Origin of the sequence: Paenibacillus sp. FSL H7-0323 (genome assembly GCF_038002725.1) — a bacterium.
Lineage (GTDB): Bacteria > Bacillota > Bacilli > Paenibacillales > Paenibacillaceae > Paenibacillus_AQ > Paenibacillus_AQ odorifer.
Genome location: NZ_JBBODB010000001.1, coordinates 5,305,345 through 5,363,015 on the forward strand (window position 1 = coordinate 5,305,345; position 57,671 = coordinate 5,363,015).

51 protein-coding genes and 1 riboswitch (1 of these 52 running past the window's edge) are annotated in these 57,671 nt (G+C 44.5%); of the genes, 31 read left to right on the plus strand and 20 right to left on the minus strand.

Annotated elements, in window-relative coordinates:
- The 9 genes from MHH89_RS23910 to MHH89_RS23950 form a co-directional block, all read left to right on the plus strand.
- On the plus strand, positions 1-1,048 hold the final stretch of the coding sequence (locus tag MHH89_RS23910) for a helix-turn-helix domain-containing protein (protein ID WP_076124660.1). Its footprint begins 1,202 nt before the window's first position; only the last 1,048 of its 2,250 coding nucleotides appear in the window; its start codon lies beyond the left edge, outside the window; its stop codon occupies positions 1,046-1,048.
- A gap of 377 nt (positions 1,049-1,425) precedes the next feature.
- Entirely contained in the window at positions 1,426-3,036 is a 1,611-nt protein-coding gene (locus tag MHH89_RS23915) for an extracellular solute-binding protein (protein ID WP_076124659.1), read from the plus strand.
- A gap of 74 nt (positions 3,037-3,110) precedes the next feature.
- A complete protein-coding gene (locus MHH89_RS23920; protein ID WP_038568353.1) occupies positions 3,111-4,013 on the plus strand; it encodes an ABC transporter permease in 903 nt (300 codons plus the stop codon).
- Positions 4,014-4,038: 25 nt separating this feature from the next.
- A complete protein-coding gene (locus MHH89_RS23925; RefSeq protein ID WP_038568356.1) occupies positions 4,039-4,911 on the plus strand; it encodes a carbohydrate ABC transporter permease in 873 nt (290 codons plus the stop codon).
- 34 nt (positions 4,912-4,945) lie between these two features.
- Positions 4,946-5,896: a sugar phosphate isomerase/epimerase family protein gene (locus MHH89_RS23930; RefSeq protein ID WP_076282351.1), complete on the plus strand. Its 951-nt coding sequence runs from the start codon at positions 4,946-4,948 to the stop codon at positions 5,894-5,896.
- Positions 5,896-6,582 (plus strand): hypothetical protein, encoded by a 687-nt coding sequence (locus MHH89_RS23935; RefSeq protein WP_076282350.1) that lies wholly within the window; start codon positions 5,896-5,898, stop codon positions 6,580-6,582. Before MHH89_RS23930 ends, MHH89_RS23935 begins: the two co-directional genes overlap by 1 nt.
- A gap of 28 nt (positions 6,583-6,610) precedes the next feature.
- Positions 6,611-8,359, plus strand: a complete 1,749-nt coding sequence (locus MHH89_RS23940; RefSeq protein ID WP_076282349.1) for a hypothetical protein — start codon at positions 6,611-6,613, stop codon at positions 8,357-8,359.
- A gap of 326 nt (positions 8,360-8,685) precedes the next feature.
- Positions 8,686-9,294 (plus strand): RNA polymerase sigma factor, encoded by a 609-nt coding sequence (locus MHH89_RS23945; protein WP_076282348.1) that lies wholly within the window; start codon positions 8,686-8,688, stop codon positions 9,292-9,294.
- A complete protein-coding gene (locus MHH89_RS23950; RefSeq protein ID WP_076282347.1) occupies positions 9,255-10,217 on the plus strand; it encodes a hypothetical protein in 963 nt (320 codons plus the stop codon). Before MHH89_RS23945 ends, MHH89_RS23950 begins: the two co-directional genes overlap by 40 nt.
- A 445-nt stretch (positions 10,218-10,662) precedes the next feature.
- Here MHH89_RS23950 and odhB read toward each other — a convergent pair whose 3' ends face one another.
- On the minus strand, positions 10,663-11,949 hold the full coding sequence (odhB, locus tag MHH89_RS23955) for a 2-oxoglutarate dehydrogenase complex dihydrolipoyllysine-residue succinyltransferase (RefSeq protein WP_076124648.1): 1,287 nt from the start codon (positions 11,947-11,949) through the stop codon (positions 10,663-10,665).
- Positions 11,950-12,001: 52 nt separating this feature from the next.
- Positions 12,002-14,869: a 2-oxoglutarate dehydrogenase E1 component gene (locus MHH89_RS23960; RefSeq protein WP_076185640.1), complete on the minus strand. Its 2,868-nt coding sequence runs from the start codon at positions 14,867-14,869 to the stop codon at positions 12,002-12,004.
- 470 nt (positions 14,870-15,339) lie between these two features.
- Positions 15,340-15,424: riboswitch (cyclic di-GMP riboswitch) on the plus strand.
- Positions 15,425-15,451: 27 nt separating this feature from the next.
- On the opposite strand from MHH89_RS23960, the gene MHH89_RS23965 reads away from it, so the two are divergent.
- Entirely contained in the window at positions 15,452-15,607 is a 156-nt protein-coding gene (locus MHH89_RS23965; protein WP_232061118.1) for an anti-repressor SinI family protein, read from the plus strand.
- A gap of 107 nt (positions 15,608-15,714) precedes the next feature.
- Here MHH89_RS23965 and MHH89_RS23970 read toward each other — a convergent pair whose 3' ends face one another.
- The 8 genes from MHH89_RS23970 to MHH89_RS24005 all read right to left on the minus strand — a co-directional run bounded on the left by MHH89_RS23970 (position 15,715) and on the right by MHH89_RS24005 (position 22,488).
- Positions 15,715-16,044: a helix-turn-helix domain-containing protein gene (locus tag MHH89_RS23970; protein ID WP_036682795.1), complete on the minus strand. Its 330-nt coding sequence runs from the start codon at positions 16,042-16,044 to the stop codon at positions 15,715-15,717.
- A 169-nt stretch (positions 16,045-16,213) separates the two neighbouring features.
- Positions 16,214-16,822, minus strand: a complete 609-nt coding sequence (locus MHH89_RS23975) for a TasA family protein (protein ID WP_036682781.1) — start codon at positions 16,820-16,822, stop codon at positions 16,214-16,216.
- Between the two features lie 90 nt (positions 16,823-16,912).
- The gene (gene sipW / locus MHH89_RS23980; RefSeq protein WP_076124645.1) at positions 16,913-17,503 is read right to left on the minus strand and encodes a signal peptidase I SipW; all 591 of its coding nucleotides are present in this window, start codon (positions 17,501-17,503) and stop codon (positions 16,913-16,915) included.
- Between the two features lies 1 nt (position 17,504).
- Positions 17,505-18,680, minus strand: coding sequence for a hypothetical protein (locus tag MHH89_RS23985; protein WP_076219723.1), 1,176 nt, complete (start codon positions 18,678-18,680; stop codon positions 17,505-17,507).
- Between the two features lie 379 nt (positions 18,681-19,059).
- A complete protein-coding gene (locus MHH89_RS23990; RefSeq protein WP_341088327.1) occupies positions 19,060-20,037 on the minus strand; it encodes an aldo/keto reductase in 978 nt (325 codons plus the stop codon).
- A 52-nt stretch (positions 20,038-20,089) separates the two neighbouring features.
- Entirely contained in the window at positions 20,090-20,305 is a 216-nt protein-coding gene (locus MHH89_RS23995; protein WP_051491260.1) for a hypothetical protein, read from the minus strand.
- A 90-nt stretch (positions 20,306-20,395) separates the two neighbouring features.
- The gene (locus MHH89_RS24000) at positions 20,396-20,962 is read right to left on the minus strand and encodes a PadR family transcriptional regulator (RefSeq protein ID WP_036682773.1); all 567 of its coding nucleotides are present in this window, start codon (positions 20,960-20,962) and stop codon (positions 20,396-20,398) included.
- Positions 20,963-20,967: 5 nt separating this feature from the next.
- On the minus strand, positions 20,968-22,488 hold the full coding sequence (locus MHH89_RS24005) for an MDR family MFS transporter (RefSeq protein WP_341088328.1): 1,521 nt from the start codon (positions 22,486-22,488) through the stop codon (positions 20,968-20,970).
- 266 nt (positions 22,489-22,754) lie between these two features.
- On the opposite strand from MHH89_RS24005, the gene MHH89_RS24010 reads away from it, so the two are divergent.
- The 9 genes from MHH89_RS24010 (at position 22,755) to MHH89_RS24050 (ending at position 31,035) form a co-directional block, all read left to right on the plus strand.
- Complete coding sequence (locus MHH89_RS24010; protein ID WP_076124636.1) at positions 22,755-23,102, plus strand: metal-sensitive transcriptional regulator; 348 nt, start codon at positions 22,755-22,757, stop codon at positions 23,100-23,102.
- 53 nt (positions 23,103-23,155) lie between these two features.
- Entirely contained in the window at positions 23,156-23,356 is a 201-nt protein-coding gene (locus MHH89_RS24015; protein WP_076124634.1) for a copper ion binding protein, read from the plus strand.
- 113 nt (positions 23,357-23,469) lie between these two features.
- Entirely contained in the window at positions 23,470-25,932 is a 2,463-nt protein-coding gene (locus MHH89_RS24020) for a heavy metal translocating P-type ATPase (RefSeq protein WP_341088330.1), read from the plus strand.
- A gap of 31 nt (positions 25,933-25,963) precedes the next feature.
- Positions 25,964-26,716, plus strand: coding sequence for an oxygen-insensitive NADPH nitroreductase (nfsA, locus tag MHH89_RS24025; protein ID WP_341088331.1), 753 nt, complete (start codon positions 25,964-25,966; stop codon positions 26,714-26,716).
- Positions 26,717-26,911: 195 nt separating this feature from the next.
- The gene (locus MHH89_RS24030) at positions 26,912-27,820 is read left to right on the plus strand and encodes an ABC transporter ATP-binding protein (RefSeq protein WP_341088333.1); all 909 of its coding nucleotides are present in this window, start codon (positions 26,912-26,914) and stop codon (positions 27,818-27,820) included.
- Positions 27,821-27,822: 2 nt separating this feature from the next.
- A complete protein-coding gene (locus MHH89_RS24035) occupies positions 27,823-28,557 on the plus strand; it encodes an ABC transporter permease (protein ID WP_036682760.1) in 735 nt (244 codons plus the stop codon).
- Positions 28,558-28,561: 4 nt separating this feature from the next.
- Positions 28,562-29,716: a sensor histidine kinase gene (locus MHH89_RS24040; RefSeq protein ID WP_341088335.1), complete on the plus strand. Its 1,155-nt coding sequence runs from the start codon at positions 28,562-28,564 to the stop codon at positions 29,714-29,716.
- Positions 29,713-30,315, plus strand: a complete 603-nt coding sequence (locus MHH89_RS24045) for a response regulator transcription factor (protein WP_036682756.1) — start codon at positions 29,713-29,715, stop codon at positions 30,313-30,315. Before MHH89_RS24040 ends, MHH89_RS24045 begins: the two co-directional genes overlap by 4 nt.
- Before the next feature lie 18 nt (positions 30,316-30,333).
- Positions 30,334-31,035, plus strand: a complete 702-nt coding sequence (locus MHH89_RS24050) for a histidine phosphatase family protein (RefSeq protein WP_341088337.1) — start codon at positions 30,334-30,336, stop codon at positions 31,033-31,035.
- Between the two features lie 521 nt (positions 31,036-31,556).
- On the opposite strand, the gene infC is transcribed toward MHH89_RS24050, so the two are convergent.
- Both infC and MHH89_RS24060 read right to left on the minus strand, forming a co-directional pair.
- Positions 31,557-32,075: a translation initiation factor IF-3 gene (gene infC / locus MHH89_RS24055; RefSeq protein WP_076185653.1), complete on the minus strand. Its 519-nt coding sequence runs from the start codon at positions 32,073-32,075 to the stop codon at positions 31,557-31,559.
- A gap of 61 nt (positions 32,076-32,136) precedes the next feature.
- A complete protein-coding gene (locus MHH89_RS24060; RefSeq protein ID WP_076218990.1) occupies positions 32,137-33,042 on the minus strand; it encodes a LysR family transcriptional regulator in 906 nt (301 codons plus the stop codon).
- Between the two features lie 110 nt (positions 33,043-33,152).
- Here MHH89_RS24060 and MHH89_RS24065 point away from each other — a divergent pair, with 110 nt between their 5' ends.
- The 5 genes from MHH89_RS24065 (at position 33,153) to MHH89_RS24085 (ending at position 39,283) form a co-directional block, all read left to right on the plus strand.
- Complete coding sequence (locus tag MHH89_RS24065) at positions 33,153-33,557, plus strand: tautomerase family protein (RefSeq protein WP_076124624.1); 405 nt, start codon at positions 33,153-33,155, stop codon at positions 33,555-33,557.
- A gap of 1 nt (position 33,558) precedes the next feature.
- On the plus strand, positions 33,559-33,888 hold the full coding sequence (locus MHH89_RS24070; RefSeq protein WP_076124622.1) for a carboxymuconolactone decarboxylase family protein: 330 nt from the start codon (positions 33,559-33,561) through the stop codon (positions 33,886-33,888).
- 84 nt (positions 33,889-33,972) lie between these two features.
- A complete protein-coding gene (locus MHH89_RS24075; RefSeq protein ID WP_076124753.1) occupies positions 33,973-35,547 on the plus strand; it encodes a sigma-70 family RNA polymerase sigma factor in 1,575 nt (524 codons plus the stop codon).
- A 265-nt stretch (positions 35,548-35,812) separates the two neighbouring features.
- The gene (locus MHH89_RS24080) at positions 35,813-38,203 is read left to right on the plus strand and encodes an ABC transporter permease (protein WP_341088340.1); all 2,391 of its coding nucleotides are present in this window, start codon (positions 35,813-35,815) and stop codon (positions 38,201-38,203) included.
- A gap of 102 nt (positions 38,204-38,305) precedes the next feature.
- Positions 38,306-39,283, plus strand: coding sequence for a phosphotransferase (locus MHH89_RS24085; RefSeq protein WP_076282338.1), 978 nt, complete (start codon positions 38,306-38,308; stop codon positions 39,281-39,283).
- A gap of 47 nt (positions 39,284-39,330) precedes the next feature.
- On the opposite strand, the gene MHH89_RS24090 is transcribed toward MHH89_RS24085, so the two are convergent.
- Complete coding sequence (locus tag MHH89_RS24090; RefSeq protein WP_076124617.1) at positions 39,331-40,224, minus strand: AraC family transcriptional regulator; 894 nt, start codon at positions 40,222-40,224, stop codon at positions 39,331-39,333.
- A gap of 145 nt (positions 40,225-40,369) precedes the next feature.
- Here MHH89_RS24090 and MHH89_RS24095 point away from each other — a divergent pair, with 145 nt between their 5' ends.
- The 3 genes from MHH89_RS24095 (at position 40,370) to MHH89_RS24105 (ending at position 45,162) form a co-directional block, all read left to right on the plus strand.
- Positions 40,370-42,622, plus strand: a complete 2,253-nt coding sequence (locus MHH89_RS24095) for a glycoside hydrolase family 127 protein (RefSeq protein ID WP_076307946.1) — start codon at positions 40,370-40,372, stop codon at positions 42,620-42,622.
- Positions 42,623-42,928: 306 nt separating this feature from the next.
- Entirely contained in the window at positions 42,929-44,644 is a 1,716-nt protein-coding gene (locus tag MHH89_RS24100; RefSeq protein WP_341088341.1) for an ABC transporter ATP-binding protein, read from the plus strand.
- A gap of 35 nt (positions 44,645-44,679) precedes the next feature.
- Entirely contained in the window at positions 44,680-45,162 is a 483-nt protein-coding gene (locus MHH89_RS24105) for an NUDIX hydrolase (RefSeq protein WP_076101239.1), read from the plus strand.
- A gap of 66 nt (positions 45,163-45,228) precedes the next feature.
- On the opposite strand, the gene MHH89_RS24110 is transcribed toward MHH89_RS24105, so the two are convergent.
- The gene (locus MHH89_RS24110) at positions 45,229-46,125 is read right to left on the minus strand and encodes a LysR family transcriptional regulator (RefSeq protein WP_076185668.1); all 897 of its coding nucleotides are present in this window, start codon (positions 46,123-46,125) and stop codon (positions 45,229-45,231) included.
- A 339-nt stretch (positions 46,126-46,464) separates the two neighbouring features.
- On the opposite strand from MHH89_RS24110, the gene MHH89_RS24115 reads away from it, so the two are divergent.
- On the plus strand, positions 46,465-47,136 hold the full coding sequence (locus MHH89_RS24115; RefSeq protein WP_340394864.1) for an O-methyltransferase: 672 nt from the start codon (positions 46,465-46,467) through the stop codon (positions 47,134-47,136).
- 214 nt (positions 47,137-47,350) lie between these two features.
- Here MHH89_RS24115 and MHH89_RS24120 read toward each other — a convergent pair whose 3' ends face one another.
- The 5 genes from MHH89_RS24120 to MHH89_RS24140 all read right to left on the minus strand — a co-directional run bounded on the left by MHH89_RS24120 (position 47,351) and on the right by MHH89_RS24140 (position 52,813).
- Complete coding sequence (locus tag MHH89_RS24120; RefSeq protein WP_341088342.1) at positions 47,351-49,297, minus strand: ABC transporter permease; 1,947 nt, start codon at positions 49,295-49,297, stop codon at positions 47,351-47,353.
- Positions 49,287-50,048 (minus strand): ABC transporter ATP-binding protein, encoded by a 762-nt coding sequence (locus MHH89_RS24125; protein ID WP_038568421.1) that lies wholly within the window; start codon positions 50,046-50,048, stop codon positions 49,287-49,289. Before MHH89_RS24125 ends, MHH89_RS24120 begins: the two co-directional genes overlap by 11 nt.
- 106 nt (positions 50,049-50,154) lie before the next feature.
- Complete coding sequence (locus tag MHH89_RS24130) at positions 50,155-51,159, minus strand: sensor histidine kinase (RefSeq protein ID WP_341088343.1); 1,005 nt, start codon at positions 51,157-51,159, stop codon at positions 50,155-50,157.
- Positions 51,156-51,845 carry a response regulator transcription factor gene (locus MHH89_RS24135; RefSeq protein WP_076124606.1) on the minus strand — a complete coding sequence of 230 codons (690 nt, stop codon included), beginning with the start codon at positions 51,843-51,845 and terminating at the stop codon, positions 51,156-51,158. The genes MHH89_RS24130 and MHH89_RS24135 overlap by 4 nt, the downstream gene beginning before the upstream one ends.
- A 77-nt stretch (positions 51,846-51,922) precedes the next feature.
- Positions 51,923-52,813 carry a TetR/AcrR family transcriptional regulator gene (locus tag MHH89_RS24140; protein WP_248549116.1) on the minus strand — a complete coding sequence of 297 codons (891 nt, stop codon included), beginning with the start codon at positions 52,811-52,813 and terminating at the stop codon, positions 51,923-51,925.
- A gap of 204 nt (positions 52,814-53,017) precedes the next feature.
- On the opposite strand from MHH89_RS24140, the gene MHH89_RS24145 reads away from it, so the two are divergent.
- Complete coding sequence (locus tag MHH89_RS24145) at positions 53,018-54,541, plus strand: DHA2 family efflux MFS transporter permease subunit (protein ID WP_076124605.1); 1,524 nt, start codon at positions 53,018-53,020, stop codon at positions 54,539-54,541.
- A gap of 46 nt (positions 54,542-54,587) precedes the next feature.
- Here MHH89_RS24145 and MHH89_RS24150 read toward each other — a convergent pair whose 3' ends face one another.
- Positions 54,588-55,634 carry a YncE family protein gene (locus tag MHH89_RS24150; protein WP_340011839.1) on the minus strand — a complete coding sequence of 349 codons (1,047 nt, stop codon included), beginning with the start codon at positions 55,632-55,634 and terminating at the stop codon, positions 54,588-54,590.
- 185 nt (positions 55,635-55,819) lie between these two features.
- On the opposite strand from MHH89_RS24150, the gene MHH89_RS24155 reads away from it, so the two are divergent.
- Together MHH89_RS24155 and MHH89_RS24160 are read left to right on the plus strand one after the other, a co-directional pair.
- Entirely contained in the window at positions 55,820-56,701 is an 882-nt protein-coding gene (locus MHH89_RS24155; protein WP_341088345.1) for a nucleotidyltransferase domain-containing protein, read from the plus strand.
- 213 nt (positions 56,702-56,914) lie between these two features.
- Positions 56,915-57,664, plus strand: coding sequence for a WecB/TagA/CpsF family glycosyltransferase (locus tag MHH89_RS24160; RefSeq protein ID WP_312149627.1), 750 nt, complete (start codon positions 56,915-56,917; stop codon positions 57,662-57,664).
- Positions 57,665-57,671 lie beyond the last annotated feature (7 nt).

The window sequence follows — 57,671 nt, forward strand, 5'->3', positions numbered from 1 at the left end:
AAGGGGCGATCAGAACACGCTTAAATTTGCCCTGATGAATGTCTTTCAAGAATTGGCGCGGAGTGCGGAATTGCAAGCTTGGGCGGAGTGGATAGGGACTGACCGGGCGGCAATTCTCTTCCTGACCACAGGAAGTGATGAAGAGATGGCAGAGAAAATCCGTGTATTCGCTGAGGACTGCCGCACCTGGGTGGAGCAGAATTTGCGCCTCTCCTTAAGCTTCGCTATCGGGCCAGTGGCGGCTGGGCCAGGGGAGATCCGGGATTCCTATGCGGCAGCGGAGAATGTGATGCAGCACAAGCTTTTAATGCATGAAGACATCGCTTTAACGGAATTTGGAGAAACGCGCCAGCCGCTTCTTGAGACATTCAAGTATCTACAAATGATTGCCGAGTTTGTTAAGCAGTTCCGGATGTCGAGCGGCCAATGGCGTGAACTGCTGGAAGGTGTTTTTGATGGTTTTAAACAGGATTATTTACAAGATGATGATATTCGCTCTCTAATTCAGGCCATGTTACAGATGCTGAGCCGGGAAGTGGCTGTCATGTCTGAGCAGCTGCAGGATGAGCTGTCAGCAGAAAATGCGGAGAAGCAGCTGAAGCGGCTGGAAGAGGCAGAATCCATAGATGAAATGAAGGGGATTTTGTTTGAGTATTTGACTGATTTATTCCGCACTTATGTTTCTGTCAGTGAAACTAAAAGCTACCGGGCGATGGTAACCGAGATGAAGAATTATATTGAAGAGAATTTTACAAATCCCGATCTTTCCCTAAAGCATTTGAGCGACCGGTTTCAGGTATCCGGCAAATATGCCAGCTATCTATTTAAAACAGAATTTAAAATGAAATTTGTTGATTTTCTTACAGAGCTACGCATGAAGGAAGCCGAAAAGCTTTTAGTGGAAACGGAATGTTCGCTGCAGGATATCGCACTTCAGGTGGGGTATGCGAATGCAATTACATTCGGCAGGGTATTCAAACGAGTATTAGGAATCACGCCGGGTGACTACCGTTCTTTAAAGCGCGGGCGCGGGACCTCCAGACTATAGGCTGCCGACTTTATTAATCCAATAGCACGTGAACAATAGTTTTTATAACCGCATCTGTGCACGCCAACCTCTATGATGAGGGCGCGAACACCGATGCGGTCTTTATTTTCACACTTTTGAAAGCGGTTTATTCTACGAAAATGGTTGTATGGATAAACCGGAAGTCCGATTTTGCTGGGATATGAGCATCCGAAAGAGGTTTATTGTCAGACTGCCGGAATTCATGAAATACTGTGGGCATCCAGAACAACAAGCGACCCAGTAGCACGGCAGTAAAAAGCATCACGTGATATGGATTCCGCTGGGGATGGATAGAGTTAAGGCTAGGGGATCATAAATACACCATTAAAGCCTGCAAGGGCGAAGGGGATGGAAAAATGACAGTGAACGTACATCAAGGAGTTCTGAAGAAAGCAATCGGGATCGGATTAACCGCAATAATGGGCGTTTCTCTGCTAGCAGGCTGTTCCAATGATTCTAAAAACAACACAGCATCCGAGGGTGCCCCAGCCGGCGAAAGTGCCAAGCGCGTTACATTAAAGGTGGAAGTGTTTGACCGCGGCAACAGCCCAGCCCCTCATACCATTACCAATAACTACTTAACTAAACTAGTGCAGGAAAAGTTCGGAGATCCGAATAACATTGATGTAGAATTTGTACCTATCCAGCGTTCTGAGGAAGTTACCAAGCTGAATGTTTTGATGGCGAGCAATACGGATGTGCCCGATATCGTATTTACGTATGATTCCAGTGTGTTTTATCGGTATGCCCAGCAAGGTGGCTTGACTGATGTCGGAGAAATTCTCGATGAATATGGCCCGAATCTGAAAAAGTTTATTGGCGAGGATACGCTGGCGTTCGGCCAGCTTGAAGGTCAGCAGTATGCGATCCCTGGTAAACGGGCGATCACAGGCCGTTATAGCTCCTACATCCGTCAGGATTGGTTAGATAAATTAGGACTGCCTGTGCCAACGACGACCGATGAGCTGTACACTACTTTGAAAGCGTTTAAAGAAAAGGATCCGGGCAATCTCGGCAGCAAAAACATCCCGATGGGCATGGCACTGGCACCAGCCCAATTCGAGACGTTGATTTTCTCTTTCATGAAGCCGATCAGCGGCGATCTGACCTACAGCCAACGTTATGAGCTGCCGCTGCATGAGGGCTTTAAGGATGCCCTGCAATTTCTTAATAAGCTCTACAATGAAGGGATGATCAGTAAGGACTTCAGTCTGGACGAGGATAAAACACAGTTGGCCAAGGATATCCAGAACGGCAATGTAGGCTACTGGTCGGAGGATGTGGATGTCTTGTTCTATGCCGATGGTACCCTGGATAATCTCTACAAAAATGTAGAGGGAAGCAAGGTGCTGCCGGTAGACGTCTTAACCAACGCCAACGTTGATAACAAGCACATTAAATCCCGGTATGCCTCCAACGGCATGTACATCATGATTCCGAAGAGTAGTAAACGCGCCGTGGAAGCCGTTAAGTATCTCGATTGGATGGCTTCGGATAATAATCTGATTGATATCCAAAATGGCGTTGAAGGTGAAAACTACGACCTGGTAGACGGTATTCCAGTGGCCAAAACAGATGTTTCCCAGGAGTTCGCCGATCGTCTATTTAATGCTGGCGACATGGCCATTATCTCCAACGGCAAAAACATCGGTGATCAGGCCACTAATGAAAAAGCATGGGCGCTGGGCTTTCCGGAACGTAACCGGGAGATGCTGACTCAATCTATCGCTATCGCCAACGCTGACACGGTGGGGCCGCTCGTCTTCGGCAAGCCGATAGAAGCGGAATCGCAATATGGCACAACGCTCAAAGATAAGCTCAACGTAATTATTGTAAAGACGGCAATGGCCAAACCAGAGCAGTTTGAAGCGGTTTACGAGCAGGAAATGAAAGATTACATGACTTTGGGCGGAACCAAGCTGAAAGAGGAACTGGAGAAGTCGTTTAAGGAACTTTCGGCTCAATAAACAAATATATAGTGAAAACCGGGGGGAGATGGTGCTGCGCTCCACCCGGTTTTTCTCCTTAGGAGGAAAACGACTTGAGCAAAGCGACATACTTTAGACGGTATTGGCAATTGTACGCGCTGCTTTCGCTGCCTATTATTTATTTCCTGATCTTCCGCTATGGTCCGATGTATGGTGTGCAGATTGCTTTTAAGGATTTCAATTTGTTTCAGGGGATTGGAGGCAGCGAGTGGATTGGCTTTGATGCGTTCCGCGAGGTTTTTGGAATGAGAGAGTTCTACACCACCTTGCGCAATACCTTTATGCTGAATTTTCTGGATTTACTTGTCTCTTTTCCGGCTCCGATTATCCTGGCGATTATGCTGTTCGAAATTCGTTCGGTGTGGTTCAAGAAAATATCGCAGACGATTTTGTATATCCCCCACTTTATTTCCTGGGTGATCATCGGGGGGATCGTATATCAATTGTTCGGCAACCAGTCCGGTATGGTGAACGGTGTGCTGGAGAGCTTAGGCCTTACTCCCATCCCGTTTCTGACTGAAAAAAATCCGTGGCTGATCACTTATTTATTCACAGGCGTCTGGCAAAGTGCCGGTTGGGGGACTATCCTTTATCTGGCGGCGTTAACCGGTGTCAACCGAGAGCTGTTTGAAGCTGCTGAAGTGGATGGAGCGACAAGGCTGAAGAAAATCCGCTACATTACGCTTCCTAGCATAAAACCAACCATCGTGACGCTGCTTATCCTCAATCTGGGAAAGATGGTCAGCATCGGCTTTGACCGCCCTTACATTATCGGTAACACTGCTGTGCGTGAGTATTCTGATGTGCTCAGTACCTTTGTGTACCGGGTGGGTCTAGAATCCGGACAATATACGTTGGCTACTGTAGTCGGATTGTTCCAGGCCGTGGTGGGACTGGTGTTTATTTTTGGCTCCAACTATATTTCGAAAAAAGTGACCGGAGACGGTATTTTATGATAAAGAAAGAAGGAGGCGGAGTGCTATGAGTGAACGTACCTCAAACCGGATATTCGATATCGTCAATATAACGTTTGTTGCCTTGTTCGTTTTGTTCTGCTTGGCTCCGTTTTTGCATGTGATTGCCGTGTCGCTTAGTTCCAACCGGGCAATTACTTCTGGAGAAGTAACGATCTTCCCCATTGAATTGAACTGGAATGCATACATTAATGTTTTTTCCAATAATGCGATGATCCGCTCTCTTGTCTTTACGGTTATTCTGACGTTTGCCACAACGGTGCTGTGTATGCTTTTCACTGTCGCAGCAGCTTATCCGCTGACCAAAAGAAAATTGAAGGGCCGTAAATTTTTTATGTATCTGATCGTTATCACTATGTTTTTCAGCGGCGGTATTATTCCTGAATATTTGTTGATCCGTGATTTGCATTTGATTAATTCGGTCTGGTCGCTTATCCTGCCAGGTCTGGTCAGCCCCTTTAACCTGATTATCCTGATCTCCTTTTTCAATAACATCCCTGCCAGCCTGGAGGAATCGGCCGAAATCGATGGCAGTTCCCATCTTCGTACCCTGATGAGTATTATATTGCCGCTATCCATGCCGGTTATGGCCACATTGGCGCTTTTCTACGCAGTGGGAAGGTGGAACGGCTTTCAGGATTCTTTGATGTATATCAATAATCCGGATTTGTATCCGCTCCAGCTCAAGCTGTTCCAGATGGTGCAGAACAACATGGTATCCGAACTGACACAAATGGAAGGTGCCAACCGGACCCCACTGACACCAGAGAGCCTAAAAGCGGCCACCGTTATCTTTGCAACAGTACCGATCCTTGCCGTATATCCATGGCTGCAGAAATATTTTGTCAGCGGTGTAATGCTTGGTGCCGTAAAAGGTTGAACCGTAAGCTGTAACAAGGGAGGAGAACATAATTATGGAGGACAAAGGCATATTTTCGTTCTCAACTTGCTGGAACATTAAGCGTCATTCCATCGGCAGTGAAATGCTGCGGGAAATCCGCGATCTGGGCTTTCAGCGAGTGGAGCTGAACTATAATGTGACTAAGGAAATGCTGGAAACGATCGAGCCGATGCTTGAGCGGGGGGAGATGGGGATCTCCAGTGTCCACAACACCTTCCCGCATGTGCAGGACTCCGATTATGGCACAGATTCCGTGCTGCTAGGTTTTGAGGATGAGGAGAAGCGGCAGCGGGCGATTGAGCTGCTGATTGGCTCGGCTAAGTACGCTCAGCGTTACGGAGGAGAAGCTGTTGTTGTGCATCCCGGTGAGGTACCCTTTCCAAATGATATCAGCAAAGAGCTGGAGCAGATTTATAACGGAGAGGGTAGAGATTCTAACGCTTATCGCAGCAAATGGGCGGAACTGATGGAGCGGCGGGAAGCCTATAGCGCCGGCTATGTGCAGAAAATTATTGAAAGCCTAGATGAAGTATGTAACCGGGCAGTTTCTGAGGGGCTAAACGTACGCTTTGGTATCGAAACACGTTCCAAACCGCAGCAGATTCCGACGCTTGCGGAAGCCAAAACGATTATTAAGGCGCTAAAAGGAGCACCTGTGGGCATATGGTATGACACCGGGCATGCCATTATGATGGACCGTTTGGGTTTGTACGACAGTGTGGCGGAAATGGAAGGTCTGATGGATGATATTGTAGGTGTTCACATTCATGAGACCATCGGTCTGTCTGATCACTGGTGCCCTTATGTAAACAGCGGGAATATGGAATTCTATGATGCTTATCTGCCGATGATTGAACGGGCGGGGGTCAAGGTGTATGAGCTGAAGGCAGCTTGCCAGCCGGAAGAAATTGCTGAAAGTCATCGGCTGCTTATGGCCAAGTTAGCGCTTAGAGGGCAGGTCTGATGTTGAACGATGAAGACCGTAGGTTAGCTATGAAGTATGCTCCGCGCTTATTATTCGATCAGAACGAGCCATTTTTTCCGGTACGTCTCGGTATAACGGTGATGCGGCAGGAGGAGGAGTCTCCTTCCTTCCGGCGCCGTCTAGCTGTGAACCATCCGGATGTGCTGGCCGTTGTGGAATACGCGATTTATTACGATTATGATATTCAGCATTTATATGATCTGGAGCATGTGTGGGTTTACATCGGTAGAGACGGGGAAGTGGTGGATGCCGAAGCGAGCTTTCACGGGAAATTCCTTAAAGTGCTGCTGCGCGGGGGCAGCAATCTAAGCGGGACACGGGTAGATCTATATGTCCAACCCGGCAAGCATGCTCTTGCCCCGTTTCCTGAAGTCTTTGAGCTGTTACCGGGATTCGCATCCAGTACACAGGATGGAGCAGGTGCGGAGGGTCTGATTTATGGCGACTTTTTTCACGGCATTCTGGCGTCCGATGGAGAAACTGACCGTCTTGTCCACCGTTATCTGCAAACCTGCCGGTTCACGCCTTCCCTGTCCTATTCGTGCTGGGAATATGCGGACCGGGAGGAATTGTTCGTTTCTTGGAATCAACTGTTCACGGAAATTCCTGAACGTATCCGACAAGAGCTGGCGCGGCTTCAGCTCCTGTTACCACCCAGACATTGAGCAGATTGTTAACATGGAGGGAAGTATAATGTACAAGCAACTGGTAGCCAGTAATGATAGAGCGGCAGTGGAGGGATTATCCCGGCAGGTGCTTGATCCGACGAGCCGCTATTATGGAGGGACAATAGATCCGGGTACTGGCGTTGCCTGGGTTAATCATACGACCGGCACACCAACCGATATGTGTTATTGGGGAGCGGCTCTGGTTAACCCGGATTCCGCATTCTACCGTGATGAGCTGCTGCTGGCCCGCCTGCTGCTGGCGACGGAGTTCGTGCTGCGTGCACAACATGAGGATGGCTCGATCTCTCCGGGCTGGACGAACTATCATTCTCCCCCGGATACAGCCTTTGTCATCGTCGGCTATGCTCAGCTATACCAACTGTTGGCGTCGCAGGATTGGGCGCCACTGCAACAGGTGCTTGATAATATGCTCTTGTTTCTTAAGCGAACTATTCCCGTCATGCTTACAGGGGGCTGTCACACGCCGAATCATCGTTGGGTATTGTGTGCAGCACTGGGATTTCTGCATGAACTGTTCGGACTGGAGGAGGCTGTCCAACGGGCGGAACAGTGGTTGGCGGAAGGGATGGATATTACACCTGATGGAGAATGGACGGAGCGCAGCAACGGTATTTATAGTGCGGTCAGCGACATCATGCTGATTCATGCCGCTCGTCTGCTGGATCGGCCGCAGTTGCTGGAGCCAGTTCGTCTGAATTTACACATGATGGTCTATTTGGTGCATCCTAAGGGCGAAGTTGTGACCGATTATTCTGGACGCCAGGATCTGGGGAGCTTTCACGACCTGTCTCCATATTATTTACCGTTCGCTATTCTGGCCCGTTCCGATAAGGAGCCATTGTTTGCGGGGATGGCCGAATGGGCAGGCAGAGCACTGGAAAATCCGGGGGTCTGCTCTGTCAACGTACTTGTACGTATGCTGCTGGAGCCGGAGCTTCAGCAACCTTTTGAAGATTCGGCAGCTCTGCCTGTAAAATATGAGAAAATACTGAACGGCGATTTTCCGCGACACGGCTATCTGCAGGATATGGAGAAGTCCGGCCATCAAGGGCGAATTTACCACAGCCGGCTGCATACTGATTTCGGAGCACCGGTTGCGCGCTACAGGGACGGGAACACTAGCGTGACCTTAATCACGGAGACGCCGTCTTTTTTTGCACTCCGTCACGGTGCCGTCAGGCTGCTTGCAGTGCAACTGGCTTCTTACTTTAATCCGGGATATGTCCCGATGCAGAAAATGATCAAACTACCTGACGGATACCACCTGTCAGGAGAACAAAAGAAGGGTTATTACGGTCCTGTAGAAGGTGAACTGCTTCCGCAAACATCTGGGGAGCCAGTAAGCCCTTGGTATCTGCTACCGCATCAGAGCCGCGCACTTACGCATGAACAGACATTCGGCGTGGAGACGGAGGTTCAACGCACGGACAGAGGGTGGACCCTCCGGTTGCATGCTGAGGAACCTACAGAGGTTATGACACAGCTGTCTTTTATTTTTGGACGTGAAGGATGTTTCACATCGGGTGAATTGCAGGCTGTCGGAGAGGACCATTATCTCTGGAACGGCGGTAACCTCCGCTATAGTTGTGAAGAGGACTGGATTGAACTGACAGGGGGCGAGCTTGGCCATCTGGCGGCTACGGTGCGTGAGGCGAAGCTACAGGATAACTGCAAGGCGGTGTTGGTCAATTTTATGACCCCGTTCGATAAGACGATTACGATCACTCTATCTCCTTCCATGATAAGAGAGTAACCTTTGCAACAATTTACAATTTAGCAGACGTTGACGTTACACCTCAGTCTTAGAATAATAAGCCTTATTAAAAAACCTTCCATTAGAAGCAAACCTGGAGTTATCAGGTCTAATGGGAGGTTTTGTTATGCATCTGCTAAGCATAGACTCACCAGATTTTAACCGTGCATAATGGTATAAGTAAGAAATCCGGGGGCACCAGCCGTCAGAAATTCAAACATTCTCCGAAGCCGTGACTGTCAGCTTTTATAAAATTTCCTTTAGTTTGGTTTACATAGGCACTTTTTTCGGTGGTCAAGTGTTATAGAGATATAAAGGTTAAGGAGGTGCTTACATCGCCACAGGATTCGCTAGACTCGACAGAGTTGGAAGAGCTAATCGTTAGGATTCAAAAGGGAGATTCCGAGCAGTATGCTTTAATTGTCAGGTCATTCCAAAAGCCGATCTATCGATATTGCTATCGTTTGTTAGAAAACAAGCAGGATGCGGAGGACGCGGTTCAGGATATTTTGGTAAAGGGTTATCAATCTATCCGGCAATACAAATCGCAAATGCATTTCTCGGCATGGCTCTATCGTATCGCATATCATCATTGCTTAAATCTGCTGCGCAGGCGTCGTCTGCATAAGCAAGTCATGCGTATTTTTCGTCCGGAAGTACTGTCTGCAAGTCCTGAACAGGAGCTGGATGCTCGGTTGTACAGTCCTTCATTGTCTGCAGCTTTAGCGCGATTGTCGCTTGAGGAGAGAAACATACTTATTCTGCGGGTGTTTGAGGAACAAACTTATGCTGAGATAAGTGAGATTCTAGGGGTCAGTCCCAATGCGCTAACTAAAAGAATGAATCGGATCAAGCTAAAGGTTCAGGAAGCTATGAAGTCAGAGGAGGAGATCATATGGAAAGAAACAAAATCAGCAATGAATACCAAGATATAATTTATGCCTCGGCGGGCAATGAACTTTTGGATGAGGTAGATGTAGAAGATAAGGTCATGGGGCGTATTACTGGCATAACAGGTCGAAAGCGATCGTTCTCGCTGAGGGTGATGAATAAAACAACGGCAGTGGCCAGTATGTTAACGCTGTTTCTGCTGATTTCTGTGACTGCGTATGCTGCGTCTGAATATATCCAAATCCGCAATAGTGAAGGAGTAGTGAAGGTCCAACATGTTGCGCCGACTGAATCTGCAGAAAGGGCTTCTTATGATAAATATGCGCAGCAAGCAGAAGAGTTCGCTAAACCGGGTGAATTGATCGCTTATCTTGTGAAAAATAAAGCAGGTGCAGCAGGCTTGGCGACAGAATTGCAGTTTAAGTATAAAGAGCAGCGGATAGATGCGTATTCTGATTTTTTAAAAGAAATCAAAAGAACAGGGGCGCCAATGCTTCCCAAAACGGCAGCGGGGTACGCTTTTAAATATGGTGTAATCCATCCTAATTCTCCGACTACGGATACAGCTAAGCCAGGTTCTCTGTATAAGGAAACATTAAATGATCTTACCGCTCAGGCAAATAAGGACAAGGGGACCCGCAATTTGTTTATGAAGGCTATACCGTGGTCCGAGCCAGGGGCGCTAAGTGTAACTTATTCGAAGAACAATGCTTTTATAGGGATCTCAGCAACGCTCATGCATGGCGGCAAGGTTTTCGTGGAACAAACGCCTGAGAATCAAGTTAATAAGCTCACAGTTGCAGGGACAGAAGTTATCTATAACGAGGTAGTAAGGGAAGAAGTCAGCTATGATTATCTGAACTGGTATAACGAGAAGCAGGATGCGTATTATACACTCACCAGCTATGGAGATAAGATTTTGACCCAGGAGCAATTTTTACAGCTGGCTGAGGAGCTATTGAAGTAGAGTTTTGAAGTTTGAGGTTTGAGGTTTGAAGTTTGAGGTTTGAGGTTTGAAGTTAGTAGTTAGTAGTTAGTAGTTAGTAGTTAGTAGTTAGTAGTGCGTAGTGCGTAGTGTGTAGTATGTAGTTTGAAGGTGCATGCGCTAAGTTAGTTGTATTATGTGCAATTAAAGTTCACCAATAGCTGTATATAGGCCCTTTAGTTGTACTTGATGCAGCTATTACTGGTTAGATTAGTGGAAATAGACGTTTTTACGGATTTTAGTTGTAGAGAATGCAATTAGAGAAGAGGCTATGAGCGGATCAGAAATAAATAAGTGTATAAAATACAGTTAAATCGTATGCAGGGAAGGCAGCAATTGGATTCAGATATAAAAGAAGGTATCCCCAAAGCGAGAGCTGTAGGGATACCTTCTTAATATTCTTATATCTTCGAAAATTCGAAGAGCGTTAGCCTTCTAGCAGTAGTGCTTCCGGATCTTCCAGCAATTCCTTCACTTTGACCAGGAAGCTTACCGCTTCAGAGCCGTCAACGATCCGGTGATCATAGGAAAGGGCGATGTACATCATTGGACGGTTTACGGTTCTTTCTTCGTCCAGCGCGATCGGACGTAATTGGATCTTATGCATCCCTAGAATACCCACCTGTGGTGTATTCAGAATCGGTGTGGATAACAAGGAGCCGAATACGCCACCGTTGGTGATGGTGAATGTTCCGCCTTGCAGCTCGGAGAGGCTGAGCGTATTGGCACGTGCTTTGGAAGCGAGCTCGCCAATCTGGCGCTCGATTTCCGGGAAGCTGAGCCGATCCGCATCACGGACTACGGGAACTACAAGTCCTTCTTTCGCTGCAACAGCAATACCGATGTCGTAGAATTTCTTAACGACCAGATCTTCACCGTCGATTTCGGCGTTCAGCAGTGGATAGGTTTTAAGCGCACCGATCACGGCTTTGGTGAAGAAGGACATGAAGCCTAGTCCAACTTCATGTTTCTCTTTAAATGCATCCTTGCGACGCTTGCGGATGTCGAGGATCGCTGTCATGTCCACCTCGTTGAAGGTGGTAAGCATGGCCGCGGTCTGCTGCGCTTCGACCAAGCGGCTGGCAATCGTGAGCCGTCTGCGTGACATGCGCTTGCGCTCCACGTTTTTGCCCTCGTCCGGCGTGGCTTTGCCCGCTGCCGGCTTCGCTGGCTCCGGCTTGCCTTGCGGCGCCGGAGCTACCGGTGCAGCGGCCTGCGGCGCTGCTGCACCATGACCGGACACATCGGCCTGACCAATCCGGCCGATAGGATCACGGGCGCTAACCTCGCCGAGGTCGATGCCGCGCTCCCGTGCCAGCTTGCGTGCGCCCGGCGATGCCAATGCAGCATGGCTGTCGCCACCTGCTGCAGGCACTTCGGGCGCAGCTACAGGCGCGGCGGCTGCTACTGCGTTGCCGCCTGCCGGAGCCGCTTTAGGCGCTTCGGCTTCGCTTGCAGCGGCCCGCGGCGTACTGCCGCTTGCGGCTCCAATGATGCCGATGGCTTCGCCAACGGCTACGTTCTCGCCCGCTTGACGCAGGATGGTGGAGATGACACCCTCCACCTCTGCACTAATTTCCAGATTGACTTTATCCGTTTCCAGCTCAGCGAGCACATCGCCTTGACCTACCGTGTCGCCTTCTTTAACCAGCCATTTGTAGATGGTTCCTTCGGATATGGATTCTCCCAGATCGGGTACTAAGATTTCTGACACAGGCCGTTTCCTCCCCAAACATAATGGTTTACGCTATTGTGATACCGTCCTCTTAAGAGGACGGTACAGCCGCTTGTACGTTCGAATTTGATTTTAGGGCTTCTGTTACAATTCTACGTTGTTCGAAGCTATGCACATCTGCATAACCACTGGCCGGGCTGGAACGTTCCGGACGGCCGATATATCTTACGCCGGCATTTTTCGGTGCGATGGCGCGTAACCGAGGCTCACTATAGCTCCAGCCGCCCATATTTTTCGGCTCTTCTTGCACCCAGACAATTTCCTGAAGGGAGCTGAAGGAGTTTAAATGTTCGCTTAGCTCCTGTTCCGGGAACGGATAAAGCTGCTCTAGGCGAAGAACATGCAGCCATGACCAATCCTTATCCGGTGCTGCTTCCAGTTCTGTTTGGATGTCGATAGCGACTTTACCGCTGCAGACTACGAGCCGTTTAACTTCACTTGGTTTCTGGCCAAGCAAAGATTCAGCTAATACAGGCTTGAATTGTCCTGAAGCCAGCTCGGTTCCGGCAGAAGTGCTGCGCGTATTCCGAATGAGACTTTTCGGCGTCATAATGACTAGCGGTCTAGCATCTTCCTGCCCGCATAACGCTGCTTGGCGCCGCAGCAGATGGAAATATTGCGAAGCGGTAGTCAGGTTAGCGACCGTCCAGTTCTCCTCAGCGGATAGCTGCAAGAACCGTTCCAGCCTACCGCTGGAGTGCTCAGGTCCCTGTCCTTCGTAGCCATGCGGCAGCATGATGACGAGATTGCTGCGCTGTGTCCATTTGGCGCGTCCAGCGGCAATGAACTGGTCAAAAATAACCTGACCCGCATTGGCGAAATCACCATACTGTGCTTCCCAGATTACGAAGGTTTCCGGTGCAAACACATTATAACCATATTCAAAGCCTAATACTGATGCCTCTGACAATGGACTGTTGTATACGCCAAAGGAGGCACGGGAATCGCTTAGCTGATGTAGCGGAGAGAATAAATCTCCTGTTTTACTGTCGTGCAGCACCAGATGGCGATGTGCGAAGGTTCCGCGCTGGGCATCTTGACCGCTCAGTCGGATGGGCGTTCCATTTTTCAGAATGGTAGCGAAGGCTAATGTTTCAGCCAGTGCCCAGTCGACCTTTTCACCCTCATTCAGTGCATCTTTACGACGTTGTAAAATGCGCTCCAGCTTCGGGTAAACCTGGAATCCAGCAGGAACCGTCAACAGTTCACGATTGATCTCCTGCAGGCTGGAGATGGATACCGCTGTAGTGTTTGCCGCTGCGCGGTCCGTTTGTAGAGGAATGAAGGCTTTGGGTTCTTTTTTCTTATGATTGCCTTCCTTCATAGTATCGTACGCACGCTGCAATACGCTTTCTGCTTCAGCATTCATCTTTTGTACGTCTTCGGCGGTAAGAACCTTTTCGTTTTTCAGTCTCTCTGCATAAACCTTGTAGACGGTTGGATGATTGCGAACCTTGCCGTAGACAATAGGTTGTGTGGTTTCAGGATCATCCATTTCGTTGTGACCATGACGGCGGTAGCCGATGAGATCAATTACGAAATCTTTTTTGAATTGATGGCGGTATGCGCTAGCTAAACGTACAGCTGCTACGCAGGCCTCTGGGTCATCAGCGTTGACATGGACTATTGGGATTTCATACCCTTTGGCGATGTCACTCGCATAATGCGTAGAACGGGAATCTTCACTTTCAGTCGTAAAACCAATTCGGTTATTAACAATGATATGGATCGTCCCACCATTTTGATAACCTTGAAGTTTGCCGATATTAAGCGTTTCTGCAACAATTCCTTCACCTGGAAAAGCAGCATCGCCATGCATCAGCACCGCCATAGCTTTACTGGTATCAATCTTCGGCAGTCCTGCAGTGCTCCGATCTTCTTGTGCGGCACGAGTGAAACCTTCCACGACAGGATTGACGAATTCCAAGTGACTTGGGTTATTCGCTAGTGTTATTCTTGTGCGTACGGTTTCTCCTTCACGGACAGCACGGTCTGCACCGAGATGGTATTTCACATCACCTGTCCAACCATAGTTAATGCCTGTGGAGCCTTCGGAAGGGAAAAGCTCCTTGTTCGGAGAATGATGAAACTCTGAAAATATGATATCATAAGGTTTGCCCAAAATATGTGCAAGAACGTTGAGGCGGCCGCGATGCGCCATGCCCATCAAAATATGCTCCGCACCGTCATGTGCAGCAGCACGTACGATTTCATCTAACATCGGCACAAGAGCATCATTGCCTTCAAGACTGAAACGCTTCTGACCTACAAAAGTCTTGTGGAGGAAGGTTTCAAATTGCTCTACCTGAATCAGGCGGTTCAGGAGCTCTTTGCGTTCTGTATTATTTAGGGGTGCTGGTGAGCTGGTGGATTCTGCCTGTCTATTTAGCCATTGCAGTTCTTTTTCTTCATGCACATGCCCGAATTCATAGGCGATAGTCTTGGTGTATGCCTGACGCATACGTTGCACGGCATCCCATCCGGTATGCACATCATTCGGCGCATTTTCCCATATAAGCGTGGCAGGCAGTGCGATCAGGTCTTCGCGGGTCAGCCCATAGGTTTCAAGTTCAAGATATTTTGCCATGGGATTCTGATCGCGTACCAGCGGATCAATTTCAGCGGCCATATGGCCATATATACGAATATTGGCGATTAGCTTGGAAGCTCTTACTGCTTTTCTAAGCCATTCGGTGTCTCCCGAGATGCGCGGCTGAGGAGCCGGTTCGCTATCCGGAGTTAGGGGAGGAGGTCCCGAATTTGTAAAAAGCTCGCGATAATTATTTTCTACGGTGGAGGGATCTTTCACAAACTGTTCATATCTTTCTTGAATGTAGCCTAAATTGGGTCCGTAATACTTACTCCAAATGGATTCGTTATAGGGCTCTTTGGCTGCCATGAATACATCCTCCTTAACGGATGAACTCCATACGTGACATTTTGTGTCAACGCTTACTGGAGCTGTGATGATTGCGGTTTCATTTCTCATCTTATTGTGCTACTTTCGGCCACTGTAATCAATTCATTCTTTCGTCCAATACGTTCGCAAAATGGTATGGGTTAGCTTGTTCTAATGAAAAGAAGGGTGTTTCTTCTCATTACCCATTCTAAAGGCCTATTAAAATGATTCTATTATCCTTATTTTTAACTATTAGGTCAGTAAATATTTATTTTGCTAGTACAATTTATTTTATGTAACGGACGAGTATCGTGATAATCGGACAAGATCTTTGAAAAAAAATCTTTTATTTTTCGTTTTTAAAATAGAAAGTAACCAGGAATCGACACACTTTTCCGCTTTCTTTTTGTATAATGTTATTGCAGATAGTAATTTTATAGTTTTTTAAGTAGATCCTTTCGTGAAAAGGGTCCAGTAAAAGGTAAACTTGCCGAAAGGCAGGGGCACAAAGTCGCGGGTCTAAGGTAGAGATACTATGACAGCCGGATTGCCTGGGGACGTAAAATCTTAGGGGGAGATTTTTTGGAAAAGTCCAACCAGGGTAGCAACAGAGAACAGCAGTTTATTGATCTGGATCAAGAGTGGGTACATTTATTATTAGCAGCTAAGAAGGCTGGCATTAAGGCAGATGAAATCCGCCAGTTCTTTCATGAGAAAACTGTGCAGATCGTGCAGTAATACATTAGAGGGGTTACATATCGAAAAAGGGCACAGCGGTTCTTCGCTGTGTCCTTTTTCGATATGATTTAGTAGAAGAGAGGATCGTACCAGATTAGTAGGAAGTATTAATCCTTTTGATCGAGCTTCCATTTCTGATAGTCCAGAAATTCTTTGAATTCGCGTTTGCTAATGCCTGAGTCCATAGCTTCCTGCACCAATCGGAACCATTCCGAATCTAAATGTGATTCCTCTGCATCATTGGGTTCTCCATAGAGTAGGGCATGAATGGATACCTGAAGCGCGTCAGCGATTTTTTCGATAAACTGGATGGATGGATTGGATTGGATGTTTCTCTCCACGTTGCTAAGATACGACTTAGCCACATCTGCTCTGTCCGCAAGCTCAGATAGGGAGAAACCCTTGTCTAGGCGGAGCTGCTGGATACGTTGGCCCATATTCTGTGGCACTATGCTGACGCCCCTCCGTAATTTTTGTTATTAGTATAGCAAATATCAATAAATCGGACAAAGTTTATTGTAAAGAGAAGAGCAGCAATCTGCTTATCCGTGGCCGGATTCAGGATCTGCTGCTCTTCGAGTATTTTATTAAATTACTTTATTGATCTTAGTAGTCTTTTTTCGCACCTTGTTTAGCTACGAAATCCCAAGTCAGTGTTAAGCTATCGCCTTGGAAAATATTTTGATCTTGGTTATTTTCCACAAATTCGAATTGGACGGAGAAGCTGTCGTTGGTACCGGCTTTAATACCGGATGCTTCGGTAAAGAGTTGATCCCAACCTGTATTTTTTACGAGATCCGGATGCTGACTTTTTAAAGCAGCAAGTGTAGTCTCATAAACTACATTTTCAGGAGAGACGATAGGTACTCCTTTATCATTATTTCTAAGGAATTTAACTTTAATGAACTCGGCTAAATCCAGGTAGTTATCTCCTTTAGCATCCGTGATTTGAGTCGATGTATTCAGAATAATAGATCCGATATCGAGCGAACCATCGTTTTTCAATTTGAAGGATTTAGTTACAGTATCACCTGGTTTCAGGTTAGGAATATTAACGATGACAGAAGGGTCGGAGTTCAGATCGAGCGTGCCCGCTGCGAATGTAGCTGTGCTTTGCGCAGTGTCGCTAAAGTATGCGAAGGTTCCTCCGCCGATTAATGATAAACCCAGTGCTGCAGATGCTACGCCAAGACCCAATGTTTTCTTGATACCCATAATAAAATTCCTCCTCAAATTTGTGTTTGAATTTTTTATAAAATTTATATATTGTATCTTCCGGTTCGTAAGCGGAAGTGGACAATCAACTTAGGGCTGTGTTTCTGTTGGGGGCGGTGAGGCTGGCAGTAGGGCAGCATTTTTCTTTTCTAATGCAGCTACAGCCTTCCAAGAGGTATACAGAGCATAGAGCAGAAGCATCAAGCCAGGCACGATCATGAGGACTACACTTCCAGCTTTGGAAACCGCGAAATTCATAGCGTAACCGACATAGGGTACAGTGACCCCGGTATACTGAGCTACAACATTCACAGAACTGGTAGGGTTCATGTCGGGCGCGTCGTTGTTATCGCCTTTAGTGCGATAAACAGCTTCACCAGTAGCGTTATTGACGGTCGCTTCTACAATCCGGTGAGTAATGAGCAGATTATCTTCATTCCTAAAGGTGATGACATCGCCTGGTTTGAAACGATTCATATCCCCTCCGGGTTTTAATGCGACAATTGAGCCTGTCTGAATTCCTGGTTCCATCGATCCTGAGAGTACGGTTTTGATCTCATATCCGAAGAAAGCAGGTTCACCGCCGGAGGCCTTGGATAACACTACGGCTGCCACCAGCAGAATAAAGATCACAAGCATTAAGCTCGATAGGGTATTATTGATAATTTTTTTAATTCGCATCTTATTCTCCACCTTTCTCAGGTTGAGGGTCCGAAGGAGCTTGGGTTGCTACCGGCGGGGTAGTCGTACTGTCTTCCGCCTTTGGCGTCTCTTGTGGAGCCTCTTGCTGAGGGACATCTTTTGGAATTGTGAGCTCTTCGTCAATTTCCGGCTTAACCGGATCAGTGGCTGGGGCTTCAGGTTGTTCTTTATTTGGGGCTTCCGGAGCAGTTTCGCCTGATGTTGGAGGGGTTGCCTCAGCTTTGGCTTTATCCTCGGCTTCTTGTTGCTTTTTCTCCTCAGCCAAACGTTCTTCTTCTTTTTTCGCTTCTTCTTCTTTCTTTGCTTGCTCTTCTTCTAGCCGAGCTTTTTCAAGCTCTTCTAGTTTTTGCTCGCGAGTCTGACTGATCAATTGGAGTTTATCTTGAAGGGTAGTGATACCTGAGGTTGCCGATTCTTTATGGTTAGTCAATTCGGTATTTAGAGCTTCATAAGATGAGGTGAGGTCGCTAGAGATCACGCCGTCTGGTTGAGTGAAGGTAATCAGGAATGGCAGTGGCTGTGGGAACTCTCCTTCGCGTAATTCAAGTTGTCCATAAACATCACTGGTAACTACCGAAGCGAATGGAAGACCAACATCGTGTATGGAGGTTAGGTAACTAATAACTCCATTTAAGGAAGCATTCAAGGATTCCGAGATCACACCGCTTTGATTCAGGCTGCTTTGTAAATCTCTGAAAAATTGCTCGTCCTTGATTTCTAGACAGTTGGAATCTAGAGAAGTCATATATCCTCCTATCTGGAAGAGTAAGGCTGCTGCTGCACTTAGCTCATTGTGGATTTGATTCCAAATTTGGCTGTTAGCCGCCAGTTGCTCGTTAACGCTATCTATTTGGGATTGAAGCGCCGCTATTTGCGAAGAAATCTCTTCTGCAGCGACATCAAGCTCTTCCAGCGACATCCCTTCTATTCCCGAAACGTCCGAGTAGTTAGCTGATGAGGAAAAGGGCTGTAGTGATTCTTTTAAAGTGAGCGCTCGATTAACATGCTCTTTGAACTCTGTAAGCAGTGCCTTGATCGAATTCGGAAATACTTCGCAAAAGCTAATCGTGCTAGTGGTTTGCGTAGCGGCTCCAAAGCCTCCATAGGTACCACCAACTTGCTGCGAGGTATATAGAAATAAGACGGAGACAGCCATTCCTGATTGCAGTATACGTAATCCGATTTTCCTGTTTCTTCTAGGTCTTCTCCTTGCTGATCTGGGTCTCAGAGGAATACCTCCCCTCAATGTCTGTTTCTTTGGTTCGTTATTATCGTTCTTTATTAAGAACAACTTCTGTAATGAATCATACATGGAATAAATCAAAAAGAAAACTGCCAATAACGCGCATTTGTACTCTATAAAGAACGAAAATGATAATTTATCTCTAAATAACTCCATATATCGCTCGATTACTAAATATATTCTCAATAAAGAACGATAAGTTAGAGTGATTCGCAAAAAAATACCCGGCTCGCAGTAGTAACGCGAGCCGGGCATAAGCGGAGTAATGAAGTTGAGAATATAAATGTATATGTTACGGAAGTTTTGAACCGCGTGAACTAACATACAGGTCATACCATTCTTTACGGCTCAGCTCCAGCTTGTCCGCATCGGCACAGGCAGTAATACGCTTCGGATTCACAGTTCCAATAACAGGCTGAATGGCAGCTGGATGTGTCATTAGCCAAGCCAGTACAATGGCTTCGGGTGTTGTTCCTTTTTCATCTGCGAGCTGTTGGACCATAGCTGCTGTTTGGACGATATTCTCCGGTTGATCCTCTAATGAACGCCCGCTAAATAGACCTTGGGCGAGTGGCCCCCAAGCTTGAAGCTGAATGTTCTCCATTCGACAATGTTCAAGGGTTCCCTCAGGGAAGATAATATCCTTCCAGGGTTCACGATTTACACTGATTCCAGCATCCACCCAGCTGATCTTAGCCAAGCTCATATGCAGCTGGTTTACGATAAAAGGTTCATCGCAATAAGTCTGCAGCAGCTTGATCTGAGCGGCGCTCATATTGGAAACCCCGAAATGACGAACCTTACCAGCGGCCTTCAGTTGATGTAATGCGGAGGCTACTTCCTCGGGATCCATTAAGGGATCAGGTCTATGCAGTAGAAGAATATCAATGTATTCGGTCCCAAGTCGTGACAATATTCCATCTACACTGTTCAGAATATGTTGGCCAGAGAAATCAAACGTATTAGTGCTGTCTCCAGGCTCCATTAGCTTAATTCCACATTTAGATTGAATTATGATTTCTTCACGTAGTCTTGGACGATCCTTAAAAATCTCACCGAATACTTTCTCCGCCTTCCCACGAGTATAGATATCTGCATGATCAAACATGTTGATGCCGATGGAAAGGGCGGCATCAACCGCTTCATGTCCCTGTTTAACATTCTCCGCAGTAATCGGCTCATGGTCCCAGTCACCGCCTAGCCCCATGCAGCCTAAAGCAATGCGGCTTGCGGGAATCCCGCGCTTGTTTAAAGGTAACGCTTTCAACAATGTGATTCCTCCTTGGAAATTATGATTGCGTACTTGTAGATATTGTACACTCTCAGAAGCCCGTATGGTATTTTTTGTCGCTGGAAGAGCGGTGTTTGGTCTCTTCTTTATTCTTTTCTTCTTGCTTTTCCAGCGTCAAATCTTCCATCGGAATCGGGTCTACATTCTGCTCACTTTCATGAAGATCGAATAGACTTTCTTTTTCTGTTGGATATTGTTCCGGGTGATCCCGTTTGTCACTATTCAGCTGATGTTTTTCTTGAGTCATTTTTACCGCCTCGCCTTTCTTTGAGATTTAATGGCTATTGTGCTCGTTAATAAACGTATTTTGACTCCCTTAAACAGAAAAAAGAGGCCATTAGGCCTCTAAATTCAACGGTGTCCCTATGTCTTTTAGCTTGCGCGCTACAACATCATCGTATAGGCGCTGCAGCCATTTCAGCTCAGTCAGGGTGTGCTCATATGTACCGTACATTAGATGCAGGGCAGAACGAGGCACGATGGAGATATGCTCCTCGTATACCTGATAAGCCAGATTAACCTGATGTTCTGTTTCCCGGAGGCGTTCCTCGAGCAGCTTCTCAACCTTGCTCTGATCGATATGACGGGACATAGCCAGGGCCATATACATCGGATGATAGAAGGGTTCGTTTTTCTTAATCTGTTGCAGGATAAGCTGTTCGAATAAAGCTTTACCTTGCTCCGTTATGGCATAGATTGTTTTGTCCGGCCGATCACTGCTGCGGATGACCTCTAAAGCTTCTATATAACCATCTTGTGCAAGCTTATCCACAGCATAATAGAGTGATCCCATCTGCAGCTTGGTGATCCGGTCCATGGAACGTTCCTTCATCACTAATGTGATTTCATAGGGATGCATGTTCCGCTCCAGCAGTAAACCTAAAATGGCTAATTTCATGGACATAATGGTTACCTTTTGCCCTCTGACGCCTGAACAGCTTTAGCAGGAATGGTAAGACGGTCTTTTGGCATGAGCAGTACAAAGACTAGACCGAGCACTGCAGGAATCAAAGCCCACATAAAGGTTTGTGCAATAGAGGTGGATAACGCACTTGATATTTTTTCTAATATTTCAGCAGGGATCTTTGCTCTTGCTTCAGGTGTTAACGCAGCGCGTGGATCTCCGAAAGCTGCTGACTGTTCACTACCGCCAAAAGCATCGCTTAGACTGTTAGTAAAGCTATTCCGCTGAATAATCCCGAAGATCGTAATTCCCAGCGTCATTCCAAGGGAGCGCATGAAGGTACTGGTCGATGTTGCCGATCCCCGTTGGCGCATATCGAAATTATGGATAGCTGCCATACTCAGCACGGAGAAGGAAAAGCCTACGCCGAACCCAGTCAGAGCCATAAATACATTAAGCATGAGGCGGGAGGTATCTGGTGATAAAGTGCTTAGGCTGTAGACCCCTGCGACAAAGCAGACTGCGGATAGGATCATAATGTTGCGGAAGCTGGTTTTTGTTGTAAGCAGCCCCCCGGTCTGACTGCCAACGACCGTACCGATCATCATCGGCATAAGGATCAGCCCTGAGTTCGTAGCTGAGCCGCCAAATACACCCTGCACAAAGATAGGAATGTAAATAGTAGCTACGATAAAAGCAGAGCCATAAAATAGGCTGGTCACGCTGCTTGTTGCAAACAACCGTTTGCGGAACATAGCGAACGAGATCACAGGTTCAGCAGCTACTCTCTCAATAAGGAGAAACGCCAGCAAGAGAACAGCAAAACCTACGAATAAGCCAAGGATGGCACTGGAATCCCAAGCATATTGATTACCACCAAGTTCCAGAGCGAACATTAGGCAGATAATCGCGCCAACCAGAGTGAAGGCTCCGCCCCAGTCAATGCGCTGTTTAGCGTGGGAGATCGACTCCTTATAAGAAGTTGCAATCAGGAACAGTGCAATAATTCCTAGCGGCAGGTTAATGTAGAATACCCACTGCCAACCAACATAGTCGGTAATATAGGCACCGAGTAAAGGTCCAAGTACACTGGAGATTCCGAAGACGGCTCCAAAGAGACCGGTCAATTTCCCTCTTTTTTCAGGCGGGTAAATGTCGAAAACGATGGTGAAGGCGATTGGCATTAGTGCACCGCCGCCGATCCCTTGAATGGCACGGTAAATACTGAGCTGTGTGATACTGGTGGCAGTACCGCACAGAGCCGAGCCAATCAGGAATACAATCAATCCGAAAATGAAGAAACGTTTACGTCCATACATATCAGAGAGCTTGCCGAAGATAGGGGTTCCGGCCATTACCATTACCATGTAAGCTGAGGTGACCCATACGATTTTATCCAGACCACCAAGATCTGAGACTATCGTTCCCATAGCTGAAGCTACAATGGTATTGTCCATTGCGGACATAAGAATACCAAGCAGCAGGCCAACCACTACGAGTTTAAGATTACTTTCTTTAGTATGCATGCTTCGCAGCTCCTTTTTCTTAATAGTGATAGTGATAGTTCTGTTCGAAAAATGTTCATAATTAGAAGCAAAATTTATTATATTCAAATTTGAATAGGGAGGCAATAGTTTTTTTTAAAAAATAGAGATGTATAGCCAACCGTAGAAGAATACGGCGGTAATATAGGGACAAACTACCCGTGGAGATCATCTGTGGATGAATTAGGAATGCCTCTTGACATACCCTACGGGGGTATATTATATTATAACCAAGGAGGCTGATTCTTATGTCTACTGCCAAGAAAGAGCAAGCTGCAGAATCCTGCGACATAAATTGTCATTCTTCATCATCAGGAGAACGAAAAAGTCATCATTCGGCAGAATTCAAGAATAACTTGAATACGCGCCTCAACCGGATTGAAGGCCAGATCCGCGGGGTAAAGGGTATGATTGAGCGGGATACCTATTGTGATGATGTACTCAACCAGCTCGCAGCGGTACAGGCGGCGTTAAATGGTGTCGGTAAGATGCTGTTAGAAGGACATATGAAAAGTTGCATTGTTGAGCGAATCGAAGCTGGCGAACATGAGGTTATCGACGAGCTCCTAATTACGGTTAACAAATTAATGAAATAATAAGCTAATGCTTCTAGAGCATAGCTTCACAACATTTATTGGAGGTTATATTAATGTCAAACGCTACATTAAACGTTGAAGGAATGTCTTGTGGTCACTGTGTTAACTCCGTAGAGAAAGCCGTAGGCAATCTTGGAGCCACAGCTAAAGTTGATCTTGCTGCTAAGAAAGTTTCTGTCGAGTATGATGAGAACAAAGTAAGCCTTGGTGCGATTAAAGAAGCAATTGTAGATCAAGGGTATGACGTAGTTTAATTTGAAGCACAGTAATAAGGCTTGGAGTGATATGGGGAAGCTACCCAAAGCTCCAATGCCTTTTCTTTTAGAAATTATCATACCCTATAGGGGTATGTGGAGGCGTGGAAATCATGGATAAAACCAAAACAACAGCTTCACCAACCGAACAGCAGGCAACTGTACAGATTACAGGCATGACCTGTTCCGCTTGTGCAACCCGAATTGAGAAGGGTTTGTCCCGGATGGACGGCGTATCTCGTGCGAATGTGAATCTAGCCTTGGAACAGGCTACTGTTGGATTTGATCCGACAGTATCAGGGTTGCCACAAATTGAAGATAAAATCCGTTCTCTTGGTTATGACACTATTAAAGAATCTGCGGATTTTGATATATCGGGGATGACCTGTGCTGCTTGTTCCTCACGGATTGAAAAAGTGTTGAGCCGTACACCGGGTATAGCAGCAGTTAATGTGAATTTAGCGCTGGAAACAGCACATGTAGAATATACACCCGGTAATATCAGTCCAAGGGAGATCATGGAGAAGGTAAGCAGTATCGGCTATAAAGCTTCTCTTAAAGAAGACCGCAAGGATCATGTGGATCGTCGTGGAAAAGAAATTCAGCATAAAAAGTGGAAATGGATCATTTCTGCAATTCTTTCGTTCCCATTGTTATGGGCGATGGCGGGTCATTTCTCCTTCACCGGCTGGATTCCAACACCGGATATATTTATGAATCCTTGGTTCCAGCTTGTGCTGGCTACCCCTGTGCAATTTATCATCGGTTGGCAGTTCTACGTCGGTGCTTATAAAGCCCTTCGTAACCGGAGTGCCAATATGGATGTGTTGGTCGTATTAGGGACGTCGGCAGCTTATTTCTACAGTCTTTATCTGACTATTGATTCCTTAAGCATGAAGGAAATGAATCATACTGTAGAAATGTATTATGAGACGAGTGCTGTACTCATTACACTTATCCTTGTCGGTAAATGGTTTGAGGCGCTGGCGAAAGGCCGTTCCTCTGACGCAATCAAAAGCTTAATGGGTCTTCAGGCAAAAACCGCCCTCGTAATTCGGGATGGGCAAGAAATGAATATCCCGACAGATGAAGTTATTCCTGGTGATATTGTATTGGTGAAGCCCGGAACAAAGGTACCTGTGGATGGCGAAGTTGTCGAGGGGTCTTCTTCTGTGGATGAGTCGATGTTGACCGGAGAAAGTATTCCTGTGGAGAAAAAACCAGGGGATACCGTGATCGGTGCCACTATGAATAAGAACGGTATCTTGAGAATCAAAGCCAATAAAGTGGGTCGCGACACTGCGCTGGCTCAAATTATCCGAGTAGTGGAGGAAGCTCAAGGCTCCAAAGCTCCGATTCAGCGGATTGCCGATGTAATCTCAGGGATTTTTGTGCCGATTGTTGTGGGTATTGCCGTAATAACTTTTCTGATCTGGTATTTCTGGGCAGCCCCTGGCCAGTTCGCTGATGCCCTCGAAAAAGCCATTGCAGTGCTCGTAATCGCTTGTCCATGTGCGCTAGGTCTGGCAACGCCAACCTCCATTATGGCAGGATCGGGCCGGGCAGCAGAGCTTGGAATTCTCTTCAAGGGTGGGGAGCATTTAGAGGGAGCGCAAGGGATTCAGACCGTTGTGCTAGATAAAACAGGTACAGTGACGAATGGTAAACCCGTGCTTACCGATGTTGTGACTACTACTGGAATTGCAGCTTATGGAAAAGAAAACGCGGAAAACCGTTTGTTAGCTTTAACTGCAGCTGCTGAAAAGCTATCTGAGCATCCACTTGCGGAAGCTATTGTTGCTGGCGCTGCTGATAGAGGTTTGGCTTTGCCTACTGCTGAGCAGTTTGATAATGTGCCCGGACGTGGAATTATGGCCGTTGTTTCCGATCAGCAGGTTATGGTAGGCACGCGGCGGATGATGGAAGATCATCAGCTTGATATCACAGAATGGACTCCAATTATGAAGAAGCTGGAGGAGTCGGGAAAGACAGCTATGCTAGTAGCGGTAGAGAGTGAAATCGCTGGGATTGTGGCCGTTGCTGATACGATTAAACCGACCTCAAAAGCGGCTGTAGCCGCGCTCCATGATATGGGTATTGAAGTCGTAATGATCACTGGTGACAATAAAATTACAGCTGAGGCTATTGCGAAGCAGGCAGGGATCGAAAAAGTGTTAGCAGAGGTTCTGCCAGAGGGCAAAGCCGAAGAGGTTCGCAAGCTCCAACAGAATGGGACTAAGGTTGCCATGGTTGGGGATGGGATCAACGATGCTCCGGCACTAGCTACTGCCGATACGGGTATGGCGATTGGGACAGGAACGGATATAGCTATGGAAGCAGCTGATATTACGCTGATGCGCGGGGATCTGAAGAGTATTCCTGATGCGATCATGATGAGCCGCAAAACGATGAGAAATATTAAACAAAATTTGTTCTGGGCGCTTGCTTACAATACAATAGGAATACCGATTGCTGCACTTGGGTTTCTAGCCCCATGGCTGGCAGGAGCTGCGATGGCATTTAGCTCCGTGTCTGTTGTCTTGAATGCACTTCGGCTACAGCGGGTAAAGCTGTAATATCACTATCACTATTTAGGGAGTGGCCACAGTGCAAGTAAATAACGATACAATTTCTCTGTTAATGAAACATGCATCTGTCCGCAAGTTTCAGGATAAGCCAGTAAGTGAAGATCAGCTTAGCGCTATTATTGGAGCAGCTCAGATGGCTTCAACCTCAAGCAATGTTCAGGCTTATAGTGTTATTGCAGTTACTGACCCGGCACTAAAGACGGAGCTTGCGGGACTAGCGGGCAATCAGGCTTATATAGAACAATGCCCAGTGTTTTTGGTCTGGTGCGCTGATCTGTATCGGCTGCGCGAGGTGACGAAACCTCATTTGCAGAGAGAGACTTCTTATGAAGATTCTGCTGAGAACCTGATTGTAGCTACCGTTGATGTTGCGCTTGCTGCACAGAATGCTGCAGTGGCTGCGGAATCACTAGGACTTGGAATTGTATATATCGGTGGAATCCGTAACCGGATCGCGGAGGTATCGGAATTGCTGGGACTGCCTGAATTGGTCTATCCGATATTCGGGATGTGTGTAGGTTATCCTGACGGAGCTTCGGGCCTGCGTCCGCGGCTTCCACTAGAGGCTGTTCTGCATCGTAATCGCTACAATGCGGAAACCACTGTGGAGCAGGTCAAAACTTACGATAAAGTCTCCTCAGACTATATGCGTGAGCGGACCCACGGCGCCAAAGACACCCCTTGGTCGGCCATTATGGCGGAGCGATTGGCACAGCCAGCACGGCTGCATATGAAGGAGTTCCTGCTGGAAAAAGGATTCCTCCGGAGATAACTAAACTTGCTTCACCTAAAGAGGCTGCCTTATTAGTAGTTCATTCTACTGATAGGGCAGCCTCTTTTTTTTATTCGAAGCCAGGAAGGTGACAGTTGTCATCTTAAAGAAATGACAGTCCATACTAATGTCATGTCTTCTTTTTCCATATGATTGAAATAGATCAAACGCATTCGGAAGCGGAGGGATTACGTTATGGATAATATTATAGAAATGCACGGGGTCAGCAAAATATATAAGGATAAAAAGGCCGTAGATAATATCAGCTTTAACATTGCTAAAGGTTCGATTACAGCTATTCTGGGACCGAACGGAGCGGGTAAAACAACGGCATTAGGCATGCTGCTGGGGCTAATAGAGCCTACCGAGGGTACAGTGGAGTTGTTCGGTCATCATCCGAAGGATAAAGCAGTACGTGAAAAGATTGGAGCGATGCTGCAGGAGGTAAGTGTAATGGATCGGCTAAAGGTGCGGGAGATCATTGATCTGATCCGCAGCTATTATCCAAAGCCTATGGATATGGAGTTTCTAATTAAGGCTACTGGACTTGCGCCAGCCGATTTGAATAGATACGCCGAGAAGCTCTCGGGCGGTCAAAAGCGTAGTTTGGGCTTTGCGCTAGCCCTCGCGGGTAATCCGGAGCTGATCTTTTTAGATGAACCTACAGTCGGACTTGATATTACTTCCCGGCGGCGGTTCTGGGAAACGGTTCGTGGACTTGCGGAGCAAGGAAAAACGATTGTGTTCACGACCCATTATTTGCAGGAAGCAGAAGATATCGCGGATCGTATTCTATTATTCAGTAAAGGACACTTAGTTGCGGACGGAAGTCCAGATGAGATTAAATCGCGGATTGTGAAGCGTTCCGTGTCCTTCCTGCCTGTGGGTGATCGCTCGCAATTGCGCAGAAACCTGCTAGACCTAGCTGCTATAGAGGATTGTTATGAAAAAGATGGCCGCATTCACGTGACCACAGAGGATACAGATGAGGCGCTTAAAGCGATTTTTGTGGCTGGACTTCCTGTGAAGGATGTTCGAATTGATCAGGGACGTTTGGATGAGGCTTTTGAACAATTGACCATGAACCAAGAGGAGGCTGTCTAACCATGAGACTAATTACTGTACAGTGTAAAGCGGAAATGCTGCGGATCATCCGTAATCCCTATTATGTGTTCTGGTCTTTGCTCATGCCCATCATGTTCTATTTCATCTTCACCCGGGTGGTCAATACAGGTAGCGATGACCTAACGTGGCGTGCTCATTATTTAATGTCCATGGCGACCTTCAGTGTAATGGGCTCAGCCATTATGACGCTTGGCATCCGGTTGGTGCAAGAACGAACACAAGGCTGGACCACCTTTATTCGGATTACACCGCTGCCGGGATCGATCTATTTTTTCGGAAAAATGTTCGGACAGACGATGATGCATCTGTTTTCGGTCATTTGTATTTTTATCGCAGGCTATTTAATCAATGGCGTCTCTTTATCCGCAGGTCAATGGGTGCTTAGCGGGCTGTGGATCCTGATCGGTTCTCTACCATTTTTAGCGATTGGTACGCTTGTAGGTGCTATGAAACGGGTGGATACAGCCAGTGGAGTCAGCAACGTGATTTATATGGCTCTTGCTGTAGCAGGAGGCATGTGGATGCCGATTGAGATACTGCCACGATTAATGCAGCGGATTGGTCATTGGTTGCCTTCCTATAACTATGGGAATGGAGCCTGGGAGATCGTTCGTGGCTCAGCTCCGACGTGGAGTAATGTCTTGATTTTACTCGGATATTTGGTAGTTTTTATGTTACTATCGGTCTATATTCGAAAAAAACAGGAAGCGGTGTGAATGAATGGCTGAGCGTGCGAAGTTCCGGTTATTTCCACAAAAACAGGGTTTTTTCCCTTTTGTATGGGCTGTTTATCTGGTTTTGCCCATCCTGAATTTGCGCGGGGAGACTGGAATGAAGCTCATCCTGGGCGGGATTATGATAGCGGTGTTTGCCATCAGCTATCGCCAGCTATATTGGGTGCGGGGTGGAGTGTTTAATGTTTGGTTATTTATTCAAATGTTAATCATCGTGGTGCTTAGTGTGTTCTATACCCCCTATAATCTGTACATGGGCTTTTTCACCGCAAATTTTATCGCATATTATACGGAGAATAAAGGGTTCAAAATTGCATTTGCTTCTTTTGTGATCATGATCCTTTCGGTGCTGGTCTTAGTGGGTCGTGAGATGGAGTGGGGAAGCGTGATGTTTTTAGCTCCGTTTATTATTATTATGTTGATTAGTCCGTTCGGAGTGAGGTCCATGAATCGGAATCAGAAGCTGGAGAAAGAGCTGGATCAAGCCAATGAGGTGATTAAAGAGCTGGTGAAGCGTGAGGAACGAATGCGAATCGCCCGTGACCTGCATGATACTCTTGGCCATACCTTGTCCTTGATTACGTTAAAGAGCCAACTCGTAGAGAAGCTGGTGACGAAAAATACGGAGCGAGCCCAAGAGGAGGCGCGGGAAATTCAGCGCACTTCACGGGCTGCGCTCCGTCAAGTGCGTGAGCTAGTGTCGGAAATGCGTGCGGTCTCAGTAGCAGAGGAACTGGCTGAAGCTGGAGAGATGCTGCGGACGGCAGAGATCGCCTTAGAAGTGGAAGGGGATATCTCTCTGGAGGGGGTATCCGATCTGACGCAAAATATCCTCAGCCTCTGTATCAAAGAAGCAGTGACTAATATCGTAAAGCATAGTAGAGCGGACAAATGCTTCATAGGAGTGGCAAAGCTGGCTGGAGAAGTGCGAATTACCGTTAAGGATAACGGCATTGGTCTACAGCATGGGGAGAGAGGGAATGGTGGGCTTAGCGATGGAAATGGCATGAAGGGAATGGCAGAGCGTCTATCCCTGATTGATGGCTCCCTGTCGCTAAGCTCAGCTGAGGGTCAGGGAGCTACGCTGATCGTTACCATCCCGCTAATCGTAAAAGATGCACAAGGGGGTGAGACTGCATGATAAGCATTGTTATAGCGGAGGACCAACGTCTGCTTCGGGGAGCGATGGCTTCTTTGCTGGATCTTGAAGACGATATCGAAGTAGTCGGAGAAGCTTGTGATGGGGCGGAGGCGTTAGCTTTAATCGACAAGCTTCAGCCAGATGTCTGTCTCATGGACATTGAAATGCCGTTCAAGAGCGGGCTGGAGGTTGCAGAAATATTGCGGAGTAAGGGTTGTCCGACCCGAATTATTATTTTGACCACCTTTGCCCGTCCAGGGTATTTTGAGCGTGGAGTAAAGGCTGGTATTCAAGGGTATTTGTTGAAGGACGAGCCTGTAGATAAGCTAGCTGAATCTATTCGTCGTGTCATGGCTGGACATCGGGAGGTATCTCCTGAGTTAGTCTTCGGCAGTCTGCGGGAGGAGAATCCATTAACAGCACGGGAGCGCGAGATTTTAAAACTGGCTGGAGAAGGGCAAACCGCGAGCGAGATAGCCTTTTCGCTGCATCTGTCTTATGGCACTGTCCGCAATTACATCTCTGAAATACTCAATAAGCTGGAAGTGAAAAGCCGGATTGAGGCGGTACGGCTGGCGGAAGAAAAAGGCTGGATTTGAGGGGAGGAGGGCATTGTTATGCAAATATTTCTGATTCGTCATGGTGATCCGGACTATTCCATAGATGATCTAACGGAATTCGGGCATCAGGAAGCAGCGGCATTGGGAAAACGCATGGCATCTATCGGACTGGATGAATTATATGCTTCACCATTGGGTAGAGCACAGACAACAGCAAGTTATGTGGCCAAAGAGACGGAACTTGTAATTCAGACAGAACCTTGGACTTGTGAATTGGATTGGACAGGGGTTATGTTGGATGGACAAATGGCGCCTATATGGGATAGTCCGGGAGAACATATTAGTGAACTATCAAGTGGAAAAAGAGAATGGTCTGATCAAACAGATCATTGGTTAAAACAAGAGGAATACAGATTGCGGTTTAGCGAACTACAAGCGGCTTCAGATCAATTCTTGCTTAGCCACCACTTTAAAAGAGAAGATGGCCTATATCGTATCCTCGAGCCTTCTACCAAGAAGATTGGAGTTGTGTGTCACGGTGGCTTTGGCCTTGCATGGCTAGCCCATTTATTGCAGATTCCTTTAGCCTTGGCTTGGTCCGTATTTTGGCTTGCTCCAAGCTCGGTAACGACGATCTTGTTTGAAGAGCGCAGCGAGCACTATGCAGTTCCCAGATGTATTGGATTGGGAGATGTCTCCCACCTCTATGCTGGGGGTATGAACTATCGCCCGAGGGGATTAATGGGTAATCATGTTTAAGGTGACTGATTAAGAGCGAGCAAGAACATTGTCTATGAAGTGAAAGGCCATCCCGCAGAGGATGGCCTTTTTTAATAATACAAGAAAGTATAAGTTTGGCACGAGACATTATCCTTCTATTTCTCGCATAAACGCTTACCGTCCTTTAGGGGCACCGAAGGCGCTTTTGCTTGCATATAAGAATCATGCCCCTTGCCCAGTTCCTGATTTCCACTTGCTATTGTGCTAACGGACTTAGATGCAGCTATTTGTACATTTTAAGCCTTTTGGAGGAAGTTGCGGACTCGAGAGATCTTATTTTCCATAAATGGAGGGAATATCGTGCTATTTTAGTGATATAAAGTCTCTGAAGTCCGTTAGCATCCCAGAACAGCGAAATAGTTACGAATAAGGGCTGTGGTGTCCAAACGCAATTCTGAATTCTGCTCGCAATAAAGCTACATTTGCTGATAGCAGCAGCTTTTTCATGAAATGGTCTACTAATTTTGGTTTTGAGCCTAAATTATCTGAAATTCCACTCTTCACCGTGGATTTAATTTCACCTGTGAACCTTTGCCGCCTGTCTGGATGCCGGTATCTTTGACTCCGACTTCCTTGAGGTCAGCTACGAGGCGTTCTAGTACCGTCTTTGCGGCAGCAGCTTCCTTCGCACCGGATGCTTTGACAACTAATTGCACCGGCTTGCCGGAGCGGAGATGCTTCTCAGCCTGACGGAGCTTAGTATCGTAGTCGTGCTCTTCAATATGAGCAGTGAAGCGGAGCTCTTTGACCTTCTCCTTGCTGCCGCCCTTTGCAGCTGAGCCACCACTGGCCTTGCGTGCTGAGGCTGCTTCTTTCTGCGCGGCCGCTTTTGCTTTGCCCTTTGCAGTTAGGCTGCAGGGCGGTGGGCTGCTCATTAGCGAGGTGCATACCAGATCAGCTCCTGCTGATCTGGCCATGGCCAGCGCCTCTTCCCGTGAGACGATACCCAGCTTCTCACCCCTAAGTCCTGTAAGAACTACTTCGGATGCTCTGATTTGTTCATTGATTAATACTGCCACTTCTATGAATCCTCCCCTGATAACGATGATAAAGCTATCATATATGGAACTAGCTTGAGGTTCAAATGTGGAGCGTAGGATTAGCGTTACTAATCCTCTCAATTTCTTCTTTTATGATTTGTAGGATTAGTTTTTTAGATGATGTTGCTAGATATTCTCGGTTGCGCCGCTGCAATATACCCACTTGAATGAACGGCTCGCTTAGTTCAACATCTATTTTTACGATATCTGTCATTAAAGCTGTCGAATCAAGCACTACCCCTACCCCAGGGTTCTTTCTTACAAAATGAGGAATAGCAGAGATTTGGCTTATGGTGGATAAAGTGGGCTTTGATTCGAATCTCGAAAATTGCTTAGCTAACCGAAGGTAATATAAGCAAGTGCGTCCTCCAGCTATAATTGGATATTCAAGAATTTCTCGAAATGAAATATCGTCTCGTCCGTTTAAAGGATGATTTTCATCTACTATAAAAGCGATTTTCTCGTGATAAAGCGGTTCGAAATAAAAGAAAGACAGGTCGGACGGCTCACCGCAGATGGCGAAATCCAGTTCTCTTTGTAGAACAAGTTGTGAGAGGGAATCAGTGTTACCCTGAATGAAGTTACATGCCATCTTTGGTTTTTGCTCCTGAAACTTTCGCAAGGCGTTCGGTAGGACGGATTCCATCATGGATTCAATGCTTCCGATATGAAGTGTACCAATTTCGTCATGCTGTAAAGCTTTGGTGAGTTCTGTTACATAGTTCCAATGTTGAATAAGGTTATCGATTTCCCCTGCAAAAACTTGCCCGGCACTTGTCAGTTCTACTTCCCAGCCTCTGTGAAAGAGTTGTATGCCCAGTTCTTTTTCAAGTCGTTGAATTTGGTTGGTAATAGTAGACTGTGCATAATTCAACTTCTCTGCAGCGCGTGAGAAAGTGCCTTCTTGAAGAATGGTCTTAAAAGCCATCAGTTCTTTTAGATCCATCGATTGTCACCTCTATCGGTATAATTGATTAAGATTATTATCTTATTCAATTATATAAATCAAAATACTGAGAGTACAATAAAAGAATTCCAAAGAAGGAGTGAATTATAATGCCATTCATTAGAGTCAGTTATCTGGAGCAACAATACGACACTCATCAGCTAGAAGGAATATGCAGAGCGATTATGAGCGCGTTAATTCAGCATTTCCATGTACCGGAGGATGATATGTTTCAGGTTTTTCATGCGCATAAAGCGGGGGAATTTTTTTATAGTAAAGATTATTTAAATATTGAACGAAGCGACGGACTGATATATATCCAAGTTACGCTAAAATCCGGAAGATCAACGGAACAGAAGAAAAGCTTTTACGCGAGGCTAGCCGAGGAATTATCGATGACGCTAAACATCAGAAAAGAAGATATATTCATTGTGCTCGTCGATACGGAATTCGAAGATTGGTCGTTTGGTAACGGTGTTGCTCAAATGCTACAACCTCCGGTTAGGGAGGTGTAATATGGCGCATCAGAAAATCGTCACAAATGTACGGGAATCGTTAGGGGAGTTCGCTCCGGCATTCGTCGACTACTCGGAAAATGTGTTATTTGGGGACTTATGGAGACGTGAGCAATTATCACTTCGGGATCGTAGCATGATTACGATTTCTGCCTTGGTGATGGGGGGCATGACGGAACAACTCCCCTATCATCTGCACTTGGCTTTAGAGAACGGCTTACAACTTGAAGAAATCGTGGAGGCCATCACCCACCTTTCTTTTTATGTAGGTTGGCCGCGAGCCTCTTCAGCTCTAGAAGTTGCAAAGGATGTAATAGGAAAAAATAAATAACGTCTGACTTTTCAATCCCATCCGTAACCTTTAGGAACTTCATTGGCACTTGTATATAATACGGAAGAAGGGAGCGGAGGACAGATGCTTCAGTATATCGAAGAGGCTAAACAAGGAGACCGACAAGCTTTTGAACAGATTGTTAAGCACTTTACACCGATGGCCAATGCAGTTGCGTTCGAAAAGCTGCGTGACTATCAATTAGCGGAAGATGCTGTGCAGGAAGCTTTCACAGAAGCCTTTTTGCATTTGAATAAATTACGAGCAGTAGAGGCATTCCCGGGCTGGTTTAAAGCTATTGTGGTGCGGCAATGTTATCGCATCTTGCGAAGAAAGCAGCATCCTGCATTACCCTACGAGGAAGCTGCGCAAGCGACAGAATCTCCATTTTCTATAGCAGATATTATTGAGAAAAAGGAAACCCAACGGCTGGTTCACGAGTCTATAGCTGCATTAACGTCCAATATGCGGATTGCCGTTCAATTATATTATTTTCAAGGCTACTCACTACAAGAGATTGCTGACTTTCTGGGGACTTCGGTTTCGGTATTGAAGAAGCGACTTTTTGATGCCCGCCGCAAGCTGAAAGGTGCATTGCCTGTGGCAGATGTTCTTTCCGTATTCAACCATTTGTACGAAGGGGGAAAAGCTGTGCTTCACATTGTAAATGGAGATGTAGTGGGAGAGAAGCTGCGGCAAGGAATCGTGAAAGGTGATGTACTAGTGTGGAGAGAGGTATATTCGCATGGGCCGGTATTCTTGGATCCTGCCGATGGAGATAACCGCGCTGTTCGAGCGCAATATTTGGAACAAACGATGGGGATTCCGCAGAGGGAATTTATCGCCAATAGTGAGAGGCAAGAGAAGATTTTAGCTGATTTCCATAAATATGAAGAAGTGGTGTTATGGTTCGAGCATGACCTTTTCGATCAGACGATGCTCAGTTATTTACTCCATTGGTTCTCGAAGCAGAAAATGTTAACCACCAAGCTAAGCTTACTATGCATTGGAGAGTATCCGGGAATAAAGTTATTTCGAGGACTTGGACAACTTTCTATAGAGCAGATGGAAACATTATCAGGCACATGGAAGCTAATCGGAGCCAAAGAATTAGAAGCAGGTCAAGCACTCTGGGAAGCCTATGTATCACCGAATCCAGAATTGCTGCAACAACGATTAACTACAGATACATCGGCTTTACCCTTTGCACATGACGCCTTCCGGGCGCATTTATCGCGCTTTCCTTCTACTACAAACGGACTTGGCATCGTAGAACAAATCACGCTGGAGATGATCCGTGAGGGAATAAAATCACCCTATGAGCTGTTCAAAAATGTGGGTGATAAGCTTAACATCTTAGGAATGGGCGACCTGCAATATTGGCATATCCTAAGAAAGATGGTACAAGGCACGTACCCTTTGCTACAAACCCATGGATGCAATGAGTTCCCTGTTTATAACGATTCAGTAATGCAATTTAAAGACTGTGAGCTTGTATTAACAGAGCTAGGTAAGAGTGTAATAGCTGGAAACGAAGACTGGGTGCAGAAGAATGGCAGCGATGAGTGGTTTGGAGGTGTACATCTGCAAGGATTGACTCCGCGCTGGCGGTGGAATCCGTTGGTCGGTGCGCTTCAGGAGAGAAGTACCGAGGCGTAATTTATTAATCTAAATGTTTGCTACACAAGGCATATTGAGCATAAAAAGACTTCCACTAACTTGGAGATACTCAAACGCTCCAGAGGGGGAAGTCTTTTTTGTTGTATCCATATATTATATGAATAGTAAATATAGTATATATCATCTATTTAAAGGGTGATTGATCTTTGTTGGAGAATATTATCTATAGAATAAATAGTGAAAGTATTCACTTGATGATGCAAAGGGAGGAATATTCGTTATACGATAGGAGGATGATGTATCAATGTCCATACAGAATAAAACAGCAATGATAAGAATTGCAAAAGCAAATTTAAAAGCGGAAAAAACCAAAAATTACTTTGTAGGCAGTGTGATAGCTTTAGCTGCGTTTTTATTAACTGTTGTAATGACCTTTGGTTATAATTCTTTTACTAACCTACAACATGAGTCGAATTTCCAGGCTTTATTCTATAATATCAATAACAATGAAATCTCACGATTGAAAGAAATAGAGGGAATTAATAAAATCGGACTCTATAAGGAAATAGGCAGAGAGAAAAAAGAAGAACGCTTATTGTCCATTCTCTACACGGATCAAGCCATGATGGATTTATCAAATGCCAATATCGTTCTGGGGAAGTTCCCTACAAAAGAAAATGAAATTGCAATAGAAAAAGACTTTCAGTTATCCGATGATCGAAGCCTGGGGCTTGGCGATTCTATTTCTTTGCAATTTAGAAACAATGCCAGCAAAGAATTTCAAACCAGCCAATTTGTGATTTCTGGAATTCTGCAAACAACCGCATCAGGTAACGAGAATCGAATCGGCTACAATGCTCTGGTATCAAGCGCGTTCGTTGAGGCAGATCCGTTTCTTTCCAAAGAGGATTACTCCGCGGCAATTAGCATCAACAACAGCAGCAGTTATTCCAACGAGGAACTGAAGTCAAAAATCAAAGAAATAGGGCAGCGAATGGGTATCTCTGAGAGAAATGTTCAGATCAATAATGTGAATGTGGACAGTAATAATCTGTCAGGAAGCACTGTGATATCCATCTTGTCTATCATGCTGATTATCGCACTGGCTTGTTGGCTTGTCATCTACAATATCTTTTATATTTCAATTACTAAGCGAATTAAACAATACGGACAACTTAGAGCAATAGGTGCAACAAAAAAGCAGATAAAACAACTTGTTCTATATGAAGGGAAAAATCTTTCTAGAAAATATATTCCTATTGGAGTTATCCTTGGATGTTTAATGAGCTGGATTTTAAGTGGCTTTCACTGGAATGTAGTTCCAAGCATTTCACTTGCCTTTTTAGCAGGTTTGCTCACTATAGTAACAGTTAGAGCTTCATTAAACGCACCATCTAAATTCGCATCAAGAATTTCCCCTATAGCAGCCATTAAACACGTAGAAGCCGATGTCTATAAAAAAAAGGAGAAAAAGAGCTCTAAAAGATTAACTCCATTTACTTTAGCTGCGTTGAACTTATCAAGAGGTAGAAAAAAAACGGTGATAACTTTGCTGTCTCTTTTTTTGAGCGGAACGCTATTTATTTCCTTAGGGACATTGTTAAATTCGGTCGATCCAATCTCAAAAGCAGAGAAATATTTTCCGAATCATGGTCGGTTTGATATTCAAATCAATACTGAATTGTATTCTGAAACAATTTCATTAAGTGATCTTCAGACGGAAGGGCAACTATCTACTTCTTTAAAAAATAAAATCTTAGCTATAAATGAAGTTGAGGACGTAATCGAACATCAGTATATTGAAGCTGCTATCGAAGGAATAAAAACGGATGACGGGGCCGCGATAGTCAGTATTGAGAATATCCCTACGTTAAACAACGAAAGATGGAGTAGTCATTTGGCTGAGGGGAAGATCCCGGATGTTGATTCGTCGGATGCATCCTACATTCTCCTTAACAGCGCCAGTAGTGACTTAGATTATTACGGGGCTCATTACGCTGTCGGTGATCATATTTCATTCATAATTGCTAATGATCAGGAGAAGGTTAAACATGATTTTGAGATCATTGGAGATATTACGGATAAGAATTCAGGAACTTCATTTTATCTTCCACCCAAAGTAATGCAAACTGTAGCCCCTTTTAATAGCAATAAGAGCTACGAAGTTATTACTATGGATAAATCGAATGAAGAGTCAATAAAGAGTGAGTTAGAGGGTGTGATTCTCAATGAGGATACACTCAAATTATTGTCTTTTTCCGAAGTTGTGGAATCCAATAGAATTGCTTTTAGAACTATTACTATTTCAGTGTATAGTTTTATGGTTTTTATAGCAGTATTCAGTATGATCAATCTCTTGAACACCATAATCACCACTATTTCTGCAAGAAAAGGGGAGCTAGGCCTTATGCAAGCCATAGGAATGAGCCGAAAACAATTAATGGTTATGTTAACCTATGAAACAGGATTTTTAGTGGTTGGAAGCTTTACGATGGCTCTTTTTACGGGCAATCTAATGGGATACATGATAAGTAAGAGTGCAGGGAATATGGGGGGGCTTTCCTACATTCAATACCAATTCCCTTGGAGTGCTATTTTCCTGTATTTCTTGGTTATTTTACTTGTCCAGACTGGTATGGTTCAGTTTGTTAGACGATCAATATCGAAGCAGAGCATTATAGAGCAATTAAATTAACGATGCGGAAAGTTTAGCTATATTTAATAAATCCCTCGCCTTTATACGGGCCAAACGTGAAAATAAATAGTGAGTAGCAATTAACGTTGAAGGGTGATTTATATGCTGAAACTACCGGTGTATCATTCCGTAATTTCTTCCCATGCCATAGTACCCGTAATTAATGATCTTTATGAAATCGGGGATGTTTTGGAGTGTAGTTTTTATGAGAACGGACTTAATGATACCTATTTACTAAAGACCTCTATTGATAAATACATTCTTAGGATCTATAAAGCTCATTGGCGAAATAAACATGAGATTGATTTTGAACTGGAGTTATTGAATCACTTAAATAAGAAGAATATCCCTGTATCGGCTCCGGTAATCAGCAGGGAGGGTGGTTACCTAATTGAGCTGGAGGCTCCTGAAGGAATACGTTACGCAGTTCTGTTTACTTTTGCAAAAGGCAATTATTCCGATGAAAAAGCTAGCTGTGAATTATACGGTGAACAAGTGGCTAAGATGCATCTGGCTATGGATGATTTCGAATGTGGGCAGCAAAGATTTACGCTTAATCTGGATCATCTGCTTCAAGAACCGCTTCAATCGATTCGCAAGCCTTTATCCCACAGGCAAGAGGATATCGATTATCTAGAATCTTTGTCGGAAGTATTGGCAAATAGCATAGCTGAAATCTCATCAGAGCTGGATTGGGGGGCATGTCATGGTGATCTTCATGGAGCGAACGTACATTTCTACGAGGATACCCTGACTCATTTCGACTTTGATTGCGGAGGTTTTGGCTGGAGGGCCTATGATGTTTCCGTGTTTCTGTGGTCAAGGGTTAGAGGGAAAGAACGAGAGCATTTTGACAATGAACAATGGACTGTTTTCCTGGATTCATACCAAAAGCATAAAGTATTATCTGAGAACGATTTAAAGGCAATCCCTATATTTGTTGCTATCCGGGAGATATGGTTGATGGGTCTGCACACAGGGAACGCACAGGTTTGGAGTTGTGGGTGGCAAAACGATCATTACTTCAATACTAATCTGCAATTCCTACGTAATTGGTGTGAAGTTCATTCTATCCAATAGACAATACCCAAACAAGAAGCCACTCCATATTTAGGGGTGGCTTTACTTCAGTCATTATTCATAAACGTCTTATGATAAGCGTTACGATATTGGGTGGGCGTCATGTTTTCGTATTTTCGGAAGAGGCGCATGAAATATTTATCGTCGGTGAATCCCGTCTCTGTCGCGATGTCCCTCACGCTTAATGCGGTTCTGGTTAGTAGCTCCTTCGCTTTAGTCACACGTACTGAATGGATATATTCCAATGGCCCCATGGAGGTATGCTGTTTAAATAGCCGAGCTAAATAGTCCTTGTTGTAATTGAATTTATCCGCGATGATGGCCACGGTAAGCGGTTCGCTTGCATGTATCCTTGTCCACTCAGCTATTTTGACGAAGGTGACATCTTGCTGTGCGCGGATCAGCTTACTGGCGAACGGCTGAAGTGCATGCTCAGACAGCTCAATTAAAAGCGAGGTCAGCAAATAATTAACGCTGGAATAGGTTAAATACCCCGAGTTGGCCACATGAAGGATTTGATTCGCCAGAATATGAATCCGGTCACTATGTTCGATTTTTATGATTTGGGGCAGATATAGATCATGTACGGACCATAAGCGCTGTGTGCGCGAAAAGATTTCTTCTGCCTCAGGCTTCATTTCCTCCTCACTCAGTAATAACCCCTCGGTTGTCAGTTCGAAATGAAACCAATAAAACTTAACCCCGGGTCGTGACTCTCTATAGCCGACATGTGTGCGATTAGGCATGAGCAGAAAAGCTTCGTCAGGGCCTACTTCAAATTGTTTGTTCTCCTCACTCAAATATACCGTTTCGTTCACGCCAATGATTAGTTCGTAGTTCCCCATAACACGCTCCACATGCTTCCATGGTGTTTCTGAGATAAATTCACCTGCCGCTGTAAAATGAACAGGTACATCTGCATTTATTTTTAAGTAGGTCATGCGGTCCTCCTAGCAATCAATAAGTCGGGTTTGTCCACTATTTGTACGACTGATCTACCGACAAATCAACGTTCCGGTGTTATCTTATGGATACAAATATACACTTGTCATCTAACCCTGACAAGATTACGAGGGAGCGATTTCATTGAAGACGCAAGCTTTTGATCTACAGAACGTACGAATTGATTCAGGTCCACTTCTCCATGCGATGGAGTTAAATACTGATTATTTACTCAAGCTTGAGGCAGATCGGCTTCTGTCGCGTTTTCGCGAATATGCTGGCTTAGAGCCTAAGGCTGCTCACTACGAGGGCTGGGAATCTCAGGGCATTAGCGGCCATACGTTAGGCCATTATATTTCTGGATGTGCGTTAATGTATGCCTCTACGGGAAATGAAGAGCTGCTACAACGCGTGAATTATGTAGTAGATGAATTAGAGCTATGTCAGGATGCGCATGGCAATGGCTTTATTTCCGGCATTCCTCGTGGCAAGGAGTTATTTGAGGAAGTGAAGGCAGGCGACATTCGCTCACAGGGCTTTGACCTCAACGGAGGTTGGGTGCCGCTTTACACGATGCATAAGCTGTTTGCAGGTCTTCGCGATGCTTATCGATTGGCCGGCAATCAGAAGGCGCTCGTTATTGAAACGAAGCTGGGGCTGTGGCTTGAGGATATTTTTGCAGGGCTGAGTAAAGATCAGATCCAAGAGGTGCTGCGTTGTGAGTTTGGCGGCATGAATGAAGCGCTGACGGATTTGGCAGAGGATTCCGGAGAAGATCGTTTCCTCGCGTTAGCGGAAAGCTTTTATCATGGGGAAGTGCTTAATGATCTGGCCGTAGAAAAAGATACCCTAGCTGGAAGACATGCTAATACACAGATTCCAAAAATCATCGGAGCTGCTAGACAATATGAGGTAACTGGGCAGGAGCATTATGCAGGTATTTCCCGCTTCTTCTGGGATCGGGTCGTGAATCATCATTCTTATGTGATCGGCGGCAACAGCTATAATGAGCATTTTGGTGAACCGGATAAGTTAAATGATCGATTGGGTGAAGGTTCCTGTGAGACATGCAACACGTACAACATGCTGAAGCTGACTAAGCATATGTTCCAATGGGATGCGTATGCAGCGTATGCGGATTACTACGAACGTGCGATGTATAACCACATCTTAGCCTCTCAGGAGCCGGTAGATGGCCGGGTATGTTACTTCGTATCTCTCGAGATGGGTGGACATAAATCGTTTAATTCGCAGTTCGAAAGCTTTACGTGTTGTGTAGGTTCGGGAATGGAAAGCCATTCTATGTATGGCTCGGCGATATACTTCCATAGTGCAGATGAGCTTTATGTCAATCAGTACGTACCTTCTACAGTGGCTTGGAAAGAGCAAGGCATTAGCTTGCAGCAAGAGACCAAGTTCCCGGCAGAGGGACAAGGTGTACTGCGGATCAGTGCAGCACAGCCAACGAAATTCACATTAAAGCTAAGATATCCTTACTGGGCTGAGCAAGGGATGAGTGTTAGCGTAAATGGTGAAGATGTTCAAGTAAATGTAGGCAAATCTAACTACTTTACTTTGGATAGAGAGTGGCAGGATGGAGACGTTGTCGAATACGATATTCCGATGTCGGTGAGAATCGAGACGATGCCGGATAATCCGAACCGAGTTGCATTCCTTTACGGGCCACTTGTGCTCGCAGGTGATTTTGGGCCTATAAATGCAGAGACCAATAGCGATCGCGCCCTTGCTTCCGTATTAATCGGAGATCGGGACACACTGACGGACAACCTCATCCAATCTAATGTGAGCAATAATGTGTTCCGGATGAAAGGTTTAGGGTATACAGGGGATCATGAGCTTCGTCCGTTCTACCCTATGCATGATCATCGTTATTCCGTGTATTGGGATTTGTTCACACCGGAAGAGTGGAAGCTGGCAGAGGCTGAATATCGCGAAGCTGTGGAGAATAACTTGCTGCTTGAGCAGTTAACTGTCGATTCGGTACAACCTGCTGAAATGCAGCCTGAACGCGATCATAATTTCACAGGTGAATTTGTAGGCTTAGGTAAAATCCACAATCGCAAGTATCGGGACAGCTGGATCAATGGCTGGTTCTCCTTCACGATGGAAGTTTTGCCGGATAAGCAAGTGGATTTGGTGGTCACGTATCTGAAGTCGAACGATACTTCGCTGGCATTTGATATTTTGGCGGATGGGGAGCAACTTGGTGTAGGCACTCTTGAGTCTGAGGAGATGAATAAGCTGGAGACGATTCGCTATGAACTCCCGCAGCCGATCACGAGCGGCAAATCAGCAGTTACGATCAAGTTTGCTTCTCATGAAGGACATAAGGTTGGCCAAGTGGCCGGACTACGTATCGTTAAACGTAATTCTTGAATAAAAAGGCTTACAGAATTATAATAGGGTCAATTCTTTTAATTGAGGTGAAATGGATGTCTTTCCGTACCGTTACAAGGAACTAGTTATCGGGCTGGGTGAAACGCGTACCAGCTATCAAGGGGGGAGTCTACCCTTTTGATTACAACTAACTAGAGCTTTGAACGGTGCCATGGGCAGCTATTTTTGTAGAGCCAGGCACTTAACCTATTTAACTTAGAGAACCGTTTATTTGTGGATGGTTTTTTACAGTGGGATAGGGGCGCCTGGCTTTTTTGCATTCAATTAAAAGAGGGGATAAATGATATGTTAAAAAAGAGTCTAGCTCATCTAAAGTGGTGGGTATGTGGTTATATTTTATTGGGTTTTGCCATTCAGCTGTTAAGTAGTTTAGGGGTTGTTGTCTTTCAAAAAATATTAGATAAGGCCACGGTAATCAACAGTTTTGGTGAAATATCCACATTAATTATGGTGTATGGGTTTCTGCTAGCTGGGGTGGCGATCCTGAATTATATAGACGAATACCCGAGTGTGTTTTTATCGAACAGCATCACGGAGCGGTTAAAGATTCTTGCACTGTCCAAAATATCAAAAATGGATTATCAAGCGTATCAGGATATGGGAACAGGGCAGATGATTAAGGTGATCGAGAACGGGGCAGCGGCTGGAAACAGCATTATTTTTTCTTTTTTTCTCAAAACATTACATGAGTTGTTACCTACTCTTCTATTCAGTCTAGTCTTTATCAGCTTCTATGATCTAAGGATCATGTTAGTGATTGCAGCTGGCTACGTGGTTGTCTTTCTGATAACAAATCTGTTGTTGAAATTTCTGTATGCCATGAAGGCTGCCATTCTCCAAGAGCAAGAAAAGATGTCCAGATTCTCTATCCGCGGGTTTATGGAATTGGTCGTCTTTAGAACCAACAAGAGATATGAGAAAGAGATCGATAAATTAAGCCAGACTGCACGCACTATCATTCATAAAAATGCTCAGCTAAAAATGATCCATGAAGCTTTTTTTGCTATATTCGAGTTATTTGTCACGATCATTAAAGTTGTTGTCCTGATTTATGGTGTGAAAAGCATTGTCGCAGGCGAGACCTCACTAGGTATTGTGGTCGCATTGTTTATGTTCATCGATAAAATTTATACCCCAATTGCCATCTTTAATGTTTTATTTGTAGATTACAGACTGAATAAAGTGACCTACAGAAGATTCGAGGAATTTATTGCTGCCCCAGAAGATAAGAACTTGGAATCCGGAGAAGCCATCACTGAGCTCCAAGGCAATATTGAGTTTAGGAAGGTGTCCTTTACTTATGGGAATGTGCAGATACTGAATAACCTGTCTTTTTCGCTTACGCGAGGAACTTCTGTTGCTATTGTCGGATTAAGTGGAGGCGGGAAATCTACGCTGATTAAATTGATTGTGGGGTTATTAAAAAAGGGCGAAGGTGAACTCTTACTGGACGGTAAGGATATCGATGAGATTCGTTTGAATAGCTACTATGATCATATTTCCTATCTATCCCAAGATACGCCGATTTTTGATGCTACGATAAGGGATAATATTGTATTTGATGAGGATACTCTGTCCGATGAAGAGCTATATGAGATTCTGGGAAAAGTTCATTTGCAGGAAAAAGTAAGCCATTTACCGGATCGCTTAGATACTTTGGTAGGCGAAAAAGGTCTCAAATTATCAGGAGGCGAAAGACAGCGATTAGCGTTTGCCAGAGTCATTGCCCAAAAAAGAAATATTCTAATTCTGGATGAGCCCGTGTCAGCGCTTGATAATATCACTGAGCAAAGTCTTACGGAGACGATTTTGAATGAATTTAAGGATAAAACTATCATCATTGTGGCCCACAGGCTTAATTTTATAAAAGACGTTGATAAGATATTGGTAGTGGATCAAGGGTCAATTGTTGGGGAAGGGAAGTTTGATGATTTAATAGAACAGTGCGAAGCTTTTAAAGCGTTATGGAATAGAAAAATATCGTTTACAGATTATCGATAAATTGCTAGACTCTTCTAAAAAAAGAGGTGCTATCTATGGCTTGGCCAACACATATTGTAGCGGTGGGTGGAATTGCAATAAATGAAGAGGGAGATATTCTTTTAGTAAAAACACATCATGGTGGGTGGGTATTTCCTGGAGGACAAGTGGAAGTTGGAGAAAACCTAATGGATGCACTAATTCGCGAGATTAAAGAGGAAAGTGGAATAGATGTTGTTGTTTCTCAATTGATTGGCGTGTATTCGAATACAGGTATGCATAAATGGTATGACGGTGAGACGGATGTTCCTACCAAGGTCATGTTAGACTTTATCTGCAAGCCCGTGGGTGGAGAATTAAGTACTTCGGAGGAAACATCTGAAGTGATGTGGGTAGCCAAGGAGAAGGTGCTGGATCTGATTTCTGCAGCGGCTATTCGTACCCGCTATCAAGCTTATTTGGATTTCGACGGAAATACTAGGTACATGGATTATGTAACTGGAGGTGCGTTTGAAGTTAAATTGGATCGGACGGTGTAAAAAAAGAAGCTTAGAGGCTTTCCCGAAAGGGAAGGCCTCTTTTGTTGGGAATGAGCAATCATTCCGCTATATCGTATAAGGATTGTGTCGAATCATCTCAATTAAATTCACTGCGGCTGCTGATAAGGGCTCATTTTTACGTGTACAGATCGCAATGGTATTTTTCAGATGGACGCCTTCTACATATACTCGGCACAATTCTCCACGCTCTACATATTTGCGTACGACTAATGAAGAAACGAAGTTTGCACCATATCCGGCGATAACGGCTTTGATGGCTTCATGTAGTCCATTAAATTGCAAAGAGATGATAGGAGCGGGTGTGTTGTATGTGCGGCATAAAGATAATAATCGCTCCCGCGTTGAACTCCCTTCTTCACGCATAACGAAGGGTTCCTTCATCATTTCGGATAGAGAAACTTGCTGATTGGCATAACGATGATCGGGTGCGACTACAAACCATAACTCGTCCTGAAATAACTCCTCTGTCTGGATTGTATCTGGATAAGCCTCGGCGATTCCTCCATAAATAGCTATATCCACATCTACATTTAACAGCTGCTTGAGGGCATCACTTGAGTTGGTAGTGGTGATCATCATCTCCACTTGTTCATATTGCTGCTTAAACTTTGCAATCCAGGTAGGAATGAGAAAGTGAGCAGGCAAATACGTTGCGGCTAGACGGATACTTCCGTTACTGCCGTTAACATAATCTTGAGCGAATTGCTCAATTTGTTGTTCTACGGCGAATAGTCGCTTGGCGAGTAGAGTAAGCTCTTCCCCTGCATCCGTTAAAGCAATTCCTCTGCCTTGAGGTTTAAATAGGGCAAAGGACAGTTCCTTTTCGAACTTCTTAATCTGCGCAGTGATGGCAGGCTGACTTATATTTAAAATTTCTGAAGCGCGTGTCACACTGCCTGCCGATGCGATTACATGGAATAAGCGTAAGGCATGTAGGTTCATGGTTAAACTCCCATTCTTCGATTCATATATTAAATATATAAATTAAATATAAAGATATATTATATTTATGATTATAACTGATTTACAATACAGATATAAAGATGAACTTGGAAAGATGAGATTAGGGAAAGGAATAATGGAGAGGAGGTTTGGAACTTTAGGAGCGTAGCGATCGCCTTTGTCTCCGGATTTCAACCATGAACAGTGTTTAAATTGAAGAAATCTGGAGACAACAGCGACCGGAAGTCCAAACACTCCTCGTAGTTACGAACGATCCCTAAATGTGGAATTTATAAGTTCATCTAAACCAAAATCAATACTAAAGGAGAAGTGATAAATATGAATCAAACGACTACTTGGGATAAAGCCGATCAGTATATTACAGAGCGCCTGATTCCACAGGACGCTGTGTTGGAAGAAGTGTTGGTCACCAATCAACAGGCAGGGTTGCCGCCCTTTGATGTTTCGCCTAGTCAGGGGAAATTCCTCAATCTACTGGTGCAAATGAAAGGTGCACGCCGGATTTTGGAGATTGGCACCTTGGGCGGGTACAGTACGATTTGGATGGCAAGAGCCCTGCCGTCTGACGGACAGATAGTTACCTTGGAGCTGGATCCTATTCATGCGCAGGTAGCTAAAGCTAATCTTTCGCTTGCCGAGGTGGATCATCTGGTAGAGCTTCGTGTAGGGGATGCATTAGAGCAACTGTCTCAGATGAAACAAGAGGGCGTTGAACCCTTCGACTTTATTTTTATAGATGCCGATAAACCGAATAATCCTAACTATTTAAAGTGGGCGCTGCAATTCTCCCAGCCCGGAACGGTGATCCTTGGAGATAATGTGATTCGTGAAGGGGAGGTCATTAATGAGAATAGCGAAGACGCTCGTGTAGTAGGCGTACGGGAATTCTATGATCTGTTGGCTGAAGAGCCTAGAATTTCGGCTACTGCCATTCAGACGGTGGGAAGCAAAGGTTATGATGGATTTGTATTGGGGATTGTGAATAGCTGAGGGATTCGACAGATCCTCTGAGCGTTACGGACCCCGTTGGCGTTATTTGCGAATTTTTAGCCTATAGAGCAGGGTTTCGGACTCCAGTGACGCTATTACTTAGAAAGAGGTTCATCTGTGTCCGATAGATGCCGGTGCCTCCTACCTGTAAATGATATCAAATCAAACAAAGGTGTCCCTAAGCCATGATGGCTTTTGGAACACCTTTGTTATTTTAAAGCGCCTCTTTAATTACCTTTTTGTAATAGAAGACGGACAATATTGCAAAGATCGAATACAAAGCAGTGTATAACAGCATCACCAGAATCATCGGTGTCCAAAGCTCTGTGCCGAATAAGAACCAGCCGGATTTAACGGCGAAGTAGCTGTGAAGCAGACCTATGACTAATGGAATACCGAAGTTGAACAATTGTTTCATCTGTATACCTCTGAGCAGATCACCTTGCGTGAACCCTAGCTTTCTCAGAATGGTGTAGTTAGGTTTTTCATTTTCACTTTCATCCATTTGTTTAAAGTATAGAATACATCCGGAGGTAATCAAGAAGGTTAACCCCAGAAAAGCAACGATAAACATAATGAGTCCCATATTTTGTTTTTGACCTTTTATCGACTCTAATTGAGAGTCTTGTTTGTTTTTCTCATCAAATTTCAAGGTCTTAAAAAGTTCATTTGCCTGTTCAACGCTGGCCCGGACTTTCATATCAATCCCGATATTAAGGGAGGATCCTCTTTGAAGGGCAGGATCTAAATCCTTCTTTAAGCGCTTAAAGATCGATTCGTCTACAACCGCAACCGGTAAGCCACCTCCTGTGTAATACCCTGAAATGGGACTTTCGATATCTAATCTTTTATAATCCTTTGGAAAAACCTCATGTAACCCTTTGAGTTCAATCGCACCTTTATCTTTCATAGTAACAAAATTATCCAGTGCACTGCTTGATTTCGTAAAATAAGCTTTATCTGGAGTTAGATCAACGTCTTCAAGTGCATTTTCACTTATGACCGCCAGGGTCATAATATTTGAAAACATATTGTCTCCGTCCGGTTTTTTAACAAGAATCTCTTCAACATCTACATCGACCTGAAGGACTTGGGTCCTTCTTTCTGTAAATACTAAATCATTTGCCGTTAGGATCTTTGTAAATTGTTCAGCCTCTTGGGCATTCGTGAATACAAAATCCGTTGGGACATATTGCTTGGAAGTTTTCTCAGCAGAGTAAAAGGAAATGTAGCTAAGGGATAATAAACCCAGGGCTAGTGCCGATACCGTTGTGATGATGGTCAATAATACGGCATTGGATTTCATGCGAAACATAATGGAGGAAAGAGATAGAACCTCTCTAATGTTCAGATAGCCGTTTTTCCGCTTACGAATGATATGAAAAATAAAACTTACCGAGCCTTTATAAAATAGATAGGTCCCAATAATGACGGATCCCAAAATAGTAATCATGGATATAGCCAATTGATTCATTGAGGTTACGTCGTCGGTAAGTAATTTAGAGGAGAGCACATAGCCCAGTAGGATTAGGCCAATTCCGACAATCCCTATGATCATTTCAAAGAAGGATAACTTTTTCACTGTACCTTCTGTTGTTGAGGTCACCCGGAACAAGGATAAGATACTTTGTCTTTTAATAAATCCATAATTCATCAGCATGATCAAAAGATAAATCACACAGAATACGATCAATGTCTGAATCAAAGCTTCGATAGAGAAATGAAGGGAGGCTATAGCATCGACCCCCATTATTTTAAATAAGATCATGAGGATCAATTTTGAGATAGAAAAGCCTACTAATATCCCCAGGATCAAGGAACCGAAATATAGGATAAAGTTCTCTGCCGAAAGAATGCGGAAAATTTTATTTTTGGTCATTCCAATTAACTGAAATAAGCCAATTTCTTTGCCGCGTCGTTTGATAAAGATCGTATTAGCATACAACAGGAAAATAGAGACAATTACGACTAGTAAAACCGAGGCAGCCGTGATGGCTGCGCCCCCTTTGATAGAGCTTTCCAGCTCATCCATCGAGGGATCATATTGCAAGGTGACAAAGGCGAAATATAAGGCCACACTAAAAACTAGCGCAAATACGTATAGGTAGTAATTTCGGATGTTTTTTCGCAGATTTCGAATCATTAATACATTAATGCTCATTCTGCACACCGCCTAATACACCCTGTGTTTTTATAATGTCGTTGAAGAAAACTTGTCTTGATTGTTCTCCTTTATTTAGTTGCGTATAGATTTTTCCATCTTTTATAAAAATAACTCTACTGCAATAACTGGCAGCCACTGGATCATGTGTAACCATAACGATAGTTGCTTTTCGTTTTTGATTGAGTTCACTTAGCTTATTTAATAAATCAGAAGCGGATTTAGAATCCAGCGCCCCGGTAGGCTCATCTGCAAAAATAATACTTGGATCATGAATGAAGGCACGAGCTGCTGAGGTACGTTGTTTTTGACCGCCAGAGATTTCATTGGGGTACTTATTTTTTAATTCCAAAATCCCCAATTCCTTTGCGAGACTTTCGAATTTCTGATTGGCGGCTTTCTTGGGTGTATTGGTAATGGATAGTGGCAGCAGGATGTTCTCCTTTACCGTCAGCGTGTCCAAGAGATTATATTCTTGAAAAATAAAACCTAAATGATTCTTGCGAAATTCAGCGAGCTGCTTCTCTTTCATATTGGAGATTTCATTGCCCTCGATGGTAATAGATCCGTTACTGATTTTGTCGATCGACGAGAGTACGTTGAGTAGGGTGGTTTTACCTGAACCGGAAGGCCCCATGATGCCAACGAATTCGCCTTCTTCTATACGAATATCGAGTCCGCTTAACACGGATTGTTTGTTTAATTTATTGCCATAGCTTTTATGAATTTTAGTAGCTTCTAGAATTGCCATAATGATTCACTCCTTCGTTTCTTCTTGTATAGCTTTATTATAAAAAAGTTTATTGTTCTTATCCTGCGATTGCCCGAACAAAATATAAAAGCATGTGACATTGTTGTCACATGCTTGAGATTCTAACGAATTCATTTTTGAGTGGGAAGGTTAGCGTAAATGTTGATCCCGCTCCGAGCTTGGATTGAACCCCGATGATGATGAGTAAGGATTGAGCTGCTTTCTGAGCTAAATATAAGCCCATGCCTGTGGCGGCATTGTCGCGATGTACAGTAGTGGAAGTAAACCCTCTGTCGAAGATGCGCGGCAGGTCCTTCGGATCTATCCCGCGCCCGCAATCCTTCACCTCAAGAACGATATGTTCAGCTTGCTGGTAGCTATTCACTGTAATATCAGAAGCCTCACTATATTTTACGGCGTTGGTTAGAAGTTGTCTGAGGATAAAAGCCAGCCATTTAGCATCACTAAGCACTTCAGCAGCTTCTAAGTTCAACTCAAAGCCGATTCCCTTCTGAATACACCAAGATTGTAATGTCTTAATCTCACTAAAAATAAGCGTTTCTATATCGATTTGCTCCATGTACAGGTCGTTTTCAATAAATGGTATCCGTCTTTGATGGAGCTGCTGATCCAGGAGCAGATGAATACGCAGCCACTCATAGGTCAAGTGCCCCTTCATAACATCATCTTCTATACGCTCAATCATTAGATGCATTGCGGTCAGTGGAGTCTTTACTTCATGAATCCAGGATAACAGCTCATCCTTCTCTTGCTCCAAATTCATTAAATTGTCTGAAGCAGTCCGCTTTAACAATTTCACTTGGTTGGTGATGCTCTCTTCGATGATTTTCTCAAAAGGACTTTCGGCAAGAGCGATGCTTGTCAGATCGAGATCATCGTCGCGCTCATTTAAGCTTTTATAAAATCTGGTTTCCTTAGGATAGCGAATGACTAGAAAAATTACGAAAAAAATCATCGATAAAGAGACCAGATAGAGCACTGAAGACAGGGGGATGGTCGGGTCCATAAAGGTGATAAAGAGCATAAATAGATGTACAAAAAGAAAAAGCAAAATCCAACCGAGTCTTTCGAGCAGGTACTTTTTAATCATAGAGAATCCTCTTCAATGGCTACGTAGCCTTGTCCAACCTTCGTCTCAATAAATGCCCCTAATTCAAGCTCGTCGAGCTTTTTGCGCAGCCGATTTACGTTGACGGTAAGGGTGTTATCGCTAATAAAGCGCTTATCGTCCCATAAGCTATTAATTAATTCCTCGCGGGTGACAATTTTATTCTTTTTCTCAATGAGCAATTTCAATATGAAAATCTCATTTTTGGTAAGCTCAATCGTTCCCGTGTCGTTGGTCACTGAATTCCGCTCATAATCGACGGTAGCTCCGCACCACGTTTTGAGTTCAATGTTATCCGTATTGTAATTGTACACCCGCCGGAGAATGGCTTGCACCTTGGCAATGAGTACATCGAAATGGAAGGGCTTTTGGATATAATCATCGGCTCCCAGCTGCATGGACATCACCATATCTGTCGGATGATCCCGAGAGGATAAGAAGATAATCGGCAGATTAGAGTGAGAGCGAATCATTCTGCACCAATGAAATCCATCGAATTTGGGTAATTGGATATCAATTATCACTAAATCAGGTTTGATTTCCGTGAATTCCTGCGTAACATTGTTGAAATCTTGAATGCCATATACATCATAAGACCACTGCGTAAGCCGTTCTTTGATCTCATTAAACAGCGTTGTATCATCTTCGATTAATAAAAGCTTGAACAAATCGGTCACCACACTTTTAGTTTCGTGCCTTGCGTTTAGAATACGCTTAAATGATTGAAGCCATACTTTGATTGTGCTTAGAGCATTGCAGATAACACTGTCTGATAATGTGCAAATTCCTTCGTTTCATTAAACTGAGGGCACATTTTCAAGGAGAGCAGGGCGCTTTCGATTAAGAACTCTCTTGGTTCCTTATTGTTCATGATCTCTTCTTGGATAAAATATAACAGCTTCAGTGCATTGGACAGGCTGGGATCATCGGCGGCGAATGATTTATCAATGATTTTTTTTAAGCTTACGGTCGCAAACGATAAATCATTATTAAAAAAATCAGTGTATTCAGCAACAGGCAATAGTTTCCCTACATGATCGGGGGAGATAAGCTGCATTCCTTTTTCACTTAAGTCCTCAACAATCGTCTGGATAAGAGTAGTGCAATAATTAATGATTTGTTGAGAGGTAATGACTTCATTCATGGCACTGTTAATTTGCAGCATATGTTGCAAGATGCCTGTGAAAATGATGGCTCCATCCAGTAGATAGGGTTTTTTATCTTCAGAAAATATATGCAGGAAACGTTCATGCACCCAGGTTAATAAGGTGAATTTAGTTTTTTTGATGAACGTAATTAAATCCGGATCATTGGAGACCAGGGCATCTTCAACCAGCTGCAACAATTTATTTTTTTTATTGATTTTCATAACCAGTTGAACTTGTTTAGCGAATATATCAATGTCAGAGGGGTCCTGGCCAATGAGCAGGCCATTTCTGCCTTCTTCCAGCTGGTCATGAATAGAGGTGAATACAGCTTTAAAGAGATCCCCCTTGGAAGGAAAATAATTATAAAAAGATCCTTTGGAGATCCGGCTGTGATTCAGAATGTCCTGTATGGATGTGGCGTGGTAGCCTTTTTCAATAAATAATTCATGTGCTTTTTGAATCACTTGCTCTTTCCGTTTATTTATCATCTTAGGTGCCCCTTTAAGCTGGACTCTTTTGTGCAAAAAAACACTTCACGTAGAATAGACTAGCTTATATTTCCACTTAATACAATTTAGTTTTTAAATGAATTCTGACTTGCCAAGCAGTAAATATAAGAGTAATATATTCTACATTGTAACATAAGTTCAAAATTGAACCGACGGTATGATTATAGAATGGAGGATTCCAAAATGAAAACGAAAGAAAGTAAAGCGTCCTATGGGATTTTGGCAATCCTTATGATTGGTGCATTTGTTGCTTTACTGAGTAATACCTTGCTCAATATAGCTTTACCATCGATTATGAAGGATTTTGATGTCAGTGCCTCAACGGTACAGTGGTTATCGACGGGTTATATGTTAGTGAACGGGATCATGATTCCTTCAACGGCCTTTTTAATTCAAAAGTATACAGCCAGACGATTATTCCTAATCGCCATTGGATTATTTGCAATAGGGACCTTCATTGGAGGCTTTGCTCCAAGTTTCCCTGTATTATTGATTGCGAGAATGGTCCAAGCCTCAGGGGCCGCGATTATGATGCCATTATTAATGAATGTATTGTTCACCACATTTCCACCTGAAAAACGTGGCTCGGCCATGGGGATGTTTGGTTTGGTTATGATTTTTGCACCAGCCATTGGTCCTACACTCTCAGGATGGATTATTCAGCATTATGAATGGCCTGTGCTGTTCTTTATGATTGCACCGATCGCCGTATTGGTGTTCATTCTTGCCTTCTTCAAACTGCATGATCCTAAAAAAGATGTGGCTATTAAAATTGATATTCTATCCGTAGTTCTATCAGCGATTGGGTTCGGGGGTCTTCTATACGGCTTCAGTTCCGCTGGGAATAAAGGATGGGATGATCCAATGGTCTACTCCACCCTTATTATCGGGGTTATTGGTTTAGTGATATTCATTATGCGCCAGATGAAGATGAAGGAGCCTATGCTTAACTTCAGAGTGTACAAATATCCGATGTTCGCTTTATCCTCAGCGATTTCGATTACACTGAATATGGCGATGTTCTCAGCCATGATGTTAATGCCGATTTACCTGCAAAATATTAGAGGTATTTCACCTCTGGATTCGGGACTCCTAATGTTGCCTGGTGCGTTGATTATGGGGGTTATGTCTCCAATCACAGGTAAATTGTTCGATAAATTCGGCGGCAAAGTCTTGGCGTTAATCGGTCTGGCTATCGTAGTGATCAGTACGTATTTCTTTAGTGATCTAACTGAGACAACGAAATATTCGACACTTATGATTTTGTATTCTGTGAGAATGTTCGGGATTTCAATGGTTATGATGCCTGTGATGACCAATGGTCTGAACTCCATCCCGGCTAAATATACACCACATGGTACAGCCATGAACAGTACGATTCAGCAAGTCTCCGGGGCGATTGGCGGGGCGCTGCTTGTAACGATTATGTCTAACAGTACCACATCACATGTCAAAGATATGGTAGCTGAAGCTGTGAGTAAATTAACGGCTAAGCCTTCTGCAGAGCAATTGCTTGGCATTCAAAACCAAGTCATCGCAAAAGCAACGATCGAAGGAATTAATGATGCGTTCTTAGTGTCAGTAGGCGTTGCCATTATTGCCTTTATCCTAGCTTTCTTCATAAAAAGAGGGATACAGCCTAAGGATACAGAAACAGTCGAGGAAAAAGTGGCTGTTAAACAAGTTTCATCCGCTAGATCGATGTAATTTGATATGTAGAAAGACGCTCACCTATGGTGGGCGTCTTTTTGTCTTAATTAAAAATAGAACTCTGAGTGAGTCTTGGTCCATCTTGAATGACCGTTATGGAGTCGTTTCCACCTACATAAATTCTATTTGTGAGCGGGTTTAGCACAGTGCTGCCTGATACGGAGGAGAATCTTGCGAGCCGTTTAAACGTGGTGGCGTTATAAACGGACATATGATTCTTATCAAAATTACCAACAAATAAATGATTTGTATTCGGGTTGATAATCGTGTTGGAGGAGGTAGGCAACACCTTTGTGGTTATAATTTTGTTGTTGCGCCCATCTATGACAAACAGCCTGCCCTTACCCTCCACTTGTGCACTTGAGACATAAATACGATTCGTCAGCGGATTTATAACGACCTCACTTTGCAAACGTCCCAGCTGTACATTACGCAACAATTTATTGGTTCGGCCATTGATCACAGAAAGAAACCGGCTCAAGTTATTAGCGACATAAATACGATTGGTAATTTTATTAAGTGCTGGCGCTATCACGGGGTTACTTCCGACTTTTATTGTCGCAATGATCGCCTGTGTAGTTCCGTTAATGACGGTGACGCTATCATTTACTGTATTGGTCACATAGACACGGTTGGTAAGCTCATTGATAACAATTCTGGAGGGGCGTCCACCGAGTTCAATCTTTTTACGGACCTGATTTGTTTTCCCGTCTATGACGAATAGGGTTCCGAATGCGCTAGTTACATAAATCAGATTGGTTCGAACATTTACTCCGATATTGTCTGGGAATCGGCCTACTTTGACAGTTTTGATTACCTGGTTTGTCCGCCCGTTTATGACAGATACGTTTTCGTCACGGAAGTTAGGTACATAAATCCGGTTGGTTTGGGGGTTGATTCCGAGCTGAGACGGCAGTCTTCCTACAGGGATCCGAGCGATAATGCGATTAGTTCTGCCCTCCAATACCCCGATAGTTCCAGCCTCGGTGTCTGGGTTTACAAAGTATACTCGATTCGTGACGACATTTACTTTTATATCTCCGATCGGTCCGGCAGAGCGGACTGTAGCAATCACTTTTGGCTGCGCCATGCTTTTACCCCTTTCCAAGTAAATAGATACTTCATTATATTTAGGCTTAGGCAAAAGGGTACTTCATTTATCCTTGCAAGATATATATTAGGAGTGTAGAATGGTACTCCATTATCCAAATATTAGGTTAGGTGTAAGCGTTTTATTTTTTGAGAAATTGAGATTGATTGGAGGTTGGGGTTGAAATGGTGAAATCAGTGTTGTCGGATATTTTATTAACACCTGATAAGATGCAGGTTCATAGCGAATTATTAGAGGAAATTGGGCAGTATATCACACAAGAAATTCTAAATCATCCGTTAATGAAAGAGGAGAGTCAGCGGGTAAGTATTCTCCTTGATGGATCGACCGCACTTGGTGTGGTGGATGAGCAGTCGGATGTGGATGTAATCATTATTTGTCAGGACGAGTATTATAGCAGCATTAATCATCGGTTCGAGCAAGCGGGGCTGATCCCGGAGCAAAGTAGTTTTTTTATGGATTTACGACTTCCCAGCGGCAAGACCGGACATTACACACTGCATAAAATATCAGAAATCAAAGCGGCGATAATGAGCGGAAATATGGAATGGCTGTGGAATGCTTCTATTTCTTATATCTACTATGACCGATTGGATGTAAAGTCACTTTTTGATGCCTATGTGCCCCTCCAACCTGGAGTCCTAATGAGATTTCGTAAGAATTCATACATACAGTTACGAAGTTATGCCAAAAGCTTAGATAATCCTGTAGTGCGTGGCGACGCCTTTCCTATTTTATTTTTAGCGGTTTCTCTTTATAAAGAAGCATTACGCTGTGCCATTACTATTGAAGGTTACCCCTACCCCTATGACAAATGGCTGGTACCTGTAGCCAAACAAACGGCTGTCGGCCGAAAGATTTTGGAGTGTGCGGGCGATTTTTGGAGTTTTATTAGAGATGATGAATCCTTTGCTCCTATGTACCAAGAGGATAATAACTTTGTCAAAATGGAAAAACGATTCCGGAAGATACTTGTAGAGGAATTCCGCATGCGGGGGATCGATGAACCTTGGTTAGTAGAGTGGTGGAAGTTTATGGAGGAGTGAGTGGAGCTATAGGGTGTTTGGGTGAGTAGAGTAGCTGTGGTGGCGGGGTTGCTGGGGATGGCTGTAGTGGGCTGAAATGGTTGAAGCGGTGGAATGGCTGAAGTGTTTGGGTAGCGTAGTAGCTGTGGTGATTAAGTAACTTAAATGACTCCCCTTCCTCCTCTTGATTATGGTAAGGTATATTGAAGTGGAATTTTAGTGAGAGGTGATTATATGGACGGGACAGTTTCAATATTAGGAGTTCCCTTTTCAAAACTAACACTACATGAGACAACACTTCATCTAACAAAACATATTCAATCTGGGGAATCGAAACTTTTCCATTTGATCACGGCTAACCCGGAAATTACGATAACAAGTCAATCGGACGAGCTGCTACGAACCATACTTCAAGAAGCGGATTTAATCACTCCTGACGGGATTGGCATTGTGATGGCATCAAAAAGAAAAGGCGATCCTATTGCTGAGAGGGTAACTGGATATGAGCTGCTTCTTGAGCTTTTGGAGCAAGGAAATAGCTTGGGATGGAGTTTTTATTTCTTGGGAACAGATGAGCTTACCAGCTGTAGAGCGGTCGAAAAGATCACGGAGTTATATCCGAATGTGAAGATTGCAGGAAGACATAATGGTTTTCTTACCAAGGAAGAGGAGCCTGCCATTGTAGCAGAAATACAGCGCGCACAGCCAGATTTCCTGATCGTTGCGATGGGTGCGCCATACTCTGACAAATGGGTATATAAGCACAAACAGGAGCTTGCGCAGGTAAAAGTTGTTTTTGGCGTGGGGGGCAGCTTGGATGTAATAGCGGGAAAAGTTACTCCTGCACCAGCGCTATGGAAAAAACTCAATCTGGAGTGGTTGCATCGACTTTTGTTCGCTCCCGTTGCGAAGGGACAAAAGTCGCGATGGCGCAGACAGGCAGTACTGCCCAAATTCGTGTTCCGAGCTATGATTAGGAAATGAAGAAAAG

What these genes read in the sequence shown, in the direction of transcription:
- MHH89_RS23915 (WP_076124659.1), top strand. Translation starts at nt 1,426, where the DNA reads ATGACAGTGAACGTACATCAAGGAGTTCTGAAGAAAGCAATCGGGATC.
- MHH89_RS23925 (WP_038568356.1), top strand. Translation starts at nt 4,039, where the DNA reads ATGAGTGAACGTACCTCAAACCGGATATTCGATATCGTCAATATAACG.
- MHH89_RS23930 (WP_076282351.1), top strand. Translation starts at nt 4,946, where the DNA reads ATGGAGGACAAAGGCATATTTTCGTTCTCAACTTGCTGGAACATTAAG.
- MHH89_RS23935 (WP_076282350.1), top strand. Translation starts at nt 5,896, where the DNA reads ATGTTGAACGATGAAGACCGTAGGTTAGCTATGAAGTATGCTCCGCGC.
- MHH89_RS23940 (WP_076282349.1), top strand. Translation starts at nt 6,611, where the DNA reads ATGTACAAGCAACTGGTAGCCAGTAATGATAGAGCGGCAGTGGAGGGA.
- MHH89_RS23950 (WP_076282347.1), top strand. Translation starts at nt 9,255, where the DNA reads ATGGAAAGAAACAAAATCAGCAATGAATACCAAGATATAATTTATGCC.
- MHH89_RS23960 (WP_076185640.1), bottom strand. Translation starts at nt 14,869, where the DNA reads ATGGCAGCCAAAGAGCCCTATAACGAATCCATTTGGAGTAAGTATTAC.
- MHH89_RS23970 (WP_036682795.1), bottom strand. Translation starts at nt 16,044, where the DNA reads ATGGGCCAACGTATCCAGCAGCTCCGCCTAGACAAGGGTTTCTCCCTA.
- MHH89_RS23975 (WP_036682781.1), bottom strand. Translation starts at nt 16,822, where the DNA reads ATGGGTATCAAGAAAACATTGGGTCTTGGCGTAGCATCTGCAGCACTG.
- sipW (WP_076124645.1), bottom strand. Translation starts at nt 17,503, where the DNA reads ATGCGAATTAAAAAAATTATCAATAATACCCTATCGAGCTTAATGCTT.
- MHH89_RS23985 (WP_076219723.1), bottom strand. Translation starts at nt 18,680, where the DNA reads ATGGCTGTCTCCGTCTTATTTCTATATACCTCGCAGCAAGTTGGTGGT.
- MHH89_RS23995 (WP_051491260.1), bottom strand. Translation starts at nt 20,305, where the DNA reads ATGACTCAAGAAAAACATCAGCTGAATAGTGACAAACGGGATCACCCG.
- MHH89_RS24000 (WP_036682773.1), bottom strand. Translation starts at nt 20,962, where the DNA reads ATGTCCATGAAATTAGCCATTTTAGGTTTACTGCTGGAGCGGAACATG.
- MHH89_RS24005 (WP_341088328.1), bottom strand. Translation starts at nt 22,488, where the DNA reads ATGCATACTAAAGAAAGTAATCTTAAACTCGTAGTGGTTGGCCTGCTG.
- MHH89_RS24010 (WP_076124636.1), top strand. Translation starts at nt 22,755, where the DNA reads ATGTCTACTGCCAAGAAAGAGCAAGCTGCAGAATCCTGCGACATAAAT.
- MHH89_RS24015 (WP_076124634.1), top strand. Translation starts at nt 23,156, where the DNA reads ATGTCAAACGCTACATTAAACGTTGAAGGAATGTCTTGTGGTCACTGT.
- MHH89_RS24020 (WP_341088330.1), top strand. Translation starts at nt 23,470, where the DNA reads ATGGATAAAACCAAAACAACAGCTTCACCAACCGAACAGCAGGCAACT.
- MHH89_RS24030 (WP_341088333.1), top strand. Translation starts at nt 26,912, where the DNA reads ATGGATAATATTATAGAAATGCACGGGGTCAGCAAAATATATAAGGAT.
- MHH89_RS24035 (WP_036682760.1), top strand. Translation starts at nt 27,823, where the DNA reads ATGAGACTAATTACTGTACAGTGTAAAGCGGAAATGCTGCGGATCATC.
- MHH89_RS24040 (WP_341088335.1), top strand. Translation starts at nt 28,562, where the DNA reads ATGGCTGAGCGTGCGAAGTTCCGGTTATTTCCACAAAAACAGGGTTTT.
- MHH89_RS24045 (WP_036682756.1), top strand. Translation starts at nt 29,713, where the DNA reads ATGATAAGCATTGTTATAGCGGAGGACCAACGTCTGCTTCGGGGAGCG.
- MHH89_RS24050 (WP_341088337.1), top strand. Translation starts at nt 30,334, where the DNA reads ATGCAAATATTTCTGATTCGTCATGGTGATCCGGACTATTCCATAGAT.
- MHH89_RS24060 (WP_076218990.1), bottom strand. Translation starts at nt 33,042, where the DNA reads ATGGATCTAAAAGAACTGATGGCTTTTAAGACCATTCTTCAAGAAGGC.
- MHH89_RS24065 (WP_076124624.1), top strand. Translation starts at nt 33,153, where the DNA reads ATGCCATTCATTAGAGTCAGTTATCTGGAGCAACAATACGACACTCAT.
- MHH89_RS24070 (WP_076124622.1), top strand. Translation starts at nt 33,559, where the DNA reads ATGGCGCATCAGAAAATCGTCACAAATGTACGGGAATCGTTAGGGGAG.
- MHH89_RS24075 (WP_076124753.1), top strand. Translation starts at nt 33,973, where the DNA reads ATGCTTCAGTATATCGAAGAGGCTAAACAAGGAGACCGACAAGCTTTT.
- MHH89_RS24080 (WP_341088340.1), top strand. Translation starts at nt 35,813, where the DNA reads ATGTCCATACAGAATAAAACAGCAATGATAAGAATTGCAAAAGCAAAT.
- MHH89_RS24085 (WP_076282338.1), top strand. Translation starts at nt 38,306, where the DNA reads ATGCTGAAACTACCGGTGTATCATTCCGTAATTTCTTCCCATGCCATA.
- MHH89_RS24090 (WP_076124617.1), bottom strand. Translation starts at nt 40,224, where the DNA reads ATGACCTACTTAAAAATAAATGCAGATGTACCTGTTCATTTTACAGCG.
- MHH89_RS24100 (WP_341088341.1), top strand. Translation starts at nt 42,929, where the DNA reads ATGTTAAAAAAGAGTCTAGCTCATCTAAAGTGGTGGGTATGTGGTTAT.
- MHH89_RS24105 (WP_076101239.1), top strand. Translation starts at nt 44,680, where the DNA reads ATGGCTTGGCCAACACATATTGTAGCGGTGGGTGGAATTGCAATAAAT.
- MHH89_RS24110 (WP_076185668.1), bottom strand. Translation starts at nt 46,125, where the DNA reads ATGAACCTACATGCCTTACGCTTATTCCATGTAATCGCATCGGCAGGC.
- MHH89_RS24115 (WP_340394864.1), top strand. Translation starts at nt 46,465, where the DNA reads ATGAATCAAACGACTACTTGGGATAAAGCCGATCAGTATATTACAGAG.
- MHH89_RS24120 (WP_341088342.1), bottom strand. Translation starts at nt 49,297, where the DNA reads ATGAGCATTAATGTATTAATGATTCGAAATCTGCGAAAAAACATCCGA.
- MHH89_RS24125 (WP_038568421.1), bottom strand. Translation starts at nt 50,048, where the DNA reads ATGGCAATTCTAGAAGCTACTAAAATTCATAAAAGCTATGGCAATAAA.
- MHH89_RS24130 (WP_341088343.1), bottom strand. Translation starts at nt 51,159, where the DNA reads ATGATTAAAAAGTACCTGCTCGAAAGACTCGGTTGGATTTTGCTTTTT.
- MHH89_RS24140 (WP_248549116.1), bottom strand. Translation starts at nt 52,813, where the DNA reads ATGATAAATAAACGGAAAGAGCAAGTGATTCAAAAAGCACATGAATTA.
- MHH89_RS24145 (WP_076124605.1), top strand. Translation starts at nt 53,018, where the DNA reads ATGAAAACGAAAGAAAGTAAAGCGTCCTATGGGATTTTGGCAATCCTT.
- MHH89_RS24150 (WP_340011839.1), bottom strand. Translation starts at nt 55,634, where the DNA reads ATGGCGCAGCCAAAAGTGATTGCTACAGTCCGCTCTGCCGGACCGATC.
- MHH89_RS24155 (WP_341088345.1), top strand. Translation starts at nt 55,820, where the DNA reads ATGGTGAAATCAGTGTTGTCGGATATTTTATTAACACCTGATAAGATG.
- MHH89_RS24160 (WP_312149627.1), top strand. Translation starts at nt 56,915, where the DNA reads ATGGACGGGACAGTTTCAATATTAGGAGTTCCCTTTTCAAAACTAACA.